This window comes from Klebsiella sp. GB_Kp056 (assembly GCF_040064755.1).
Lineage (GTDB): Bacteria > Pseudomonadota > Gammaproteobacteria > Enterobacterales > Enterobacteriaceae > Klebsiella > Klebsiella quasipneumoniae.
This window is the reverse complement of sequence record NZ_JBEAJA010000073.1, coordinates 55949-98578: the sequence shown is the minus strand read 5'-3', so window position 1 is coordinate 98578 and position 42630 is coordinate 55949. Positions and strand designations below refer to the sequence as shown.

The 42630-nt window shown below is 55.6% G+C and carries 39 protein-coding genes (1 of these 39 running past the window's edge); 27 read left to right on the top strand and 12 right to left on the bottom strand.

The genetic code is table 11. From position 1 onward, the window contains the following. Positions 1-221 precede the first annotated feature (221 nt). Both ABLV52_RS25585 and mdtD read left to right on the top strand, forming a co-directional pair. Positions 222-923 (top strand): FadR/GntR family transcriptional regulator, encoded by a 702-nt coding sequence (locus tag ABLV52_RS25585; protein ID WP_023291487.1) that lies wholly within the window; start codon positions 222-224, stop codon positions 921-923. A 12-nt stretch (positions 924-935) separates the two neighbouring features. Further along, entirely contained in the window at positions 936-2333 is a 1398-nt protein-coding gene (gene mdtD, locus ABLV52_RS25580; protein ID WP_023291486.1) for a multidrug transporter subunit MdtD, read from the top strand. Here the strand turns inward: mdtD and rbsR are convergent. The 7 genes from rbsR to kup all read right to left on the bottom strand — a co-directional run bounded on the left by rbsR (position 2330) and on the right by kup (position 10236). Then, positions 2330-3322 carry a ribose operon transcriptional repressor RbsR gene (rbsR, locus tag ABLV52_RS25575; RefSeq protein ID WP_086076398.1) on the bottom strand — a complete coding sequence of 331 codons (993 nt, stop codon included), beginning with the start codon at positions 3320-3322 and terminating at the stop codon, positions 2330-2332. The two genes, mdtD and rbsR, sit on opposite strands and share 4 nt — an antisense overlap. Positions 3323-3325: 3 nt before the next feature. After that, a complete protein-coding gene (gene rbsK / locus ABLV52_RS25570; protein ID WP_023291484.1) occupies positions 3326-4255 on the bottom strand; it encodes a ribokinase in 930 nt (309 codons plus the stop codon). 103 nt (positions 4256-4358) lie between these two features. Next, the gene (gene rbsB / locus ABLV52_RS25565; RefSeq protein ID WP_004202323.1) at positions 4359-5249 is read right to left on the bottom strand and encodes a ribose ABC transporter substrate-binding protein RbsB; all 891 of its coding nucleotides are present in this window, start codon (positions 5247-5249) and stop codon (positions 4359-4361) included. A gap of 27 nt (positions 5250-5276) precedes the next feature. Further along, complete coding sequence (rbsC, locus tag ABLV52_RS25560; protein WP_004202322.1) at positions 5277-6242, bottom strand: ribose ABC transporter permease; 966 nt, start codon at positions 6240-6242, stop codon at positions 5277-5279. Positions 6243-6247: 5 nt separating this feature from the next. Continuing rightward, a complete protein-coding gene (gene rbsA, locus ABLV52_RS25555; protein WP_023291483.1) occupies positions 6248-7753 on the bottom strand; it encodes a ribose ABC transporter ATP-binding protein RbsA in 1506 nt (501 codons plus the stop codon). Positions 7754-7763: 10 nt separating this feature from the next. Beyond that, positions 7764-8183 (bottom strand): D-ribose pyranase, encoded by a 420-nt coding sequence (gene rbsD / locus ABLV52_RS25550; RefSeq protein WP_004202320.1) that lies wholly within the window; start codon positions 8181-8183, stop codon positions 7764-7766. A 184-nt stretch (positions 8184-8367) separates the two neighbouring features. Further along, entirely contained in the window at positions 8368-10236 is a 1869-nt protein-coding gene (kup, locus tag ABLV52_RS25545) for a low affinity potassium transporter Kup (protein ID WP_348891065.1), read from the bottom strand. 217 nt (positions 10237-10453) lie between these two features. On the opposite strand from kup, the gene ravA reads away from it, so the two are divergent. After that, positions 10454-11953 (top strand): ATPase RavA, encoded by a 1500-nt coding sequence (gene ravA / locus ABLV52_RS25540; protein WP_348891064.1) that lies wholly within the window; start codon positions 10454-10456, stop codon positions 11951-11953. Beyond that, positions 11950-13398, top strand: a complete 1449-nt coding sequence (gene viaA, locus ABLV52_RS25535; RefSeq protein ID WP_032454444.1) for an ATPase RavA stimulator ViaA — start codon at positions 11950-11952, stop codon at positions 13396-13398. Before ravA ends, viaA begins: the two co-directional genes overlap by 4 nt. 3 nt (positions 13399-13401) lie before the next feature. On the opposite strand, the gene asnA is transcribed toward viaA, so the two are convergent. Continuing rightward, positions 13402-14394 carry an aspartate--ammonia ligase gene (gene asnA, locus ABLV52_RS25530; protein WP_023291478.1) on the bottom strand — a complete coding sequence of 331 codons (993 nt, stop codon included), beginning with the start codon at positions 14392-14394 and terminating at the stop codon, positions 13402-13404. A 151-nt stretch (positions 14395-14545) separates the two neighbouring features. Here asnA and asnC point away from each other — a divergent pair, with 151 nt between their 5' ends. From asnC to ABLV52_RS25420, 22 genes are all read left to right on the top strand, one after another. After that, positions 14546-15004, top strand: a complete 459-nt coding sequence (gene asnC / locus ABLV52_RS25525; RefSeq protein WP_002882510.1) for a transcriptional regulator AsnC — start codon at positions 14546-14548, stop codon at positions 15002-15004. Positions 15005-15102: 98 nt separating this feature from the next. Next, the gene (gene mioC, locus ABLV52_RS25520; protein ID WP_017899651.1) at positions 15103-15543 is read left to right on the top strand and encodes an FMN-binding protein MioC; all 441 of its coding nucleotides are present in this window, start codon (positions 15103-15105) and stop codon (positions 15541-15543) included. Between the two features lie 381 nt (positions 15544-15924). Next, on the top strand, positions 15925-17814 hold the full coding sequence (gene mnmG / locus ABLV52_RS25515; RefSeq protein ID WP_023291477.1) for a tRNA uridine-5-carboxymethylaminomethyl(34) synthesis enzyme MnmG: 1890 nt from the start codon (positions 15925-15927) through the stop codon (positions 17812-17814). A gap of 115 nt (positions 17815-17929) precedes the next feature. After that, complete coding sequence (rsmG, locus tag ABLV52_RS25510; protein ID WP_032429030.1) at positions 17930-18553, top strand: 16S rRNA (guanine(527)-N(7))-methyltransferase RsmG; 624 nt, start codon at positions 17930-17932, stop codon at positions 18551-18553. Positions 18554-19169: 616 nt separating this feature from the next. Further along, complete coding sequence (gene atpI / locus ABLV52_RS25505; RefSeq protein ID WP_004202310.1) at positions 19170-19550, top strand: F0F1 ATP synthase subunit I; 381 nt, start codon at positions 19170-19172, stop codon at positions 19548-19550. Between the two features lie 8 nt (positions 19551-19558). After that, positions 19559-20374, top strand: coding sequence for a F0F1 ATP synthase subunit A (gene atpB, locus ABLV52_RS25500; RefSeq protein WP_023291475.1), 816 nt, complete (start codon positions 19559-19561; stop codon positions 20372-20374). A 48-nt stretch (positions 20375-20422) separates the two neighbouring features. After that, positions 20423-20662 (top strand): F0F1 ATP synthase subunit C, encoded by a 240-nt coding sequence (gene atpE, locus ABLV52_RS25495; protein WP_000429386.1) that lies wholly within the window; start codon positions 20423-20425, stop codon positions 20660-20662. A 50-nt stretch (positions 20663-20712) separates the two neighbouring features. After that, the gene (gene atpF, locus ABLV52_RS25490; protein WP_004107293.1) at positions 20713-21183 is read left to right on the top strand and encodes a F0F1 ATP synthase subunit B; all 471 of its coding nucleotides are present in this window, start codon (positions 20713-20715) and stop codon (positions 21181-21183) included. A gap of 14 nt (positions 21184-21197) precedes the next feature. Continuing rightward, entirely contained in the window at positions 21198-21731 is a 534-nt protein-coding gene (atpH, locus tag ABLV52_RS25485; RefSeq protein ID WP_004202307.1) for a F0F1 ATP synthase subunit delta, read from the top strand. 12 nt (positions 21732-21743) lie between these two features. Continuing rightward, on the top strand, positions 21744-23285 hold the full coding sequence (gene atpA / locus ABLV52_RS25480; protein ID WP_004144995.1) for a F0F1 ATP synthase subunit alpha: 1542 nt from the start codon (positions 21744-21746) through the stop codon (positions 23283-23285). A 50-nt stretch (positions 23286-23335) separates the two neighbouring features. Continuing rightward, positions 23336-24199: a F0F1 ATP synthase subunit gamma gene (atpG, locus tag ABLV52_RS25475; protein WP_004144996.1), complete on the top strand. Its 864-nt coding sequence runs from the start codon at positions 23336-23338 to the stop codon at positions 24197-24199. A gap of 26 nt (positions 24200-24225) precedes the next feature. Continuing rightward, positions 24226-25608: a F0F1 ATP synthase subunit beta gene (gene atpD / locus ABLV52_RS25470; RefSeq protein ID WP_023291474.1), complete on the top strand. Its 1383-nt coding sequence runs from the start codon at positions 24226-24228 to the stop codon at positions 25606-25608. 20 nt (positions 25609-25628) lie between these two features. Beyond that, complete coding sequence (locus tag ABLV52_RS25465; RefSeq protein WP_004107274.1) at positions 25629-26048, top strand: F0F1 ATP synthase subunit epsilon; 420 nt, start codon at positions 25629-25631, stop codon at positions 26046-26048. A gap of 696 nt (positions 26049-26744) precedes the next feature. Further along, on the top strand, positions 26745-28115 hold the full coding sequence (gene glmU / locus ABLV52_RS25460; RefSeq protein WP_348891063.1) for a bifunctional UDP-N-acetylglucosamine diphosphorylase/glucosamine-1-phosphate N-acetyltransferase GlmU: 1371 nt from the start codon (positions 26745-26747) through the stop codon (positions 28113-28115). 186 nt (positions 28116-28301) lie between these two features. After that, a complete protein-coding gene (gene glmS / locus ABLV52_RS25455; RefSeq protein ID WP_348891062.1) occupies positions 28302-30131 on the top strand; it encodes a glutamine--fructose-6-phosphate transaminase (isomerizing) in 1830 nt (609 codons plus the stop codon). Positions 30132-30470: 339 nt separating this feature from the next. Beyond that, positions 30471-31511 carry a phosphate ABC transporter substrate-binding protein PstS gene (gene pstS / locus ABLV52_RS25450; protein WP_023291471.1) on the top strand — a complete coding sequence of 347 codons (1041 nt, stop codon included), beginning with the start codon at positions 30471-30473 and terminating at the stop codon, positions 31509-31511. Between the two features lie 127 nt (positions 31512-31638). Further along, positions 31639-32598 carry a phosphate ABC transporter permease PstC gene (gene pstC, locus ABLV52_RS25445; RefSeq protein ID WP_004145004.1) on the top strand — a complete coding sequence of 320 codons (960 nt, stop codon included), beginning with the start codon at positions 31639-31641 and terminating at the stop codon, positions 32596-32598. After that, positions 32598-33488: a phosphate ABC transporter permease PstA gene (gene pstA / locus ABLV52_RS25440; protein ID WP_023291470.1), complete on the top strand. Its 891-nt coding sequence runs from the start codon at positions 32598-32600 to the stop codon at positions 33486-33488. The genes pstC and pstA overlap by 1 nt, the downstream gene beginning before the upstream one ends. Before the next feature lie 46 nt (positions 33489-33534). Further along, the gene (gene pstB / locus ABLV52_RS25435; protein ID WP_004145006.1) at positions 33535-34308 is read left to right on the top strand and encodes a phosphate ABC transporter ATP-binding protein PstB; all 774 of its coding nucleotides are present in this window, start codon (positions 33535-33537) and stop codon (positions 34306-34308) included. A gap of 50 nt (positions 34309-34358) precedes the next feature. Next, positions 34359-35084 (top strand): phosphate signaling complex protein PhoU, encoded by a 726-nt coding sequence (gene phoU / locus ABLV52_RS25430; protein ID WP_004145007.1) that lies wholly within the window; start codon positions 34359-34361, stop codon positions 35082-35084. A gap of 475 nt (positions 35085-35559) precedes the next feature. Then, entirely contained in the window at positions 35560-37191 is a 1632-nt protein-coding gene (locus ABLV52_RS25425; protein WP_348891061.1) for a carbohydrate porin, read from the top strand. Between the two features lie 38 nt (positions 37192-37229). Next, the gene (locus tag ABLV52_RS25420; RefSeq protein ID WP_101993106.1) at positions 37230-38396 is read left to right on the top strand and encodes an alpha/beta hydrolase-fold protein; all 1167 of its coding nucleotides are present in this window, start codon (positions 37230-37232) and stop codon (positions 38394-38396) included. A 163-nt stretch (positions 38397-38559) separates the two neighbouring features. Here the strand turns inward: ABLV52_RS25420 and yieH are convergent, their stop codons facing one another. After that, on the bottom strand, positions 38560-39225 hold the full coding sequence (yieH, locus tag ABLV52_RS25415) for a 6-phosphogluconate phosphatase (protein WP_085551796.1): 666 nt from the start codon (positions 39223-39225) through the stop codon (positions 38560-38562). Positions 39226-39394: 169 nt separating this feature from the next. On the opposite strand from yieH, the gene ABLV52_RS25410 reads away from it, so the two are divergent. Continuing rightward, the gene (locus ABLV52_RS25410) at positions 39395-40732 is read left to right on the top strand and encodes an NCS2 family permease (protein WP_348891060.1); all 1338 of its coding nucleotides are present in this window, start codon (positions 39395-39397) and stop codon (positions 40730-40732) included. 45 nt (positions 40733-40777) lie between these two features. On the opposite strand, the gene ABLV52_RS25405 is transcribed toward ABLV52_RS25410, so the two are convergent. From ABLV52_RS25405 to yidZ, 3 genes are all read right to left on the bottom strand, one after another. Beyond that, complete coding sequence (locus tag ABLV52_RS25405) at positions 40778-41344, bottom strand: NADPH-dependent FMN reductase (protein WP_023291465.1); 567 nt, start codon at positions 41342-41344, stop codon at positions 40778-40780. A gap of 36 nt (positions 41345-41380) precedes the next feature. Next, positions 41381-41956, bottom strand: coding sequence for a phosphopantetheinyl transferase (locus tag ABLV52_RS25400; protein WP_072096716.1), 576 nt, complete (start codon positions 41954-41956; stop codon positions 41381-41383). Positions 41957-42265: 309 nt separating this feature from the next. Next, on the bottom strand, positions 42266-42630 hold the 3' portion of the coding sequence (gene yidZ, locus ABLV52_RS25395; RefSeq protein ID WP_004202291.1) for an HTH-type transcriptional regulator YidZ. Its footprint extends 595 nt past the window's final position; the window shows 365 of its 960 coding nt (coding positions 596-960); its start codon lies beyond the right edge, outside the window; it ends in the stop codon at positions 42266-42268.

The following is a 42630-nucleotide window of genomic DNA, read 5'->3' as shown; positions in this document are numbered from 1 at the left end:
ACCCGGCGGCTTGCTTGCCGTTGTTCCGTGTCAGTGGAGGCGCATTATAGGGAGTAATTCTGAGGTGACAAGGGGAAATGCAAAAAAACTTTTCAACCGTCTCTTTTTTCAACAATGCGGCGAGGAATGTCGCAAAAAACCGCCGTTTTGCTGTTTTAACCGACGAAACGGGGCGCCTGGTGGCATACTGTTAGTGTAGAGAAAAGAAAGGAACGGCATTTATGTCTTTAAGCGCACAGCAACTGGCGGCACAAAAGAACATCTCCTGGGTACTGGCCGAGAAGCTCGCCCAAAAGATACTGACTGGCGAATATCAGCCGGAAAGCATTCTTCCCGGCGAAATGGAGTTAGGGGAGCAGTTCGGCGTGAGTCGTACCGCCGTCCGCGAAGCGGTGAAGACGCTGACTGCAAAAGGCATGCTGCTGCCCCGCCCTCGCATTGGCACCCGGGTAATGCCGCGCAGCAGCTGGAACTTCCTGGATAAGGAACTACTCTCCTGGTGGCTCACGGAAGATAACTTCGAAGAGGTGGTGAGCCACTTTCTCGTCATGCGCAGCAGCCTGGAGCCACAGGCCTGTTTCCTCGCCGCCGCCCACGGCACCGCGGAACAGAAAGCGCAGCTCAATACCCTTATGGAAGAGATGATTGCCCTGAAACGTCATTTTCAGCGCGATCGCTGGATAGACGTCGATATGGCCTGGCATGAACATATCTATGAAATGAGCGGCAATCCTTTCCTCAGCTCATTCGCTTCTTTATTTCATTCCGTCTACCACACCTACTTCACGTCGATTACGCAAAATGAAGTCGTGAAGCTCGATCTCCACCAGGCGATCGTCGATGCCATTCTCAATAGCGATGCGCCAGGTGCCTTGCTCGCCTGCCAGGCGCTGCTGAACGCCCCACACCACGTAAATCAATAACAAGGATTTGGCATGAGCGGAAAAAAAGGGCGCAGCATGGCTGGCCTGCCGTGGATCGCGGCGATGGCCTTCTTTATGCAGGCGCTGGATGCCACCATTCTTAACACCGCCCTCCCGGCTATCGCCCACAGCCTGAACCGTTCCCCCTTAGCAATGCAGTCGGCCATCATCAGCTATACGCTGACGGTGGCGATGTTGATCCCGGTCAGCGGCTGGCTGGCCGATCGCTTCGGCACGCGCCGGGTCTTTATCATCGCCGTTAGCCTGTTTACTCTCGGCTCCCTCGCCTGCGCGCTCTCGAGTTCATTAACGGAGCTGGTCATTTTTCGCGTTATTCAGGGGGTCGGCGGGGCGATGATGATGCCGGTGGCGAGGCTAGCCCTCCTGCGCGCCTATCCGCGCAGCGAACTGCTGCCGGTACTGAACTTTGTCACCATGCCGGGACTGGTAGGACCGATTCTGGGCCCGGTTCTCGGCGGGGTATTTGTGACCTGGGCCAGCTGGCATTGGATTTTCCTGATAAACATTCCCATCGGCGTGATCGGCATTCTGTATGCCCGTAAATATATGCCAAATTTCACAACGCCGCGCCGACGCTTCGATATAACCGGTTTTCTGTTATTTGGCTTAAGCCTGGTGTTATTTTCCAGCGGTATTGAACTGTTTGGCGAAAAAATCGTGGCGACATGGCTGGCGCTGGCGGTGATCGCCGTCAGTCTGATACTGCTCCTGGCCTATGTCCGTCACGCGCGCCGCCATCCTGCGCCGCTGATCTCGCTCTCTTTATTTAAGACCCATACGTTCTCGGTCGGCATTGCCGGCAACCTTGCCACGCGGTTGGGTACCGGCTGCGTACCTTTTCTGATGCCGCTCATGCTGCAGGTTGGCTTTGGCTATCCGGCCATTATCGCCGGCTGTATGATCGCCCCCACCGCTATCGGCTCGATTATTGCGAAATCTACCGTTACCCAGGTGCTGCGCTGGTTTGGCTATCGTAAGACCCTGGTGGGGATCACCGTGTTTATTGGCCTTATGATTGCCCAGTTCTCGCTGCAGTCGCCAGAAATGCCGCTGTGGATGCTGCTTCTGCCGCTGTTCGTGCTGGGGATGGCGATGTCCACGCAGTTTACCGCCATGAATACCATTACCCTGGCCGATCTGACGGATGACAATGCCAGCAGCGGCAATAGCCTGCTGGCAGTCACCCAGCAGCTTTCCATCAGTCTCGGAGTGGCCATCAGCGCTGCGGTGCTGCGCTTCTATGAAGGTTTTGACAGCGCCAGCACCGTAGAGCAGTTTCACTACACCTTTATTACCATGGGCGTGATAACCATCGTGTCGGCGCTGATGTTTATGCTGTTGAGAGCGAAGGATGGCCGCAACCTGATTAGCGAGCGGCACAAACGCTAAGCGGAGCCGCGGACCACCAGCTCCGGGGTTAACTGTACGCGCTGCTGTTTTTGCTGCGGGTCGGCCATGCGATGGATCAGCACGTCGATGGCCAGTTCCCCCAGCTCATCTTTCGGCTGGTGAATGGTGGTTAACGGCGGCGTCATATAGCGAGCCAGTTCAATATCATCGTAACCCACCAGCGCCATATCCTGCGGGATCTGCAACCCGGCCTGGTATAACGCCTGATAAGCGCCAACCGCCATGGCATCGTTACCGACAAACACCGCCTGCGGCCGCTGCGGCAACGCCAGCAGCTGCTGCATCGCGCTAAATCCGCCGCCAAACTCAAAATCACTGGTCACCACGTATCCCTCGGCTACGGGCAGACCGCAGCGCGCCATCGCGGCATGGTAACCTTCAAGGCGCAGACGCGCCGGGGTTTTATCCAGCGGGCCGGCAATGCAGGCAATGTGTGAATACCCTTGATCGATCAGATACTGGGTCGCCATATCGCCACCGAGCAGCGAGTTATCCTGAATCAGATCGCTATCGCCATCAAACGGCGCCCAGTCCATCATGACCGTCGGAACCGACGGATAGCGCTGCATAATTTCCGGGGAGGGTTGGTGGGTCTCAGTGCACAGCAGCAGTAATCCATCGACGCGTTTTTGCATTAACGTCTCCAGATTACGATTCATTCGCTGCTCATCACCTTCCGTATTACAGAGTACGAGACTATAACCCCGCTCAAAGCAGCTGCGCTCCACGCCCCGCACCAGCTCGGAATAAAACGGATTGGTACTGGCGGTGATCAGCATGCCGATGGTGCGGGTTTGATTCAGCTTGAGGCTACGCGCCAGCGCCGAGGGGGCGTAGTTGAGGCTTTTGATCGCGGCGTCTACTTTGGCGGTAATCGCCTCGCTGACAAAGCGGTCCTTATTGATGACGTGTGACACCGTCGATGTGGAAACGCCCGCGACGCGGGCCACATCTTTCATCGTAGCCAAGCATTACCCCTGTTGCGCTAAAAATTCATCAATCTCTGTGCGCCACGGCACGGAAGGCTGCGCGCCTTTGCGAGTCACGGCAATCGCCGCCGCGGCATGCGCAAAGCGGATCGCCTCCGGCAGGGCGGTCCCTTCCAGCAGCGCGGTCACCAGCGCGCCGTTGAAAGTGTCGCCGGCCGCGATAGTATCAATAGCCTGCACGCGAAACCCTGGGATCCGGCGGCTTTCGCCTTCGGCACTGAGCCAGACGCCGCGACTGCCGAGGGTGATCATTACCGTACCAATGCCTTTGGCATGCAGCACGTCGGCGGCTTTTGCCGCATCCTCGTCACTCTCAACGCGAATCCCCGTCAGCTTTTCCGCTTCGGTTTCGTTGGGGGTAATGATATCCACCAGCGCCAGCAGTTCATCGGACAGTTCACGCGCTGGCGCGGGATTAAGCACCACGGTGGTCTGATGGTGATGGGCGATTTTCGCCGCCGCCAGCACGCTCTCCAGCGGTGATTCGAGCTGCATCAACAACGCCTGCGCGCTGGCGATCCGCTCTTTTTCCGCCTCTACCTGAGCGACGGATAAGGCCGCATTGGCGCCGGCATGAATACCGATGACATTCTCACCTTCGGCGTTAACGAAGATTAACGCCACGCCGGTTGCTTCCCCGGCGACCGCGCGCACAGGCGCCACATCGATTTTATCGCTCGCCAGCTGGCGACGGATGCGTTCACCGATGTCGTCATCGCCGGTGCAGGCGATAAACGCGATATCCGCCCCGCTGCGCCCGGCGGCCACCGCCTGGTTGGCCCCTTTACCACCGAACGCCAGCTGGTAGTGGTTGCCGGTGACGGTTTCACCCGGCGTCGGGAAAGCGTCAAGGTTGAGAATGTGATCGGCATTGATGCTGCCAAGGACGACAAGTTTGCCTGCAGTTTTCATCGTTTCTGTTCCCGGGAAAGCGCGCCACCGGGATCCGGTGGCGCATGCCCTGCTTTTCTTTTTTTATATTGTCCCTCGGACCGTTGCCAGTCCGAATCGCATATTACTGCTTAACGACCAGCTTCAGCTCAACCGGGTAGTTAGCTTCCACTTTTTCGCCCTTCAGTACCTTATCAGCAGTCTCAACGCCTTTCGCGCCGATCTGCTCCGGCAACTGTGCGACGGTCGCCGCCAGTTTGCCACTGTTTACTGCTTTTTCGCCATCCGGAGTGCCGTCAAATCCAACCACCATCACATCGGACTTGCCTGCGGTCTGCAGCGCGCGCAGAGCCCCGAGCGCCATTTCATCATTCTGCGCGAACACCGCCTGGACGTCAGGATGGGCGGTCAGCAGGTTCTGCATCACGTTCAGCCCTTTGGTACGGTCGAAATCGGCCGGCTGGCTGGCCAGAACGTTGAACTTGTGCGCCGCCACGGCCTGTTTGAAGCCTTCGCCGCGCTCGCGCGCCGCGGAAGTCCCGGCAATGCCCTGCAGCTCAATGACTTTCGCACTTTCACCCAGCTTTTTCGCAATGTAATCACCCGCCATTTTTCCGCCCTGCACGTTGTCAGAGGCGATGTGGCTCACGACATCGCCTTTTGTCGCCTGACGGTCGAGGGTGATGACCGGGATTTTCGCCTGGTTCGCCATCTTCACGGCATTGCCGACGGCATCAGAGTCGGTTGGGTTGATCAGCAACAGCTTCGCGCCGCGCACCGTTAAATCCTGAACGTTAGCCAGCTCTTTCGCCGGGTTGTTCTGGGAATCGAGCACCACCAGGTTGTAGCCCAGTTTGTCAGCTTCTTTTTGCGCGCCGTCTTTCAGCGACACGAAGAAGGGATTGTTGAGGGTAGAGATAACCAGAGCGATGGTGTCTTTGGCCATCGCGTTCGCGCTAACGGTCGCACTTAGCGCAACAGCAGAGACCAGGGTCGCCAGTTTTTTCATATTCATAGTTAAGATGTCCTGTAGAGTTCTCAGTTACTGCTTTTTGTTATCTACCAGTACCGCCAGCAAAATCACCACCGCTTTAACGATCATCTGGTAATAGGAAGAAACGCCTAAAAGGTTCAAACCATTATTCAGGAAGCCAAGGATCAGCGCGCCAATCAGCGTGCCGACAATGCGTCCTTTGCCGCCCGCCAGGCTGGTGCCGCCGAGCACGACTGCCGCAATGGCGTCCAGCTCATAGCCTGTCCCGGCCGTCGGCTGCGCGGAGGAGAGGCGCGCCACTTCGATAATCCCGGCCAGCGACGCCAGCATCCCGCACAACGCGTAGACGATAATTTTGACTTTATTGACGCTAATCCCGGACAGGCGCGTCGCCGCCTCATTACCGCCAAGGGCGTAGATATAACGACCCAGGCGAGTATGGTGCAGCATGTACCAGGCCGCCAGGAAGACAATCGCCATGATCCATACCGGCGTCGGGATCCCCAGCGGACGCCCGATACCAAACCAGCCGAACAGATCGGCATTATCGCTAAAGCCGGTATTGATCGGGCTGCCGTTGGTGTACACCATGGTCACGCCGCGCAGCAGCAGCATCATCACCAGGGTGGCGATGAAAGCCTGCACGCGGCCTTTCGCCACAATCACCCCGGTGACTGCGCCGATCGCCGCACCTAATGCGAGGGCAGCAGCGACCGCCACCAGCGCATTCACTTCAATGCCAACGATCGACGCCGCCACCGCGCCGGTGAGCGCCAACAGGGAACCGACGGACAGGTCGATCCCCGAGGTCAGTATGACCAGCGTCATCCCTACCGCCATAATGGCGTTAACGGAGGTCTGCTGCAGAATATTGAACAGGTTATTGACGGTAAAAAAGTTGGGGCTCATGGTCGATACCACCGCGATCAGCACCAGCAGGGCAATGAGCGATTTTTGCTCCATCAGCCACGCTTTCGTGAAATAACGGCGACCAGAAACAGCCTGGGTTGTCATCTTTCTTACTCCTGATTCACACGGTTAAGCTTGCCCACAGCGGCAGCCATCAATACTTCCTGGGTGGCCTGCTCGCGTGTGAATTCACCGCCGAGATGCCCTTCATGCATCACTATGATGCGATCGCTCATGCCCAACACTTCCGGCATCTCGGAGGAGACCAGAATGATACTCAGGCCATCGGCTTTGAACTGATTGATGAGCTGGTAGATCTCTTTCTTCGCCCCAACGTCGACGCCACGGGTCGGCTCATCGAGGATCAGGACCTTCGGTCGGGTCATCAGCCCGCGGGCGATGGCGACCTTTTGCTGGTTGCCGCCGGAGAGCAGGCCGATCGCCTGCTCCATGGACGGCGTTTTCACGTTAAACAGCCGGATGAAATCACTGACCGCCTGCTGTTCATCTTTATGCTTGAGACTCCCTCCCGTCCGGCTGAAGTAGCGCAGAGCGGTCAGGGACATGTTTTCTTTTACCGACATCCCGAGCACTAAGCCGTCACGCTTACGGTCTTCGGAGATATAGACAATGCCGTTCGCCAGACCATCCTGCGGCGAACGGGTCACCACTTCGTGACCGTCGAGCGTCACGGAGCCGCTGCTGCGCGGCAGCGCGCCATACAACACTTTCATCAGCTCGGTCCGCCCGGCGCCCATCAGTCCGGCGACGCCGAGGATTTCCCCCTGGCGCAGGGTAAAGGTCACGTTTTCCACGCCCGGGCCGCAGAGATTATCGACTTTCAGGCGCACCGCGCCCGGCGCCTTAGCCAGATGCGGATACTGATCTTCCAGCTTCCGGCCAACCATCATTTCAATCAGACGGTCTTCATCCAGAGAGGAGACCTCGCGTTCGGCAATAAACTGCCCGTCGCGGAACACGGTCACGTCGTCGCAAATCTCGAAGATCTCTTTCATGCGGTGGGAGATGTAGACGATGCCGCGCCCCTGCGATTTCAGTTCGCGGATCACACGGAACAGCGATTCGGTTTCGGTATCGGTCAGCGCGTCGGTCGGTTCATCCATAATGATGACCTTCGACTCGAAGCTCAGCACTTTGGCGATCTCCACCATTTGCTGATCGCCAATCGACAGATCGCCCACCAGCTTCTGGCTGGTAAAACGGAGATTCAGCTTCGCCAGCAGCTTGTCGGCTTCGGCATACATCCGCTTCCAGTCGATTTTGCCAAAGCGGTTAACGAATTCGCGGCCGAGGAAGATGTTCTCGGCGATCGTCAACTGCGGGATCAGGTTCAGCTCCTGATGGATAATGCCGATCCCGGCTTCCTGGGAAGATTTTGGGCCGCTAAAGGTGGTCTCTTTGCCCAGCCACAATAAAGCGCCAGCATCACGGGTATAGATCCCGGTCAGCACTTTCATCATGGTGGATTTACCGGCGCCGTTCTCACCCACCAGCGCCATCACCCGGCCAGGGTAGACATTCAGCGAGGCGCCGGAGAGCGCCTTGACGCCAGGGAACGCTTTATCGATCCCTTTCAGTTGCAATAAGGCTTCCATGACGGCGATCTCAGAAGGTGACGCCGGCACAGAGAATGATATTCGCAAACGGGGAACACTCCCCGCTGCGAATTACCGCCTGACTGTCTGCGGTTTGTTTTTTGAACTGCTCATGACTGGTGTAACGAATTTCAATGGTGTTTCCCTGGTGCTGCTGCAGCTGCTCAAGATGGTTGAGCAACGTCGCGTGGAGCTGCGGATTATGCGTCTTAATTTCCTCCGCGATGACAGCCGCTTCAACCTGCATTTCCGTCGTCACCACTTCCAGAACCTGCATAAATGAAGGTACGCCCTGGGTCAACGCCATATCGATGCGCGCGCTGCTGCGGGGAACCGGTAATCCGGCATCGCAGACCACCAGTGTATCGGTGTGGCCCAGGCGGGAGATAACCGCGGAAATATCAGCGTTAAGTACGGTGCCTTTTTTCATTTTTTCTCTTTTGCTCCACTAGCGAAACGTTTCGCTAAAATAATTATTATCAATGCGTGAGCAGAAAACCATCACCAGAAGAGAGAAATGTGATCGCTATCGAAACGTTTCGCGAGACAGCGACAGGAGATAACAGCCGGAGTGAGAAACAAAAAGCCCTTCGCAACGGAAGGGCTTTTTGACATCAGATTTCGACCTGAGTACCGAGCTCGATAACCCGGTTTGGCGGGATTTCAAACTGATCCGGCGCGCGCAGGGCGTTACGCTGCAGCAGCAGATAAAGCTTGCCGCGCAGGCGCAGATACCACGGCCGTTTGCCGATAATCAGCGACTCATGGGACATAAAGAACGAGGTCTCCATCATCCGGCAGCTGAGTCCTTCCAGGCCACAGCGATGGAACACCTCTTCGACATTTGGCGTTTCCCGCCAGCCGTAGCTGGCCACCACCCGCCAGAACGAGGGCGAAAGCTGCTCAATCTGCACCCGGCGAACGTTATGCACGTAAGGCGCGTCTTCGGTGCGCAGGGTCAGGAGGATCACTCGCTCATGCAGCACCTTGTTGTGCTTCAGGTTATGCAGCAGGGCAAACGGGATCACGTTCAGGGCGCGGGACATATACACCGCAGTACCCGGCACGCGCACCGGCGGCGATTTCTCCAGCGAAGAGATCATCGCTTCCAGCGAGTTGCCGTGCTCGTGCATTCGACGCAGCAGGCGGAAACGCTCGCTCTTCCAGGTAGTCATCACCGTAAACATCACCAGACCCAGGGACAACGGCAGCCAGCCGCCGGAGACAATCTTATCGAGGTTCGCCGAGAACAGCGGAACATCAATGCACAGGAAGGCCACCAGCATCAGCCCAACGAACAGTTTATTCCAGTGCCAGTTTTTGCGCGCCACCGTTGCCGACAGGATGGAGGTCAGCACCATGGTCCCCGTGACCGCGATACCGTACGCCGCCGCCAGGTTAGACGAATGTTCGAAGCTGACGATGACGATCACTACCGAGACATACAGCAGCCAGTTAATGAACGGGATATAGATCTGGCCGGACTCCATTTCCGAGGTGTGGATGATGCGCATCGGCGACAGATAGCCCAGACGCACCGCCTGACGGGTTAAGGAGAAGACCCCGGAGATCACCGCCTGCGAGGCGATAACCGTCGCCAGTGTGGCGATAATCAGCATCGGGATCAGCGCCCACTCCGGCGCCAGCAGGAAGAACGGGTTTTTAATCGCTTCCGGATGCTTAAGCAGCAATGCCCCCTGGCCAAAATAGTTCAGCACCAGCGAAGGCAGCACGACGGAGAACCAGGCGACACGGATCGGCAGTTTGCCGAAGTGCCCCATATCGGCGTACAGCGCTTCCACCCCGGTAATCGACAGCACCACCGCGCCAAGCGCAATAAAGGAAACCGTTTTGTACTGCAGGAAGAAGTGCACCGCCCAGTAGGGGTTTAGCGCCTGCAGAACTTCCGGGTTAGCGTAAATGCTTCGCGCGCCAAGCACCGCCAGCAGCAAGAACCAGATCAGCATAATCGGCGCAAACAGCTTGCCGACCATCCCGGTCCCGTGCTTCTGGATCAGAAACAGCAGGGTAAGCACGATAATGGAGATCGGCACAATCCAGCTATCGAGCTGCGGAGCGATAATTTCTAACCCCTCTATCGCCGACATCACCGAAATCGCCGGGGTAATCACCACTTCGCCATAGAAGAAACTGCCGCCGATCAGGCCGAGGATCACCAGCACAGAGGTCATCCGCGCCGAGGTATTGCGTCCGGCCAGCGACATCAGCGTTAAGATCCCGCCTTCCCCGGCGTTATCCGCCCGCATCACGAAGGTGATGTATTTTATCGATACGGTAAAGATTAACAGCCAGAAAATCAGCGACAAAAAGCCAAATACGGCATCGCGCTCAACGCCAAAGCCAAACTGACCTGACAGGCATTCACGCAGGGTATACAGTGGACTGGTACCGATATCACCGTACACCACGCCGATGGCCGCCAGCGTTAACGCCGGCAACGATTGTTTATTATCAGTGCTCATAGACTAGTCTTTTCGTTTATAAAACAAATGTGTGCCTAGTCCCTTGGCCCACAAAAAGCGCACAGTATGCACGATTATTTGTGAAATCGTACCCCTAACAGACACCATATTAACCTGGCTCAAAAAAAATAAATCGATTCTTCAGGCTATTACCGCCCCTGCTCTAACATCTATACTCGTCCCAATAACGATACATGACAAAGCACGCAACTCAATTATGGCTCAAACACATTTACTGGCTGAAAGAATTTCCCGACTCAGCGCGGCACTCGAAAAAGGACTCTTTGAACGCAGCCACGCGATACGCCTGTGCCTGCTGGCGGCGCTCAGCGGCGAGAGCGTATTTTTGCTCGGTCCGCCGGGGATCGCCAAAAGCCTGATTGCCCGCCGCCTCAAGTTCGCCTTCCAGCAGGCGCGCGCTTTTGAATACCTGATGACCCGCTTTTCCACCCCGGAAGAGGTTTTTGGCCCGCTGTCCATTCAGGCGCTGAAAGATGAAGGCCGCTACGAGCGTTTAACCGCCGGCTACCTGCCGGAAGCAGAAATCGTGTTCCTCGATGAAATATGGAAAGCGGGTCCGGCTATCCTCAACACCCTGCTGACGGCGATTAACGAACGTCACTTCCGCAACGGCGCTCACGAAGAGAAAATCCCGATGCGCCTGCTGGTGGCCGCCTCGAACGAACTGCCCGAAGCCGACAGCAGCCTGGAAGCGCTGTATGACCGCATGCTGATCCGTCTGTGGCTCGATAAAGTACAGGATAAAGGTAATTTCCGTTCGATGCTGGTCAGCCAGCAGGATGAAAACAGCAATCCGGTGCCCAGCGCGCTGCAGGTTAGCGATGAAGAGTTTACGCAATGGCAGCAGCAGATCGGCAATATCAAACTGCCGGACGCGGTGTTTGAGCTGATATTCCAGCTGCGCCAGCAGCTGGATGCCCTGCCAAACGCGCCATACGTTTCGGATCGCCGCTGGAAAAAGGCTATTCGCCTGCTGCAGGCCAGCGCCTTCTTCAGCGGCCGCGACAGCATCGCGCCGATAGATCTTATCCTGCTGAAAGATTGTCTGTGGCACAACGTCGAGAGCATGAACCTGATGTCGCAGCAGCTGGAAACGCTGATGACCTGCCACGCCTGGCAGCAGCAGGCGATGCTGACGCGGCTCGGGGCGATTGTGCAGCGACGCATTCAGATCCAACAGCAGCAAAGTGACAAAACGGCGCTAAAGGTCACCCGCCTTGGCGGCATGTTTAGCCGCAAGCCGCACTATGAGCTGCCGGCGGAGATCCAGGGGACCACCCTGACCCTGCTGCTGCAGCAGCCGCTCAAACTCCACGATATGGAAGTGATCCACATTACTTTTGAGCGCGAGGCGTTAGCCAGCTGGCTGGAAAAGGGCGGCGAGATCCGCGGCAAGCTCAACGGGATCGGCTTTGCCCAACTGCTCAATATGGATGTCGACACCAGCCAGCATCTGGTTGTTCGCGACGTCAGCCTGCAGGGCTCACGCCTCTCGCTGCCCGGCAGCGCGTCGCAGGAAAACATGCCGGCGGAAATTAGCCAGCAGCTGGAGGCGCTGGACGATGAGTGGCACCAGCAACATAACCGCTTCAGCGAGCAGCAGAAGTGCCTGTTTATCCCGGTCGAGTGGCTGGGAAGAATCGAAGCCAGCCTGCAGGACGTCGGCGCGCAGATTAAACAGGCGAAGCAGCCATGACGCTCGATATGCTGAATGTCATGCTGGCAGTCAGCGAAGAGGGAATGATCGAGGAGATGCTGCTGGCGCTGCTGGCCTCTCCGCAGCTGGCGGTTTTCTTTGAGAAATTTCCCCGCCTGAAAAACATCATCGCGGCGGATATTCCGCGCTGGCGGGAAGCCGTTCGCGCCCGCTTAAAAGAGGTTAACGTCCCGCCGGATCTGGACGCCGAGGTGCAAACCTATCAGCAGGCTCAGTTGCTCTCTACCTCGCAGTTTATCGTCCAGCTGCCGCAGATCCTCGGCAAGCTACACCAGCTCCAGTCCCCTTTTGCCGCCCAGGCGCAGAAGCTGGTGGACGACAATGCGACCTTTACCCCGGCGCTGCATACGCTGTTTTTACAGCGCTGGCGCCTGAGCCTGGTGGTGCAAGCCACCAGCCTTAACCAGCAGCTGCTGGATGAGGAGCGCGATCAGTTGCTCAGCGAGGTCCAGGAACGAATGACGCTCAGCGGTCAGCTCGATCCGGTGCTGGCTGAGAATGACACCGCCGCCGGACGCCTGTGGGATATGAGCGCCGGCGAACTCAAACGTGGCGACTATCAGCTGATCGTGCGCTATGGCGATTTTCTTAACCAGCAGCCGGAGCTGCTGCAGCTGGCGGAACAGCTGGGGCGCTCACGGGAAGCGAAATCCGTGCCGAAGAAAGACGCGCCGATGGAGACCTTCCGTAGCCTGGTGCGCGAGCCAGCGACGGTGCCGGAACAGGTCGACGGCCTCCAGCAGAGCGATGACATTCTGCGCCTGCTGCCGCCGGAGCTGGCGACGCTCGGCATCACGGAGCTGGAGTTTGAATTTTATCGCAAGCTGGTGGAGAAACAGCTCCTGACCTACCGGCTGCACGGCGACGCCTGGCGAGAAAAAATCACCGAACGCCCGGTGACGCGGCAAGATTTTGATGAACAGCCGCGCGGGCCCTTTATTGTCTGCGTCGATACGTCAGGATCAATGGGCGGTTTTAACGAGCAGTGCGCCAAAGCCTTTTGTCTGGCCCTGATGCGCGTCGCGCTAGCGGATAACCGCCGCTGCTTTATTATGCTGTTCTCCAGCGAAGTGGTGCACTACGAACTGACCTGCGAGGGCGGCCTGGAGCAGGCGATCCGCTTTCTGAGCCAGCGCTTTCGCGGCGGCACCGATCTGGCCAGCTGTTTTCGCGCCATTATTGAACGTCTGCAAAACCCGCAGTGGGTGGATGCGGATGCCGTGGTGATCTCCGACTTTATTGCCCAGCGGTTGCCGGATGAGGTGATTGCTCAGGTGGGGGAGTTACAGCGAAAGCATCAGCACCGTTTTCACGCGGTGGCGATGTCGGTACACGGCAAACCCGGCATCATGCGCATCTTCGATCATATCTGGCGCTTTGATACCGGGTTGCGTAGCCGCCTGCTGCGACGCTGGCGGCGCTAATCGTTACAGCAGCGCGGAAACGCTTTCGCGAACCTGTGCCGGCCATACGCCGCACTGCACCTGGCCGATATGGTCGAGCTGCAGCAACAGCATCGTCAGCCGAGACTGGCCAATGCCGCCGCCGATAGTCTGCGGCATCTCGCCGCGCAGCAGCGCCTGGTGCCACTCCAGTTTCAGGCGATCTTCATCGCCGGTCAGCGCCAGCTGGCGTTTCAGCGCCGCGGCGTCAACGCGGATCCCCATTGAGGAGATCTCGAACGCATCTTCCAGCACGGGGTTCCACACCAGGATATCGCCGTTCAGTCCGGCAAAGCCTTCAGAAACCTCAGTGCTCCAGTCATCATAGTCCGGCGCACGTACATCATGGCGCTTGCCATCAGAGAGTTTGCCGCCGATGCCGATTAAGAAGACGGCGCCCAGCTCTTTGGCAATCGCTCGCTCGCGGCCCTTGGCATCAAGATCCGGATAGCGACTCAGCAGCGCCTGGCTGTGAACAAAGTGGATCTGTTCCGGCAGGAACGGCGTCAGGCCAAATTCCTGGCTGACCGCCAGCTCGGTGGCTTTGATCCCGGCGTAAATCGCTTCGACGGTCGCCTTCAGCGTGCCGACGTGGCGCTCTTCATCCCCCATCACCCGCTCCCAGTCCCACTGGTCGACATAGACGGAATGGATCGGCGTCAGACGGTCTTCATCGGGGCGAAGGGCCTTCATGTGCGTGTACAGCCCTTCGCCCGCGCTGAAGTCGTGTTGTCCCAGGGTTTGACGCTTCCACTTCGCCAGCGAATGAACCACTTCGAACTGGGCGTCGGGCAGTGTTTTCACTTTCACCTGAACCGCTTTCTCACAGCCGGACAAGTTATCCTGCGTCCCATCGCCCACGCGGCTTAAGATTGGCGCCTGGACTTCAATCAGGCCAAGCTTCTCTTCCAGCTGACGGGAAAAGTGGGATTTAACGAAACTGATCTGGCGTTGTTTTGCGATATATGCGGTTTTCATTTTTATGACTCCTGCGTCCTGTTGCCATTGATTAAGCAACAAAACAGGCCACCAATACAATAATCAATCAATAAAAAGGCTCATCGACTTTTAATCCATCAAAATATGGCGCTAAAATAGTAAGAACCCTCAAACTTCATAAGAAAAAGATATGGAAAATTATCAGATCGACAATCTGGACCGCGGCATTCTCGATGCGCTAATGGCCAACGCCCGTACCGCCTATGCCGAACTGGCCAAACAGTTCAGCGTCAGCCCCGGCACTATTCATGTACGCGTCGAAAAGATGAAACAGGCGGGCATCATTACCGGCGCGCGCATTGACGTCAGCCCCAAACAGCTGGGCTATGACGTCGGCTGCTTCATCGGCATTATTCTCAAAAGCGCCAAAGACTATCCCTCCGCCCTCGCCCGCCTGGAAAGCCTGGAGGAGGTCACCGAGGCTTACTACACCACCGGCCACTACAGCATCTTTATTAAGGTGATGTGTAAATCCATCGATGCCCTGCAGCAGGTACTTATCAACAAGATCCAAACAATTGATGAAATTCAGTCCACCGAGACCCTGATCGTGCTGCAGAACCCGATCATGCGCACCATTAAGCCCTGATCGTTTTTTTAATCCCACATTTTTCCACAGGTAGATCCCAGCTCGCTCACAGCGTACAATACGCCACTCTGAACAGTTGAGCGGGCGATCGGCGATCTATGGCAGACATTACACTTATCAGCGGCAGCACCCTGGGCAGTGCGGAATACGTAGCGGAGCATCTGGCGGAAAAGCTGGAAGAAGCAGGCTACAGCACTGAAATCCAGCACGGCCCGCTGGTGGACGATCTGCAGGCGCAGGGGATCTGGTTAGTTATCTCTTCCACCCATGGCGCCGGCGACATTCCCGACAACCTGGTTCCCTTCTATGACGCGCTGCTGGCGCAGCAGGCCGATCTTTCCGCCGTGCGCTTTGGCGCCATCGGGATCGGCAGCCGCGAATACGACACTTTTTGCGGCGCGATCGATAAATTAGAAGCGGCGCTGAAGGCCTGCGGGGCAAAACAGATCGGCGAGACCCTGAAGATCAACGTGCTGGAACATGAAATTCCCGAGGATCCGGCGGAAATTTGGCTGGGATCCTGGAAAAATTTGCTCTGAGATTTGTAAAGATCGTCCGTTCTTCTGTGGATAACCATGCTTAAAAGCTTGGATCAACCGGTAGTTATCCAAAGAATAACCGCAGTACGCTTTTTGAGCTGTGCATAACCCTTCATTCTGATCCCAGCTTATACGGACCAGGATCACCGATCATTCACAGATAGTGATCCTTCTTAAGCTTTTGATCTTACTTCGCGGATCCGACTTATCCACAAAGAGAGTCGATCCTAATAAGAGATCACAATAGAACAGATCTCTATATAAAGATCTTCTTTTTAATACTCAGGATCCCGGAGTCTTTCTCAAAAGACCAAAGCCGAGTAGAATCCACGGCCCGGGCTTCAATCCATTTTCAAACCGCGTTATGCGAGGCAGACCACCATGTTTTATCAGGATCCTTTTGACGTCATTATCATTGGCGGGGGTCACGCAGGCACTGAGGCCGCAATGGCCGCAGCGCGTATGGGTCAACAGACCCTGCTTTTGACACACAATATCGACACGCTGGGGCAGATGAGCTGCAACCCGGCGATTGGCGGCATTGGGAAAGGACACCTGGTAAAAGAAGTGGACGCGCTCGGCGGCCTGATGGCCAAAGCGATCGATCAGGCAGGCATCCAGTTTAGGATACTAAACGCCAGCAAAGGCCCCGCGGTACGCGCCACTCGCGCCCAGGCTGACCGCGTGCTGTACCGTCAGGCGGTACGCACTGCGCTGGAGAACCAGCCGAATTTGATGATCTTCCAGCAGGCAGTGGAAGATCTGATTGTCGAAAACGATCGCGTCGTAGGCGCAGTCACCCAGATGGGCCTCAAATTCCGTGCCAAAGCGGTGGTGCTGACCGTCGGAACCTTCCTTGACGGCAAAATCCATATTGGTCTGGATAACTACAGCGGCGGACGCGCCGGCGATCCGCCGTCGATCCCGCTGTCTCGTCGTCTGCGTGAACTGCCGCTGCGCGTAAGCCGACTGAAAACCGGGACCCCGCCGCGCATTGACGCGCGCACCATCGATTTCAGCGTGTTGGCTCAACAGCATGGCGATAACCCGATGCCGGTCTTCTCGTTTATGGGATCTGCCGATCAGCATCCGCGTCAGGTGCCGTGCTACATCACCCACACTAACGAGAAAACCCATGACGTGATCCGCAATAACCTCGATCGCAGCCCCATGTACGCCGGGGTGATCGAAGGGATCGGTCCACGCTACTGCCCGTCGATCGAAGACAAAGTCATGCGCTTTGCCGATCGCAACCAGCATCAGATCTTCCTCGAACCGGAAGGCCTGACCTCAAACGAAATTTATCCGAACGGCATCTCCACCAGCCTGCCGTTCGATGTGCAAATGCAAATCGTCCGCTCCATGCAGGGGATGGAAAATGCGCGGATCGTCCGTCCTGGCTACGCTATTGAGTACGACTTCTTCGACCCGCGCGATCTGAAACCGACGCTCGAGAGCAAATTCATTCAGGGTCTGTTCTTCGCCGGTCAGATCAACGGCACTACCGGTTATGAAGAAGCGGCGGCTCAGGGTCTGCTGGCCGGTCTTAACGCTGCTCGCTTCTCGGCGGAAAAAGAGGGCTGGGCGCCGCGTCGCGATCAGGCCTACCTCGGCGTGCTGGTGGATGACCTGTGTACTCTGGGTACCAAAGAACCGTACCGCATGTTTACCTCTCGTGCTGAATATCGTCTGATGCTGCGCGAAGACAACGCCGACCTGCGTCTGACTGAGCAGGGGCGTGAGCTGGGTCTGGTGGATGATGAACGCTGGGCGCGTTACAACGAGAAGCTGGAAAGCATTGAGCGCGAACGCCAGCGCCTGAAATCGACCTGGGTGAACCCGCAGGCTGAGAGCGCTACCGAAGTGAACGCTCACCTGACCGCGCCGCTGTCGCGCGAAGCCAGCGGTGAAGATCTGCTGCGTCGCCCGGAAATGACCTACGAGCAGCTGGTTCAGCTCTCGCCGTTCGCGCCGGGGCTGGAAGATCGGCAGGCGGCTGAGCAGGTTGAGATCCAGGTGAAGTATGAAGGCTATATCGCGCGCCAGCAGGATGAGATCGAGAAACAGCAGCGCAACGAGAATACCTTGTTACCGGCGACACTCGACTACCGTCAGGTCACCGGACTGTCTAATGAAGTGATCGCTAAACTAAACGACCATAAACCGTCGTCGATAGGGCAGGCGTCACGTATTTCCGGGATCACCCCGGCGGCGATCTCTATTTTGCTGGTTTGGTTGAAAAAGCAGGGGATGCTGCGTCGCAGCGCCTGATTGCGGCAGCCTGCCGCGCTGATTTCCCACTTGCATAATCAGCGTTCGCCTTTATCATTCCTGGCCCGGTAAGCGTTAGCGCCTCCGGGCTCATTATTTTTTGAAGGTACTTACCGTGCTCAACAAACTTTCTCGTCTGCTGGATGAAGCGGGTATTTCGCTCACCGATCACCAGAAAAATCAGCTGGTGGCTTACGTCGGGCTGCTCGATAAGTGGAACAAAGCCTATAACCTGACCTCCGTTCGCGATCCAAATGAGATGCTGGTGCGTCATATCCTCGACAGCATCATCGTCGCGCCTTATCTGCAGGGCTCGCGCTTTATCGATGTCGGTACGGGACCGGGGCTGCCGGGGATCCCGTTGGCTATCGTGCGCCCGGAGTCGCATTTCACCCTGCTGGACAGCCTTGGCAAACGCGTGCGCTTCCTGCGTCAGGTGCAGCATGAACTGAAGCTGGATAACATCACCCCGGTGCAGAGCCGCGTGGAAGCTTTCCCGGCCGAGCCGCCGTTTGATGGCGTGATAAGCCGCGCCTTCGCGTCGCTTAATGATATGGTGAGCTGGTGCCATCATTTGCCGGCCGCGAACGGTCACTTCTATGCGCTCAAAGGGTTAGCGCAAAAAGACGAAATGGAAAACCTGCCGGAAGGGTATGCCATAGCCGAGGTCATTGAGCTGCATGTTCCTCAGCTGGAAGGGGAGCGGCACCTGGTGGTGATTACGCCAAAAGCGAGTTAATTTTTATCAAAAAATGTGGAAAAAATGTGGCCCATGAATGTTACAAAAATAAAGGTCACCTCCAGATATTATCGGGCTGCATTTAACCATGTTTTTACTATGGTTTTTCTTGCGGTTAACTTAGCGTAAGTGATTCACTGACAAAATAGTCAACTTTGAAAATATCAGGGTGCTAAAAATCGACAACGATGATCAGCATCGTGATGTTAAATTTTTATTATAAATGTCAATAAAAGGTTTTTATTGTATGTGGGGTTGTTTTAGATAATGTCCTCACTTTTTATCTTGAATATCAAAAACATGAAAAATAGTGTTTTATGTCCTTGATTCATTAAAGGGCGCTTGAAATGTTTATTATGTGATCTAATGCACGCTTTAATTGCCGTGTTTCCACGTTATTTGCAGTTTTGTATGACCGCTCACAGAACGCTGAAATGCACGGAAAGTTGTCCGTTGGAAAATAATTAAACATTTATTCACTATTTTGCTACTTATTGTTTGAAATCACGGGGCGTCACCGTATAATTTGTCCGCTTTTTGATGCTTGACTCTTCGTCTTAAAGGACGTTTTATACGACACGCGACATACCTCAAAGGGAGCAGGAGTAAAAACGTGATGTCAGTGTCGCTCTTGAGTCGAAACGTTGCTCGCAAGCTTCTGTTTATTCAGTTACTGGCAGTAATGGCAAGTGGACTGCTGTTTAGCCTCAAAGACCCCTTCTGGGGCATTTCCGCGGTATGCGGCGGTTTGGCAGTGGTTTTGCCAAACCTGATGTTTATGATTTTTGCCTGGCGTCATCAGGCGCATACACCAGCAAAAGGCCGTGTGGCCTGGACCTTCGCCTTCGGTGAAGCCTTCAAGGTGTTGCTGACCTTCGCCCTCCTGGCGGTGGCGCTGGCCGTTTTAAAAGTGGTATTTTTGCCACTGATCGTGACGTGGGTTTTGGTGCTGGTGGTACAAGTTCTGGCGCCAGCTGTAATCAACAACAAAGGGTAAAAGGCATCATGGCTTCAGAAAATATGACGCCGCAGGAATACATAGGTCACCATCTGAACAACCTTCAGATTGATCTGCGTACTTTCTCGCTGGTGGATCCGCACAACCCCCCGGCCACCTTCTGGACGCTCAACATTGACTCCATGTTCTTCTCGGTGGTTCTCGGTCTGCTGTTCCTGGCCATGTTCCGTAGCGTTGCTAAGAAAGCGACCAGCGGCGTACCAGGGAAATTCCAGACCTTCATCGAAATGATCATCGGCTTCGTCCATGGCAGCGTCAAAGACATGTACCATGGCAAGAGCAAGGTTATCGCGCCGCTGGCGCTGACCGTGTTCGTCTGGGTCTTCCTGATGAACCTGATGGACCTGCTGCCAATCGACCTGCTTCCTTATATCGGCGAACACATTTTCGGCCTGCCTGCACTGCGCGTGGTTCCGTCTGCTGACGTGAACATCACCCTGTCGATGGCGCTTGGCGTGTTCATCCTGATTATTTTCTACAGCATCAAAATGAAAGGCGTAGGTGGGTTCGTTAAAGAACTGACCATGCAGCCGTTCAATCACTGGGCGTTCATTCCTGTCAACTTAATCCTTGAAGGGGTAAGCCTGCTGTCCAAACCGGTCTCTCTCGGTCTGCGACTGTTCGGCAACATGTATGCCGGTGAGCTGATTTTCATTCTGATTGCTGGTCTGCTGCCGTGGTGGTCACAGTGGGTTCTGAATGTGCCTTGGGCCATTTTCCACATCCTGATTATTACGCTGCAAGCCTTCATCTTCATGGTTCTGACGATTGTCTATCTGTCGATGGCGTCTGAAGAGCATTGATTTTTACCAACACTACTACGTTTTAACTGAAACAAACTGGAGACTGTCATGGAAAACCTGAATATGGATCTGCTGTACATGGCTGCCGCTGTGATGATGGGTCTGGCGGCAATCGGTGCTGCGATCGGTATCGGCATCCTCGGAGGTAAATTCCTGGAAGGCGCAGCGCGTCAGCCGGATCTGATCCCTCTGCTGCGTACTCAGTTCTTTATCGTTATGGGTCTGGTGGATGCTATCCCGATGATCGCTGTAGGTCTGGGTCTGTACGTGATGTTCGCCGTCGCGTAGTAAGTTGTTAGAAACCTAAGCCACAGAGTTAATTAAAGAGGTATTGTGCTGTGAACATGAACGCAACAATCCTCGGCCAGGCCATCGCGTTTGTTATCTTCGTATGGTTCTGCATGAAGTACGTATGGCCGCCTTTAATGGCTGCCATCGAAAAACGCCAGAAAGAGATTTCTGACGGTTTAGCTTCTGCAGAACGCGCTAAGAAAGATTTGGACCTTGCACAGGCCAACGCGACCGACCAGCTGAAAAAAGCGAAAGCGGAAGCCCAGGTAATCATTGAGCAGGCGAACAAGCGCCGCTCTCAGATTCTGGACGAAGCTAAAGCTGAAGCAGAACAGGAACGCACCAAAATCGTTGCACAAGCGCAGGCTGAAATTGATGCTGAGCGTAAACGTGCACGCGAGGAGCTGCGTAAGCAGGTCGCTATCCTGGCTGTTGCTGGCGCCGAGAAGATCATCGAACGTTCCGTGGATGAAGCTGCTAACAGCGACATCGTGGATAAACTTGTCGCTGAACTGTAAGGAGGGAGGGGCTGATGTCTGAATTTGTAACGGTAGCTCGCCCCTACGCCAAAGCAGCTTTTGACTTTGCCGTCGAACACAACAGTGTTGAACGCTGGCAGGATATGCTGGCGTTTGCCGCCGAAGTGACCAAAAACGACCAAATGGCAGAGCTTCTCTCCGGTGCTTTGGCGCCGGAAACGCTCTCAGAAGCGTTTATCGCTATCTGCGGCGAGCAACTTGACGAAAACGGCCAGAACCTCATTAAGGTGATGGCGGAAAATAATCGTCTGAAGGTGCTCCCGGACGTTCTTGAGCAATTCATTCACCTGCGCGCGGCCAGTGAGGCCATCGCAGAGGTAGAAGTCATATCTGCCAACCAACTGAGTGATGAACAGCTTGCCAGGATCGTCAGCGCGATGGAAAAACGTCTGTCACGCAAAGTTAAGCTGAATTGCAAAATCGATAAGTCTGTTATGGCAGGTATTATCATCCGTGCGGGTGATATGGTCATTGATGGCAGCGTACGCGGCCGTCTTGATCGCCTTGCAGACGTCTTGCAGTCTTAAGGGGACTGGAGCATGCAACTGAATTCCACCGAAATCAGCGAACTGATCAAGCAGCGCATTGCTCAGTTCAATGTTGTGAGCGAAGCTCATAACGAAGGTACTATTGTTTCTGTAAGTGACGGTGTTATCCGCATCCACGGCCTTGCCGAATGTATGCAGGGTGAGATGATCTCCCTGCCGGGTAACCGTTACGCTATCGCACTGAACCTGGAGCGCGACTCCGTTGGTGCGGTGGTGATGGGTCCGTACGCTGACCTCGCCGAAGGCATGAAGGTGAAATGTACTGGCCGTATCCTGGAAGTTCCGGTTGGCCGTGGCCTGCTGGGCCGCGTGGTTAACACCCTGGGCGCGCCAATTGATGGTAAAGGTCCGCTGGAAAACGACGGTTTCTCCGCCGTTGAAGCGATCGCGCCGGGCGTAATCGAACGTCAGTCCGTCGATCAGCCGGTACAGACCGGTTATAAATCCGTTGACGCCATGATCCCAATCGGTCGTGGTCAGCGTGAACTGATCATCGGCGACCGTCAGACCGGTAAAACTGCGCTGGCTATCGATGCCATCATCAACCAGCGTGATTCCGGCATCAAGTGCGTCTATGTTGCTATCGGCCAGAAAGCGTCCACCATCTCTAACGTGGTGCGTAAACTGGAAGAGCACGGCGCGCTGGCTAACACCATCGTGGTGGTAGCGACTGCATCCGAATCTGCTGCACTGCAATACCTGGCGCCATACGCGGGTTGCGCAATGGGCGAATACTTCCGCGACCGCGGTGAAGATGCGCTGATCGTTTACGATGACCTGTCTAAACAGGCTGTTGCTTATCGTCAGATCTCCCTGCTGCTCCGTCGTCCGCCAGGACGTGAAGCGTTCCCGGGCGACGTATTCTACCTCCACTCTCGTCTGCTGGAGCGTGCTGCGCGTGTTAACGCCGAATACGTTGAAGCCTTCACCAAAGGTGAAGTGAAAGGGAAAACCGGTTCTCTGACCGCGCTGCCGATTATCGAAACCCAGGCGGGTGACGTTTCCGCGTTCGTTCCGACCAACGTAATCTCCATTACCGATGGTCAGATCTTCCTGGAAACCAACCTGTTCAACGCCGGTATTCGTCCTGCGGTTAACCCGGGTATCTCGGTATCCCGTGTGGGTGGTGCAGCGCAGACCAAGATCATGAAGAAACTGTCCGGTGGTATCCGTACCGCGCTGGCGCAGTATCGTGAACTGGCGGCGTTCTCCCAGTTTGCATCCGACCTTGACGATGCAACCCGCAAACAGCTGGACCACGGTCAGAAAGTGACCGAACTGCTGAAACAGAAACAGTATGCGCCGATGTCCGTCGCGCAGCAGTCTCTGGTTCTGTTCGCAGCAGAACGTGGTTATCTGGCTGATGTAGAACTGGCGAAAATCGGTAGCTTCGAAGCCGCTCTGCTGGCTTACGTCGACCGTGATCACGCTCCGCTGATGCAAGAGATTAACCAGTCCGGTGGCTATAACGACGAAATCGAAGGCAAGCTGAAAGGCATCCTCGATTCCTTCAAAGCAACCCAGTCCTGGTAACGTCTGGCGGTCTGTCTTAGGGCAGGCCGCAAGGCATTGAGGAGAAGCTCATGGCCGGCGCAAAAGAGATACGTAGTAAGATCGCAAGCGTCCAGAACACGCAAAAGATCACTAAAGCGATGGAGATGGTCGCCGCTTCCAAAATGCGTAAATCGCAGGAGCGCATGGCGGCCAGCCGTCCTTACGCAGATACTATGCGCAAAGTGATTGGTCACCTTGCGAACGGTAATCTGGAATATAAGCACCCTTACCTGGAAGAACGCGACGTTAAGCGCGTGGGCTACCTGGTGGTGTCGACCGACCGTGGTTTGTGCGGCGGCTTGAACATTAACCTGTTCAAGAAACTGCTGGCGGAAATGAAAGCATGGTCCGATAAAGGCGTTCAGTGCGACCTCGCAATGATCGGCTCTAAGGGCGTCTCTTTCTTTAACTCCGTTGGCGGCAACGTCGTTGCACAGGTGACCGGTATGGGGGATAACCCATCCCTGTCCGAACTGATCGGCCCGGTAAAAGTGATGTTGCAGGCCTATGATGAAGGCCGTCTGGACAAGCTGTACGTTGTCAGCAACAAATTTATTAACACCATGTCTCAGGTTCCGACGATCACTCAGCTGCTGCCGTTACCGGCATCAGAAGACGCTGATCTGAAACGTAAATCCTGGGATTACCTGTATGAGCCCGATCCGAAAGCGCTGCTGGATACCCTCCTGCGCCGCTACGTCGAGTCTCAGGTTTATCAGGGCGTGGTTGAAAACCTGGCCAGCGAGCAGGCCGCCCGTATGGTGGCGATGAAAGCCGCGACCGATAATGGCGGCAGCCTGATTAAAGAGCTGCAGTTGGTATACAACAAAGCTCGTCAGGCCAGCATTACTCAGGAACTCACCGAGATCGTCTCGGGGGCCGCCGCGGTTTAACCAGGTTATTTCGTAGAGGATTTAAGATGGCTACTGGAAAGATTGTCCAGGTAATCGGCGCCGTGGTCGACGTCGAGTTCCCTCAGGATGCCGTACCACGCGTGTACGAAGCCCTTGAGGTACAGAATGGTAATGAAGTTCTGGTGCTGGAAGTTCAGCAGCAGCTGGGCGGCGGTATCGTGCGTACCATCGCCATGGGTTCTTCCGATGGTCTGCGCCGCGGTCTGGATGTAAAAGACCTCGAGCACCCGATCGAAGTCCCGGTTGGTAAAGCTACGCTGGGTCGTATCATGAACGTACTGGGTCAACCGGTCGACATGAAAGGCGACATCGGCGAAGAAGAGCGTTGGGCTATCCACCGCGCAGCACCGTCTTATGAAGAGCTGTCCAGCTCTCAGGAACTGCTGGAAACCGGCATCAAAGTTATCGACCTGATGTGTCCGTTCGCGAAGGGCGGTAAAGTCGGTCTGTTCGGTGGCGCGGGTGTAGGTAAAACCGTAAACATGATGGAGCTGATCCGTAACATCGCGATCGAGCACTCCGGTTACTCCGTGTTTGCGGGCGTAGGTGAACGTACTCGTGAGGGTAACGACTTCTACCACGAAATGACCGACTCCAACGTTATCGACAAAGTATCCCTGGTGTATGGCCAGATGAACGAGCCGCCGGGAAACCGTCTGCGCGTTGCGCTGACCGGCCTGACCATGGCTGAGAAGTTCCGTGACGAAGGTCGTGACGTACTGCTGTTCGTCGATAACATCTATCGTTACACCCTGGCCGGTACGGAAGTATCCGCACTGCTGGGTCGTATGCCTTCAGCGGTAGGTTACCAGCCGACTCTGGCGGAAGAGATGGGCGTTCTGCAGGAACGTATCACCTCCACCAAAACCGGCTCTATCACTTCCGTACAGGCGGTATACGTACCGGCGGATGACTTAACTGACCCATCCCCAGCCACTACCTTTGCTCACTTAGATGCAACCGTAGTACTGAGCCGTCAGATCGCATCCCTGGGTATCTACCCGGCCGTTGACCCGCTGGACTCCACCAGCCGTCAGCTGGATCCGCTGGTTGTTGGTCAGGAGCACTACGACACCGCTCGTGGCGTTCAGTCCATTCTGCAGCGTTATCAGGAACTGAAAGACATTATCGCCATCCTGGGTATGGATGAACTGTCTGAAGAAGATAAACTGGTGGTAGCTCGCGCACGTAAGATCCAGCGCTTCCTGTCCCAGCCGTTCTTCGTGGCAGAAGTATTTACCGGTTCTCCGGGCAAATACGTCTCCCTGAAAGACACCATCCGTGGCTTTAAAGGCATCATGGAAGGCGAATACGATCACCTGCCGGAGCAGGCGTTCTACATGGTCGGTTCTATCGACGAAGCCGTGGAAAAAGCCAAAAAACTTTAACGCCTTAATCGGAGGGTGATATGGCAATGACTTACCACCTGGACGTCGTCAGCGCAGAGAAACAAATGTTCTCTGGTCTGGTCGAGAAAATCCAGGTAACGGGTAGCGAAGGTGAACTGGGTATTTACCCGGGGCACGCGCCGCTGCTCACCGCCATTAAGCCTGGTATGATTCGCATCGTTAAGCAGCACGGTCACGAAGAATTTATCTACCTGTCAGGCGGCATTCTTGAAGTGCAGCCGGGTAGCACGACCGTCCTGGCGGATACCGCAATTCGTGGCCAGGATCTCGACGAAGCGCGAGCCCTGGAAGCGAAACGTAAGGCTGAAGAGCACATTAAGAGCTCTCATGGTGACGTGGATTACGCTCAGGCGTCCGCGGAACTGGCCAAAGCGATCGCTAAACTGCGCGTTATCGAGTTGACCAAAAAAGCGATGTAACACCGGCTTGAACGTAAAAAGCCAGTCTGGTTTCCAGGCTGGCTTTTTTTATGGCCAGCTGCTGACGAGCGGATGAAGTGAAAACAGAGCTCACCCTTAATTGTTATTGATTAGTTAAATGATGAAGCGTAGACTCTGTTTTATGTGATGTGTGTCACATAAAATAGCGTTATCAAATTGCACCTGCGTCAGGAATTCATCATGAAACTGTTCCATAAAATCATCGCTAAATTTAGCGTCCTGAGCTTCTAAGCTCCGCGCTATCTCCCCCGCTGACACGACGTATCGCCCATCAAAACGACAACACTGGCGATGTGAAACCGGGCAAAGAAGGTCACCTGACGGTGGCCTTTCGTTTTTAATCGGTACATCAATCACTTTGCCGCCCTCCCCCCGCCAGCGACTGGCGACGATTATCCTGGTTCTTCCCGCTATGGGTGCTGAAAACCGCTTTCCGCAGCGGCTTTATTCAGGTGACGAAAAAACAGCAAAAGCAGTGAGATAGTCAATGATTATCCTCCCTACCCTCCTTTTTCAGCGTTAAACTGATTTGCAGTGGTTAAAAATAGCGTCATAAAATGGTGTATAGCCGTGAGCCTGGACGTTTTCTCCACGTCTCGTTTTATGATGAAAAATATGTAGAAATTTCAACGTGAAAGGCTTTTACTTTTCGTTCTAACTACCGTCAGGATGAGTATGTCAAATAGTGCGATGAGCGTGGTTATCCTTGCCGCAGGCAAAGGGACCCGCATGTATTCCGATCTTCCTAAGGTGCTGCATACCCTGGCCGGGAAGCCAATGGTGCAGCATGTCATTGATGCCGCTAACGATTTAGGCGCATGTGCGGTACACCTGGTGTACGGCCACGGCGGCGATCTGCTGCGTCAGACGCTGCATGAAGACAACCTGAATTGGGTGCTGCAGGCCGAGCAGCTAGGAACCGGCCACGCCATGCAGCAGGCGGCGCCGTTCTTCAATGATGATGAAGACATCCTGATGCTCTACGGCGACGTGCCGCTGATCTCCGTCGAGACGCTACAGCGCCTGCGCGCCGCGAAACCGCAGGGCGGGATTGGTCTGCTGACGGTGAAGCTGGATGATCCAACCGGCTATGGCCGCATTACCCGTGAGAATGGCCAGGTGACAGGCATCGTTGAGCACAAAGATGCCAGCGAGACGCAGCGCCAGATTCAGGAAATTAACACCGGGATCCTGATCGCCGGCGGAGCAGATCTCAAGCGCTGGCTGGCGAAGCTCACCAATAACAACGCCCAGGGCGAATACTACATCACCGATATCATCGCCATGGCGCATCAGGAAGGTCACGAGATCGTTGCCGTGCATCCCCAGCGCCTGAGCGAAGTCGAAGGCGTCAACAATCGCCTGCAGCTTGCGCGCCTGGAGCGCGTCTACCAGGCTGAGCAAGCGGAAAAGCTGCTGCTGGCGGGGGTGATGTTGCGCGATCCGGCGCGTTTCGATCTGCGCGGTACGCTGCAGCACGGGCGCGATGTGGAGATCGATACTAACGTTATTCTGCAAGGCAGCGTCGTGCTGGGCGATCGCGTGAAAATCGGCGCCGGCTGTGTGATTAAAAACAGCACTATCGGCGATGATTGCGAAATCAGCCCCTACAGCGTGGTGGAAGATGCCCGGCTGCAGGCGGCCTGCACCATCGGCCCATTTGCCCGTCTGCGCCCGGGCGCCGAACTGCTGGAAGGCGCCCACGTTGGCAACTTCGTGGAAATGAAAAAGGCGCGTCTCGGCAAAGGCTCCAAGGCGGGTCATCTGACCTATCTGGGCGATGCGGAGATCGGTGATAACGTCAATATCGGCGCGGGCACCATCACCTGCAACTATGATGGCGCGAATAAACATAAAACGATTATTGGCGATGATGTCTTTGTCGGCTCGGATACCCAGCTGGTGGCCCCGGTCACGGTAGGCAACGGCGTCACGATCGCCGCCGGCACCACCGTCACACGCAATATCGCCGATAACGAACTGGTGTTGAGCCGCGTACCGCAGGTCCACAAACAGGGCTGGCAGCGTCCGGTGAAGAAAAAATAAACAGGATTGTCGCCGGGGGTGAAAAACGCCCGGCGAACCAGGATGAGAGGGTCAATATAGATCCCCGTCCGCAGGCAGTACCATAACAATAACCCCACTCTCTACAAGGCTCGGGGCGCCCGGAAAACGGGCAAATACAGGTCAGCGACAACGCATGGCATATCGCCATTATCAGGAAATTTAACTATGTGTGGAATTGTTGGCGCAGTCGCGCAGCGTGATATTGCTGAAATCCTTCTCGAAGGTTTACGTCGTCTGGAATACCGTGGCTATGACTCTGCCGGTCTGGCGGTAGTCGACAGCGAAGGTCATATGACCCGCGTGCGTCGCCTGGGTAAGGTACAGATGCTGGCTCAGGCGGTCGAAGAGCAACCGTTACACGGTGGTACCGGGATCGCCCATACTCGTTGGGCGACGCACGGCGAACCGTCTGAGAGCAATGCGCATCCGCATGTTTCTGAACACATTGTGGTGGTCCATAACGGGATCATCGAAAACCACGAGCCGCTGCGCGCACTGCTGCAGTCTCGCGGCTATGTCTTCGTCACTGAGACCGATACCGAAGTTATCGCCCATCTGGTGCACTGGGAGCTGGAACAAGGTGGTACCTTACGTGAAGCCGTGCTGCGCGCCATCCCGCAGCTGCGCGGCGCCTACGGCACCGTCATCATGGATACCCGCGACCCGGGAACTCTGCTGGCGGCCCGCTCCGGTAGCCCACTGGTTATCGGTCTGGGCATGGGTGAAAACTTTATCGCCTCCGACCAGCTGGCGCTGCTGCCGGTTACCCGCCGCTTCATCTTCCTCGAAGAGGGCGATATTGCGGAAGTGACTCGTCGCTCGGTGGTGATTTTCGATAAATCCGCTGCGCAAGTGAAGCGGCAGGAGATCGAATCCAATCTGCAGTATGACGCCGGCGATAAAGGTATCTATCGCCACTATATGCAGAAAGAGATTTTCGAACAGCCGAACGCGATTAAGAACACCCTGACCGGGCGTATCAGCCACGGCGAAGTCGATCTCAGCGAGCTGGGGCCGAACGCCAATGAAATGCTGGCTCAGGTCGAACATATTCAGATTGTTGCATGCGGGACTTCCTATAACTCCGGGATGGTCTCCCGCTACTGGTTTGAAGCGTTAGCCGGCGTGCCGTGCGATGTGGAAATCGCCTCCGAATTCCGCTATCGCAAGTCCGCGGTGCGTCGTAACAGCCTGATGATCACCCTTTCCCAGTCCGGTGAAACTGCCGATACGCTGGCGGCGCTGCGATTGTCGAAAGAGCTGGGCTATCTCGGCTCGCTGGCCATCTGCAACGTGCCGGGCTCGTCGCTGGTGCGCGAATCCGATCTGGCGCTGATGACCAAAGCCGGAACGGAAATTGGCGTGGCCTCGACCAAGGCCTTTACCACTCAGCTGACGGTGCTGCTGATGCTGGTGGCGAAACTGGCGCGATTGAAAGGTCAGGATGCGTCCATTGAGCATGATATCGTCCACGGCCTGCAGGCGCTGCCGAGTCGTATCGAGCAGATGCTCTCTCAGGACAAGCGTATTGAGCAGCTGGCAGAGCGTTTCTCTGATAAGCACCATGCGCTGTTCCTCGGCCGCGGCGATCAGTATCCGATCGCCATGGAAGGGGCGCTGAAGCTGAAAGAAATCTCCTACATTCACGCGGAAGCCTACGCGGCGGGCGAGCTGAAGCACGGCCCGCTGGCGCTGATTGATGCGGAAATGCCGGTGATCGTGGTGGCGCCGAACAACGAGCTGCTGGAAAAACTGAAATCCAACATCGAAGAAGTTCGCGCCCGCGGCGGTGAGCTGTACGTCTTCGCCGACGGTGACGCCGGCTTCAACGGCAGCGACAACATGCACATCATTGAGGTGCCGCATGTCGAAGAGACCATCGCCCCCATCTTCTACACCGTGCCGCTGCAGCTGCTGGCTTATCACGTTGCGCTGATCAAAGGCACAGACGTTGATCAGCCGCGTAACCTGGCGAAATCGGTCACGGTTGAGTAACGTATTACCTCTTTTGCAAAGGGCTGCCGGCGGTGGCCCTTTTTTATTTTCACCTGCTGTTTTTCGCCGATCTTGTGCGCAATATGTGGGATGGCGATAGACGACAACCGATCGTTTTGCACTGCGATTTGGTTGTCATAAAAAGAAAATTATTCCGTCATTGTATGGTCATGCTTGCAGATAACCATTTGAGTTATAAGCGTATTATTTGACGCAAAATCCAGTCTCCCGGCCTGTCATAAAACTGTCATAATTCGTACATTTTACTGTCACCTCTTTGACCTATTTTGCTCACCATAGCCTCGAAACAATGATTTACGAATCCCAGCAGGAGACATTATGAACGTTATGCGTACCACCGTCGCAACAGTTGTCGCCGCGACCTTATCGATGAGCGCTTTCTCTGCTTTCGCAGCAGCAAGCCTGACTGGCGCAGGTGCAACTTTTCCTGCGCCGGTGTATGCCAAATGGGCTGACACCTATCAGAAAGAAACCGGCAATAAAGTGAACTACCAGGGTATTGGTTCCTCTGGTGGCGTTAAGCAGATTATTGCCAACACCGTTGATTTCGGTGCTTCTGATGCTCCGCTGGCTGATGACAAACTGACCCAGGAAGGTCTGTTCCAGTTCCCGACCGTGATTGGCGGCGTGGTGCTGGCGGTTAACCTGCCTGGCGTAAAATCCGGCGAGCTGGTGCTGGATGGCAAAACCCTCGGCGATATCTATCTGGGTAAAATTAAAAAATGGGATGACGAAGCGATCGCTAAACTCAACCCGGGTCTGAAGCTGCCGTCGCAGAATATCGCCGTGGTTCGCCGCGCCGATGGTTCCGGTACCTCCTTCGTCTTCACCAGCTACCTGTCCAAAGTGAATGAAGAGTGGAAATCGAAAATCGGCGCAGGCTCTACCGTTAACTGGCCAACCGGTCTTGGCGGTAAAGGCAACGACGGTATCGCCGCCTTTGTTCAGCGTCTGCCGGGCTCGATTGGTTACGTCGAATACGCTTACGCCAAACAAAACAATCTGGCGTACACCAAACTGGTCTCTGCCGATGGCAAACCGGTTAGCCCGACTGAAGACAACTTCGCTAACGCCGCAAAAGGCGTTGACTGGAGCAAGTCTTTCGCTCAGGACCTGACTAACCAGAAGGGTGAAAATGCATGGCCGATCACCTCAACCACCTTCATCCTGGTGCATAAGGCGACTAACAAGCCTGAGCAGACCGCTGAAGTGCTGAAGTTCTTCGACTGGGCGTATAAAAACGGCGGGAAAGAAGCGAATGCGCTGGATTACGCATCGCTGCCGGAAAGCGTGGTTGAGCAGGTTCGTGCGGCATGGAAAACCAACGTCAAAGACAGCAGCGGTAAAGCGCTGTACTAACAGTAGATTTTTGACGAAGATGGCGGGGGCGTTCAGCGCTGCCCGCCCTACGGTTCAGACTGTAGGCCCGGAAGCGAACGCCACCGGGCATTTATTCGAACAAGCTTTAATACGTAAAGAGTAATCTATGGCTGCAACCAAGCCTGCATTTACCCCTCCGGGGAAAAAGGGTGACATGATTTTCAGTGCGCTGGTAAAACTGGCTGCGCTGATTGTGCTATTGATGCTGGGCGGCATCATCGTTTCCCTGATCATCTCTTCCTGGCCGAGCATTCAAAAGTTTGGCTTTGCCTTTTTGTGGACCAAAGAGTGGGATGCGCCCAACGAAATCTTCGGCGCGCTGGTGCCGATTTACGGGACCCTGGTGACCTCCTTTATCGCGCTGCTGATCGCCGTACCGGTGAGCTTCGGCATCGCCCTGTTTCTGACGGAACTGTCCCCCGCCTGGCTCAAGCGTCCGCTGGGCATTGCGATTGAGCTGCTGGCCGCGATCCCGAGTATCGTGTACGGCATGTGGGGCCTGTTTATTTTCGCCCCGCTGTTTGCGACTTACTTCCAGGAGCCTGTCGGTAACGTCCTGTCGACTATTCCGTTCGTCGGCGCGCTGTTTGCTGGCCCGGCGTTTGGTATCGGTATTCTCGCCGCTGGCGTCATTCTGGCCATCATGATCATCCCTTATATCGCCGCGGTAATGCGTGATGTTTTCGAACAGACGCCGGTGATGATGAAAGAGTCGGCCTATGGCATCGGCTGTACCACCTGGGAAGTGATCTGGCGCATCGTATTACCGTTCACCAAGAACGGGGTGATCGGCGGCGTGATGCTCGGTCTGGGCCGTGCGCTGGGTGAAACCATGGCGGTCACCTTTATCATCGGTAACACCTACCAGCTCGACAGCATATCGCTGTATATGCCGGGGAACAGCATTACCTCCGCGCTGGCCAACGAATTCGCCGAAGCCGAAACTGGTCTGCACGTGGCGGCGCTGATGGAACTGGGTCTGATCCTGTTCGTTATCACCTTTATCGTTCTGGCGGCGTCGAAGTTTATGATTATGCGCCTCGCGAAGAATGAGGGGGCACGCTAATGGCGACCATTGAAATGCAAAGCACCGCCGAGCTGGCGGAGTCTCGCCGCAAGATGCAGGCTAAACGCCGCATGAAGAACCGCATCGCCCTGGCGCTGTCGATGGCCACCATGGCGTTTGGTTTGTTCTGGCTTATCTGGATCCTGATGGCGACGATAACCCGCGGCTTCGACGGCATGAGCCTGGCGCTGTTTACCGAAATGACGCCGCCGCCGAATACCGCGGGCGGCGGTCTGGCCAACGCCCTCGCCGGCAGCGGCCTGCTGATCCTGTGGGCAACTATCTTTGGTACGCCGCTGGGTATCCTCGCTGGAATTTATCTGGCGGAGTATGGCCGCAAGTCGGTGCTGGCGGAAATTATCCGTTTTATTAACGATATTCTGCTTTCCGCGCCGTCTATCGTGGTTGGTCTGTTCGTCTACACCATCGTGGTGGCGCAGATGCAGCACTTCTCCGGCTGGGCGGGGGTGATCGCCCTGGCGCTGCTGCAGGTGCCTATCGTTATTCGTACCACCGAAAACATGCTGAAACTGGTGCCGGATAGCCTGCGTGAAGCGGCCTATGCGCTGGGTACGCCGAAGTGGAAGATGATCTCGGCGATCACCCTGAAAGCGTCCGTCTCGGGGATTATGACCGGGATCCTGCTCGCTATCGCCCGTATCGCCGGGGAAACGGCGCCCCTGCTGTTTACCGCGCTGTCCAACCAGTTCTGGAGCACCGACATGATGCAGCCGATTGCCAACCTGCCGGTGACCATTTTCAAATTTGCCATGAGTCCGTTTGCGGAGTGGCAGCAACTGGCATGGGCCGGGGTATTGATTATCACCCTGTGCGTCTTGCTGCTGAACATCCTGGCGCGCGTTATCTTCGCCAAGAAGAAACACGGTTAATTTTTGCGGCGCAGCGACAGCTGCGCTGAATGAGGAAGAGATTGAGATGAGTATGGTGAATACAGCCCCGGGTAAGATTTCAGTTCGCAACCTGAACTTCTACTACGGTAAATTCCATGCCCTGAAGAACATTAACCTGGATATCACCAAAAACCAGGTGACGGCGTTTATCGGTCCGTCAGGCTGTGGTAAATCCACCCTGCTGCGTACGTTCAACAAAATGTTTGAACTGTATCCGGAGCAGCGCGCGGAAGGCGAGATCCTGCTGGATGGCGACAACATTCTGACCAACACCCAGGATATCGCCCTGCTGCGTGCCAAGGTTGGCATGGTATTCCAGAAGCCAACGCCGTTCCCGATGTCCATTTACGACAACATCGCTTTCGGCGTGCGCCTGTTTGAAAAGCTGTCCCGTGCCGATATGGATGAGCGCGTGCAGTGGGCGTTGACCAAAGCCGCATTATGGAATGAAACCAAAGATAAACTGCACCAGAGCGGGTATTCTCTCTCCGGCGGTCAGCAGCAGCGCCTGTGCATCGCCCGCGGTATCGCGATCCGCCCGGAAGTCCTGCTGCTTGATGAACCTTGCTCAGCGCTGGACCCGATCTCTACCGGGCGTATCGAGGAGCTGATCACCGAGCTGAAGCAGGATTACACCGTCGTTATCGTGACTCACAACATGCAGCAGGCTGCGCGTTGCTCCGACCATACGGCATTTATGTATCTTGGCGAGCTGATTGAGTTCAGCAACACGGATGACCTGTTCACCAAGCCCGCGAAGAAACAAACTGAAGATTATATTACTGGCCGCTACGGTTGATTTGCCCTTGTGCTTTCAGGCTCTCACCAGTTGGGCAATCAGGAGACACCATGGACAACCTAAATCTTAACAAACATATTTCCGGCCAGTTCAACGCTGAACTGGAGTATATCCGCACCCAGGTGATGACCATGGGTGGGCTGGTGGAGCAACAGCTTTCTGATGCGATCACCGCCATGCATAACCAGGACAGCGATCTGGCGAAACGCGTGATTGACGGCGACAAGCAGGTCAACATGATGGAAGTGGCGATCGATGAAGCCTGCGTGCGCATCATCGCCAAGCGCCAGCCGACCGCCAGCGACCTGCGCCTGGTGATGGCGATCATCAAGACCATCGCTGAGCTGGAACGCATTGGCGACGTGGCGGATAAAATCTGCCGCACCGCGCTGGAGAAATTTTCCCAGCAGCACCAGCCGCTGCTGGTGAGCCTCGAATCGCTGGGCCGCCATACGGTGCAGATGCTGCATGACGTGCTGGATGCCTTCGCGCGTATGGATCTCGACGAGGCGGTACGTATCTATCGCGAAGACAAGAAAGTCGACCAGGAGTATGAAGGCATCGTGCGTCAGCTGATGACCTACATGATGGAAGACTCGCGCACTATCCCCAGCGTTCTGACGGCGCTGTTCTGCGCGCGCTCCATCGAACGTATCGGCGACCGCTGCCAGAATATTTGCGAATATATTTTCTACTTCGTCAAAGGCCAGGATTTCCGTCATGTGGGCGGCGATGAACTGGATAAACTGCTCGCCGGAAAAGATCCGAAAGAGTAATAATCATTTTGTCTAATTCTGATAAATGGATTTATCAGAATTAGATATGCTTCCTCCAGCGGCAGCGATATTGCTGCGATTATCGTCACAATTAACAGGCTGCCCGTTTGAGTTCTTCATTTTATCGCGTAACAATCAGTATCCACTGACTGAGCGCGCAAGCTCAGAATGTTTTAAACGGATTGTTACTGCGACAGCAGGCAAAACCTGATATTGCCCCCCCACGGCGGCGATATCAGGTTTTTTTATGCGCGCTAAGAATGAATTAATAAGGGTTGCTACCGCGATGCGCGGGCAAAACCTGAAGAGGATTATCTGTTTAGGCAGATCGTCTTCTTCGGGTTTTTTTGCTTTTTTCTCACCGCAAAAATAACAGCCCTCGCGCCCTTAAGCGGTATGGATACAGCTATTAAAACCCGCGCGATGCTTGTCGCTGTCGTATTTATTTATGCCAACACTTATATAAGGGAATATTATGTTTAGAAAAACCAGGATCGCTTCGGCGATGGTATTGCTGGCGCCGCTTTGTTATTCAACCACGCTGTTCGCGAGCCAGTTGACGGTAGAGCAACGGCTTGAGTTGCTGGAAAAAGCGCTTAGCGATACGCAAAAAGAGCTCAAAAAATATCAGGACCAGGAGAGAAAAAGAGACCAGATTTGGGCCACATGGTCTTCGCCTGCAGAGAGCCAGAAGCGCACCGTCGCGGCGGCGGCAGGACCGAAAGCAGCAGTGAAACCGGATGCGGTACTGGTCAAAAATCAACAACCTGCCACAGACGGCGCGCCAGCCTACAGCGCGATGACGCTGAAAGACTTTAGCAAGTTCGTCAAAGATGAAATTGGCTTTAGCTATAACGGCTACTTCCGCTCGGGCTGGGGAACCGCCTCGCATGGCTCGCCAAAGTCGTGGGCCATTGGCTCGCTTGGCCGTCTGGGCAATGAATATTCCGGTTGGTTCGATCTGCAGCTGAAGCAGCGGGTGTTTCAGGAAGGCGATAAACGCGTCGACGCCATCGTGATGCTCGACGGGAACGTTGGCCAGCAGTATTCCACTGGCTGGTTTGGTGACAATGCCGGCGGCGAAAACTACATCCAGTTCTCGGATATGTACGTTAACACCAAAGGATTCCTGCCGTTTGCCCCGGAAGCCGATTTCTGGGTCGGCAAACACGGTGCGCCAAAAATCGAGATCCAGATGCTGGACTGGAAAACGCAGAGAACCGATGCGGCGGCTGGCGTGGGGCTGGAAAACTGGCAGGTAGGCGCCGGGAAATTCGATATTGCGCTGGTCCGGGAGGATGTTGATGACTACGATCGTTCTTTAAGCAATAAGCAGCAAATTAACACCAATACCCTCGATATCCGTTACAAAGAGATCCCGTTGTGGGATAAAGCCAGTCTGATGGTCAGCGGACGCTATGTCGCCGCCAACCAAAGTTCTTCTGAGAAATATAAAGAGGGCAATGAAGGCTATTATCCATGGAAAGATACCTGGATGGCCGGCACCTCGTTAACGCAAAAATTTGCTCACGGCGGCTTTAACGAATTTTCTTTGTTGCTGGCGAATAACTCCATTGCCAGCAGCTTCTCGCGCTATGCCGGATCCAGCCCCTATACCACCTTTAACGGCCGCTATTATGGCGACCATACCAATGGCACCGCCTTGCGCTTAACCTCGCAAGGGGAAACCTATTTACGCGATGACATTATTATGGCGAATGCCATCGTTTACTCCTTTGGCAACGACGTTTACAGCTACGAGACCGGGGCCCACTCCGATTTTGAATCCATCCGTACGGTCCTGCGGCCGGCCTATATCTGGAATAAATATAACCAGACCGGCGTCGAACTGGGGTACTTCAGGCAGCAAAACAAAGATGTGACCGGCAAGAAATATAACGAGTCCGGCTATAAGACCACGCTGTTCCATACCTTCAAAGTTAATACCAGTATGCTGACCTCGCGCCCGGAAATTCGCTTCTATGCCACCTATATTAAAGCGAAGGATATCGACCTGGATAAGGCCGCGAATAACACCACCCGCATTTTTGAAGACGGTAAAAACGATCAGTTTGCCGTAGGGGCGCAGGCGGAAATCTGGTGGTGAGACGATAACAGAACGGACACAACGTAAGAGGAATAACGATGAAACGACATGCAATTTATTTCGCCCTCGCGCTGGCGGGCGCGGCGTTCACCATTCAGGCGGCACCGTTGCCAGCGGTGCCCGAGCCCTCCCTGCCGGTGAGCCACTTTATCACCCAGGTTAACGCGGATAAGAGTATCACTTACCGCCTGTTTGCCCCTGATGCCCGGCGGGTTTCGGTAGTGACAGGCGCCACGCCGGACACCTTTGTCTCGCACGACATGACCAAAGCGGACCACGGGGTCTGGACATGGAAAAGCGAGCCAATGAAACCCAATCTCTATGAATACTATTTTGATGTGGACGGCTTCCGCTCGGTGGATACCGGCAGCCGCTATCAGAAGCCGCAGCGTCAGGTGAACACCAGCCTGATTCTGGTTCCCGGCAGTATTCTGGACGATCGCCCGGTCGCGCACGGCGATCTGCGCACCCTTACCTATCACTCGAAGGCGCTGAATGCGGAACGGCGGCTCTATGTCTGGACGCCGCCGAACTATAGCGGCAGCGGCGAGCCGCTGCCGGTGCTCTATTTCTATCATGGCTTTGGCGACAGCGGGCTGTCGGCCATCGATCAGGGGCGCATTCCGCAAATCATGGATAACCTGCTGGCGGAGGGCAAGATCAAGCCTATGCTGGTGGTGGTCCCGGATACCGAAACCGACACCCCGGAAGCCATCGCGGAAAACTTCCCGCCGCAGGAGCGACGCAAAACCTTCTATCCGCTAAATGCGCAGGCGGCGGATAAGGAGCTGATGCAGGACATCATTCCGCTGATCGATGCCCGGTTTAACGTGCGTAAAGATGCCGACGGTCGGGCGCTGGCTGGCCTCTCTCAGGGCGGGTATCAGGCGCTGGTTTCCGGGATGAATCATCTGGAGAGCTTTGGCTGGCTCGCCACGTTTAGCGGCGTCACGACCACCACGGTGCCGAATGCCGGTGTGGAAGCGCAACTGAAACATCCTGAGGCGATCAATCAACAGCTGCGTAACTTTACCGTGGTCGTCGGGGAAAAAGATTCCGTGACCGGCAAAGACATCGCGGGTCTGAAAAGCGAACTGGAAAAACAGAAGATCAACTTTGACTATCACGCCTATCCCGGCCTGAACCATGAAATGGACGTCTGGCGCCCGGCCTACGCGGAGTTTGTGCAAAAACTGTTTAAATAGCCGGTGGGGGCGTTTAGCCCCCGCTTTCCGCGAGTGAAGAAAGACAAGATGAAAGTGATTGTGTCCGAAGATGATGAAGAGATAGCCGGTCGCCAGCCGTCCTGTTCTGAGCTAGATCATAGCGCTACCTGCCAACCGTCGCCCGGCTGGGCGACGCCGGGGGCTAGCGAGTGATATCCCAACCGCGCGCTTTCCACAATGCCGGCAGCGCAGCCAGATCGGTAAAGGTCGTCACGTTGGGATGATCGATGGGCGGATTGTGCGGATCGGCGCAGAAGTAGAACACCTCCATGCCGGCGGCTATTCCCGATTGTGCACCTGCCCTGGAATCATCAACCAGAATACAGTTCTCGACGTTAACGCTCATCGCCTTTGCGGCATGGAACATCAGCGCCGGATCGGGTTTCCAGCGCTGAATATCGTAGCCGCTGTACAACCGGTCAGCGAAATAGTGCAGCAGGCCGGTGCGGCCGAGAGAGTGTTGCATCTTACTGACCGGGCCATTGGAAACCACGCACATCGGGACGCTTACCGCATCCAGCAGCGCCTGGGCTCCGGCAATCACCTCCAGTTCGCTATCAAACAGGCGGGCGACTTCCGCACGGTAAATCGGCTCCAGAGTGGCCTTTTGCAGGTTAACGCCATGCTCGGCGTTGATGGTGTCGATTATTTCGTACAGCTTTACACCTTTGAAGCGCTTAAAAATCTCTGCCAGCTCCAGCGTAATGCCAAATTCCTGGAACATATGCACGTAGGCGCGGGAGCAAATCACCTCGCTGTCGACCAGCGTGCCGTCACAGTCAAAAAATACTGCTTCTGGTTGAGTCATAGCCATTCCATATTAACAAGTTTAACGTTTTCGTCATGTCCAATACCGCGACGCAATCGTTGCCGTATAAGCAAAATAAATGAAAAAAATTACCATACAACCGCGCCTGGTGCTGTAATTTGGTATAGGATAGCGTCGAATTTTCCCTCCTTACGTTCGGAAACCGATAATGAGTCAACAACAAACCAGCCAGTCTTCTGGCCAGGGTCTGCTGGAGCGCGTATTTAAACTGCGCGAGCACGGCACCACGGTGCGCACGGAAGCCATCGCCGGTTTCACCACGTTCCTGACGATGGTGTATATCGTTTTTGTTAACCCACAAATTCTTGGCGTAGCGGGCATGGATACCAGCGCCGTGTTTGTGACCACCTGTCTGATTGCCGCTTGCGGCAGTATCCTGATGGGGCTGTTCGCGAACCTGCCGGTCGCCCTGGCGCCGGCGATGGGCCTGAACGCCTTTTTCGCCTTTGTGGTGGTGCAGGCGATGGGCCTGCCGTGGCAGGTCGGGATGGGCGCGATTTTCTGGGGCGCCGTCGGCCTGCTGCTGCTGACGATCTTCCGCGTACGCTACTGGATGATCGCCAATATTCCGCTGAGCCTGCGCGTGGGCATCACCAGCGGTATCGGTCTGTTTATCGGTATGATGGGCCTGAAGAACGCCGGGGTTATCGTCGCAAACCCGGAAACGCTGGTCAGCATTGGTCATCTGACCTCCCACAGCGTGCTGCTGGGCGTGCTGGGCTTCTTTATCATCGCGATTCTGGCGTCGCGCAATATTCATGCCGCGGTTCTGGTCTCTATCGTGGTGACCACCCTGCTGGGCTGGATGCTGGGTGATGTACACTACACCGGTATCGTCTCGGCGCCGCCGAGCGTGACTTCGGTGATCGGTCATGTCGATCTGGCGGGCTCCCTGAATCTGGGCCTGGCCGGGGTGATCTTCTCCTTTATGCTGGTCAACCTGTTTGACTCCTCCGGGACGCTGATCGGCGTGACGGATAAAGCGGGTCTGGCGGACGCCAACGGTAAATTCCCGCGCATGAAGCAGGCGCTGTTTGTCGATAGCGTCTCGTCGGTGGCAGGCTCCTTCATCGGCACCTCGTCGGTAACTGCGTATATCGAATCCTCCTCCGGCGTTTCCGTGGGCGGGCGCACCGGCCTGACCGCCGTGGTCGTCGGTATCCTGTTCCTGCTGGTTATCTTCCTCTCTCCGCTGGCGGGGATGGTTCCGGCCTATGCGGCAGCCGGCGCGCTGATTTACGTCGGCGTGCTGATGACCTCAAGCCTGGCGCGCGTGAAGTGGGATGACCTGACGGAAGCGGTACCGGCGTTTATCACCGCGGTGATGATGCCGTTTAGCTTCTCGATCACCGAAGGCATTGCCCTGGGCTTTATCTCCTACTGCGTGATGAAAATTGGCACCGGCCGTCTGCGCGACCTCAGCCCTTGCGTCATTATCGTCTCGCTGCTGTTCGTGCTGAAGATTGTCTTTATCGATGCACATTAATCCGCACGTATGATGAAAAAGCCCGGCATCGCTGCCGGGCTTTTTTTATGCTTTAACCCGCTGAATATAGTCGCCAAAGGCAGTCAGCTGGCCGCGCAGATGGTCGAGGGTGCTCTGATCGACCACTTCACCCGACTGCGGATCCACTTTGTTCTGGATCACGCCACCCATAAATTCCGGTTTATTCATCACCATCGCATCGAGGAACACCAGAATCTGCCGCAGATGATACTGGCAGCGCGCGCCGCCGATGGCGCCCATAGAGCTGGTTTGAATCAGCACCGGCTTGCCGGACAGCGGCTGCTCGGGCAGACGTGAAAGCCAGTCGATGGCGTTTTTCAGGCCGCCAGGCACGGAATAGTTATACTCGGGGGTGACAATCACCACGCCATCCGCCTCGCGGATCTGCTGCGCAATCTCCTGCACGCTCTGCGGGAATCCCTCTTCCTCCTGAATATCAGCATCGTACAGCGGAATATCGCCGATCGACGGCAACGCGGAAATGTGCATGCCCGCCGGCGCGATGCCGGGCAGGGTACGCGCGACCATTCCATTAAACGACCCTTTACGCAGGCTGCCGAGTAACGTAACCACTTTCAAGGTATCTGACATGATTGCTCCTTTGGATCATGATGCCGGCAAGACCGGTCAATTGAGGGATAAGGTTTTTTCCGTGGGCAGACTGGTAAAGCGCATCAGGCGGGCTGAGGGTTCGCGTGCGCGGCGCTGAGCGTCCGCCAGGCTGTGCCAGTCGCCTCCCTTAGCATCATACTCCCAGACCTTCAGCGGGCCGATATTCGGGGTAGCGGCAATCGACCACACCAGCAGCGATTCGGCGTCACAGACGGCTTCGATCGGCAGGCTGCCGGCGGTACGCAGGCGGCCGGAGCCAGGCAGCAGCTGCAGCTGCGTTGATGTCTCACCGGTCAGCTTCAGCACGCTGCGGCGCAGCGCCACCAGCTGGCTGCGCGCTTCGTCCGGGTCATGCTGAATGTTAATCCACAGATTCTCATTGTTACTGAAATTTTGCCGGTCGGCGTCGTGGCTGCGAACGGCGCGCTGCAGCTCCATGTCGAGGCCGCAATCCCCCTCGGTGGTCAGCGCCACGCCAACGATATTGCCAGTATAAGAGATAGAGAAGCGGGGAAGGTGACGATCGCTAAAAACCGGTCTGCCATTGGCTTCGTTAACGATTTCAGGCAGCTCGCTGATGCCGTAAAGCATAAACAGCAGTTCGGCGAGCAGCGACCGCGAAGCGCGAAAGCGGGCTTGCCGGTATTCAGGGAGCCGACGTGCGGATTGATGACAGGCCGCTGACAAACGTGTCGATAACGGCTCCCCGGTACTGAGTATCCCTCGTGCAAAATGCGTTGCCATACGTCGCTCCGTGAGTAATGGTCTGAATAAAACGGCGGGCGCTATTATCGCCTGGTATTAACAGGTTTTAATGCCGAAATCCCCCCTTGAAAAGGGAATTTGTTTGAATTTTACAAATTCTTGCGCAAATAAGGTGCTATGGGCACGAAACAAGGCTTACAGCGTACCGGAATAGAGCGCTTTCAGCGTATCTCTAAGCCAGACAAGCTTTGGGTTGTAGCTGTTGCGTTTATGCCATAGCAAGGTGAAGGGGACGCGAAGCTTTTCCAGATGCTGCGGCTCCAGCGGCAGCGGTCGGGAGACCAGCGGTAGCTGGTGCTGCTGATTATAGTGCTGGCAGTAGCGCGGCGCGGTGGCCAGCATGGTGTGCTGCGGCTGGGCCGCCATAAAGAGGGATTGCTCAAACCCCGGCACGGTCAGCGCCACGTTACGTTTATGCCCCAGCTCCTGCAGCACGTCGTCCAGCGCCCAGGTATCGCGTTGTTCCCAGCAGATGGTGATATGCGGATAGCGTAAGAATG

Coding starts and splice junctions, on each gene's coding strand:
- glmU (WP_348891063.1), top strand. CDS start 26,745: ATGTCAAATAGTGCGATGAGCGTGGTTATCCTTGCCGCAGGCAAAGGG.
- mnmG (WP_023291477.1), top strand. CDS start 15,925: ATGTTTTATCAGGATCCTTTTGACGTCATTATCATTGGCGGGGGTCAC.
- ravA (WP_348891064.1), top strand. CDS start 10,454: ATGGCTCAAACACATTTACTGGCTGAAAGAATTTCCCGACTCAGCGCG.
- atpE (WP_000429386.1), top strand. CDS start 20,423: ATGGAAAACCTGAATATGGATCTGCTGTACATGGCTGCCGCTGTGATG.
- ABLV52_RS25585 (WP_023291487.1), top strand. CDS start 222: ATGTCTTTAAGCGCACAGCAACTGGCGGCACAAAAGAACATCTCCTGG.
- rbsA (WP_023291483.1), bottom strand. CDS start 7,753: ATGGAAGCCTTATTGCAACTGAAAGGGATCGATAAAGCGTTCCCTGGC.
- atpG (WP_004144996.1), top strand. CDS start 23,336: ATGGCCGGCGCAAAAGAGATACGTAGTAAGATCGCAAGCGTCCAGAAC.
- rbsK (WP_023291484.1), bottom strand. CDS start 4,255: ATGAAAACTGCAGGCAAACTTGTCGTCCTTGGCAGCATCAATGCCGAT.
- pstB (WP_004145006.1), top strand. CDS start 33,535: ATGAGTATGGTGAATACAGCCCCGGGTAAGATTTCAGTTCGCAACCTG.
- pstC (WP_004145004.1), top strand. CDS start 31,639: ATGGCTGCAACCAAGCCTGCATTTACCCCTCCGGGGAAAAAGGGTGAC.
- atpD (WP_023291474.1), top strand. CDS start 24,226: ATGGCTACTGGAAAGATTGTCCAGGTAATCGGCGCCGTGGTCGACGTC.
- ABLV52_RS25420 (WP_101993106.1), top strand. CDS start 37,230: ATGAAACGACATGCAATTTATTTCGCCCTCGCGCTGGCGGGCGCGGCG.
- glmS (WP_348891062.1), top strand. CDS start 28,302: ATGTGTGGAATTGTTGGCGCAGTCGCGCAGCGTGATATTGCTGAAATC.
- atpB (WP_023291475.1), top strand. CDS start 19,559: ATGGCTTCAGAAAATATGACGCCGCAGGAATACATAGGTCACCATCTG.
- asnA (WP_023291478.1), bottom strand. CDS start 14,394: ATGAAAACCGCATATATCGCAAAACAACGCCAGATCAGTTTCGTTAAA.
- rbsC (WP_004202322.1), bottom strand. CDS start 6,242: ATGACAACCCAGGCTGTTTCTGGTCGCCGTTATTTCACGAAAGCGTGG.
- kup (WP_348891065.1), bottom strand. CDS start 10,236: ATGAGCACTGATAATAAACAATCGTTGCCGGCGTTAACGCTGGCGGCC.
- ABLV52_RS25425 (WP_348891061.1), top strand. CDS start 35,560: ATGTTTAGAAAAACCAGGATCGCTTCGGCGATGGTATTGCTGGCGCCG.
- pstA (WP_023291470.1), top strand. CDS start 32,598: ATGGCGACCATTGAAATGCAAAGCACCGCCGAGCTGGCGGAGTCTCGC.
- yieH (WP_085551796.1), bottom strand. CDS start 39,225: ATGACTCAACCAGAAGCAGTATTTTTTGACTGTGACGGCACGCTGGTC.
- ABLV52_RS25410 (WP_348891060.1), top strand. CDS start 39,395: ATGAGTCAACAACAAACCAGCCAGTCTTCTGGCCAGGGTCTGCTGGAG.
- atpA (WP_004144995.1), top strand. CDS start 21,744: ATGCAACTGAATTCCACCGAAATCAGCGAACTGATCAAGCAGCGCATT.
- phoU (WP_004145007.1), top strand. CDS start 34,359: ATGGACAACCTAAATCTTAACAAACATATTTCCGGCCAGTTCAACGCT.
- viaA (WP_032454444.1), top strand. CDS start 11,950: ATGACGCTCGATATGCTGAATGTCATGCTGGCAGTCAGCGAAGAGGGA.
- ABLV52_RS25465 (WP_004107274.1), top strand. CDS start 25,629: ATGGCAATGACTTACCACCTGGACGTCGTCAGCGCAGAGAAACAAATG.
- rbsD (WP_004202320.1), bottom strand. CDS start 8,183: ATGAAAAAAGGCACCGTACTTAACGCTGATATTTCCGCGGTTATCTCC.
- ABLV52_RS25400 (WP_072096716.1), bottom strand. CDS start 41,956: ATGCTTTACGGCATCAGCGAGCTGCCTGAAATCGTTAACGAAGCCAAT.
- atpI (WP_004202310.1), top strand. CDS start 19,170: ATGTCAGTGTCGCTCTTGAGTCGAAACGTTGCTCGCAAGCTTCTGTTT.
- atpH (WP_004202307.1), top strand. CDS start 21,198: ATGTCTGAATTTGTAACGGTAGCTCGCCCCTACGCCAAAGCAGCTTTT.
- ABLV52_RS25405 (WP_023291465.1), bottom strand. CDS start 41,344: ATGTCAGATACCTTGAAAGTGGTTACGTTACTCGGCAGCCTGCGTAAA.
- rbsB (WP_004202323.1), bottom strand. CDS start 5,249: ATGAATATGAAAAAACTGGCGACCCTGGTCTCTGCTGTTGCGCTAAGT.
- mioC (WP_017899651.1), top strand. CDS start 15,103: ATGGCAGACATTACACTTATCAGCGGCAGCACCCTGGGCAGTGCGGAA.
- pstS (WP_023291471.1), top strand. CDS start 30,471: ATGAACGTTATGCGTACCACCGTCGCAACAGTTGTCGCCGCGACCTTA.
- mdtD (WP_023291486.1), top strand. CDS start 936: ATGAGCGGAAAAAAAGGGCGCAGCATGGCTGGCCTGCCGTGGATCGCG.
- asnC (WP_002882510.1), top strand. CDS start 14,546: ATGGAAAATTATCAGATCGACAATCTGGACCGCGGCATTCTCGATGCG.